The organism is Xylanibacter ruminicola, from assembly GCF_900107775.1.
GTDB lineage: Bacteria > Bacteroidota > Bacteroidia > Bacteroidales > Bacteroidaceae > Prevotella > Prevotella ruminicola_C.
Window position 1 is genome coordinate 1 of sequence record NZ_FNRF01000007.1, and the last position, 57,671, is coordinate 57,671.

The window sequence follows — 57,671 nt, forward strand, 5'->3', positions numbered from 1 at the left end:
CTGCAAGAACCTGGTTGATGTCCAGTTGCCTTCAAGCCTTGAGACTATCAGCGATAATGCCTTCAGCGGCTGTAGCAGTCTGAAGACGATCGACCTTTCAAGTTTGAAGTCTATCGGTGTCAATGCCTTCAGTGGCACAAAGATTACAGAGTTGCGCCTTGACAGTGTTGAGTCGATCGGTGCCGGTGCTTTCCAGAACATAAGCAGTCTGAAGAAGGTATGGCTTCCCTCGAAGTTGACATCGGTAGGTGAGAATGCCTTTGCCGGCTGTAATGCATTGACTCATGTAAGCAGCAGTATTGCTTCTCCATCTTCAGTAATCAGTGCGGATGTCTTCTCAGTCAGTGGTGATAATACCTCAAATATCTGCACCCTGTTTGTTCCTTACGCCTCAAAGGCTAATTATGGTTCTGACTGGAATAAGAAGTTCACTAATATAATAGGTGGTGACTATGTTGATGACCTGACTAAGGACGGCATGATGTATTCCTGCTATACTTATAAGAATGAAGGTGGCGATACAGTGAAGTCAGCTCTCCTGACAAAGTCTTCGACAAGCAGCAGCCTTGTCTCTGTACCTGATACAGTAACACTGATAAAGATGGTATCTGAGGGTGTTGAGGATAGTACCTACTATGGTGTGACCGGCATCGGCAAGTATGCTTTCTTGAACCGTACGAATATAACGAAGCTTGAGTTGCCCTCAACTCTTCGTTCAATCGGTTCTCAGGCATTCGGTGGTTGTACGGGTATCACAGAGATTGTATCTGACATAGCTGGTTCTGATCTACAAGCCATAGCAGAAGATGCCTTTGATACAAATACTTATAGCGTAGCAAAAGTATTCATACCGGATAACGATAATAATGCATATACGACTCTTAGTGGTTGGGAAAAATTCGGCTCAAATTATGAGATAGGCAAGTGGCTTGAGACAGAGATGGCAGATGCTAATTGTCTAAGATATCGATATCATACAGCTCAAAAGATTGCAACTGTTATTGAGATTGTTTATTCAAGTAATAATCCGACGAAACTCACTATACCTAGCACTTTTAAACTGCATGAGACTGATGAGGATAGTTGTACTGTGACAAAGATTGCTCTGACATCTGATACTTATTTTGATAGAGCTCATGTTGACTCTATATTGATAGGAGATAGCATTATGACAATCGCTGATGGAACATTCAAAAATTGTAGTAATTTGTCTTTGCTCAAGTTGCCATCTAAGTTGGAAACTATTGGAGCTAATGCATTCCAGAATTGTGAAAAGTTGCAGATGATACGTCTTCCTGAAGCACTGAAGAGTGTTGGTAGCAAGGCTTTCAATGGTTGTAAGTTGACACGCGTTTGTACAGAAACTACAATCAGTATAAATAAGGATGTGTTCTCACAGTATAGTGCCATCTTGTTTGTGCCTACTGGAACATCGGTTAAAGGTGTAACTGGTTGGGGTGATTTTGCTAGAGTATATGAAGGTTATTATATGGGTGAAACAACGCCTAATGATGACAAAACGTATATGTATCTGCAGCAAAAGAGCGGTGAAAGAACAGCTGTGTTAATAGCATCAAATACGAGTGATCCAATTCCGAATTATATCACATTTGATAATGCTCAATATAAAGTAACCATTATTGGTGAGTCTGTATTTGGTGGTAAGGGATTTAATCTGGAGGATTGGAGAGAGTTACCAGAGAGTATTGAGAAGATAGAGAAGAATGCGTTTAAGAATAGTGGATTGAAGGAATTTAAGTTGCCATCAAATCTTACGACTATCGGCGATGGCGCCTTTAGTGCAAATAGAAACCTGAGAGTCATTACGCTATCGGATAAGTTGAAGACGATAGGGGATGATGCCTTCAACGGTTGTGGTTCACTGAAACAGATTGCGCTCCCACAAACGCTGACTTCTATTGGCGCAAGGGCCTTTGCTGATAATACTAATCTGGAGAATTTGGTTCTACCTAATGGTGTCGAAGATATTAATGAAAAAGCATTCCAAAACTGTAAGGCTCTCAAGCAGCTGGAACTACCTGCTTCTCTGAATACTATTGGTGATCTTATTTTCGATGGCTGTAGCAATCTGACTACCGTTATCAGCAAGGTTGATGATGAGGTTGTTAAAAGTTCAACACAATCTGTCGCTCAAGCGATATTATATGTTCCTGAGAGTAGTGAAATTGAAAGTTACAGTGGATGGACATTCTTACATAAAGTAAAAGGTGATAGAAAATTAGGTAAAGATCAAGGACTATATTATGCTTATTCTTCTGGTGACAAAAAGGCTATCTTGATTGATGTTGATGCAGAACAGATTGGTGCAGAACAGATTGGTGTCGGCATCTCGATTCCAAGTACTGTTACTATAGATGAGAACAAGTGTGATGTAGTTGCCATCGAAAGGGATGTATTCGCAGATAAGGCTTTTATCAAGAGTGTAAACATTGGTGAGAATGTCACTACCATTGGTGCCAATGCCTTCAAGGGTTGTACTAACCTGAGAAAACTGGAACTGCCATCTACGCTGATGTCGATTGGCGAGAACGCCTTTGATGGTTGCGATAATATTGCCGAAGTAGTGAGCCATATTATTGATAATGCTTATATTAAAGACGATGCGCTTTCTTTGCCAAAAGCAACACTCTATGTTCCTGATGAAACTCAGATCCTGTACGAACAGGCAGGATGGGAGTATGCTCAAATCTATGCTGGAGAAAGAGTTGAAAAGGTCTGGAAAGGTATGCGTTTTGCTTGTATGACAGAAGCCCAAGAGGCTATCTTGGTAGATGCAACTGATAAAAATACACTTGCAAATGACTGGGCTGATGGGGAGATTGTTATACCTGATTCAATCCCAATGGGAGATGATAATGCACTAACATATTACCATGTAGTTGCCATCGCAAGTAAAGCTTTTAGTGGTAACACTGGTGTGAAGTTGGTAGAACTGCCAGCAACATTGACTTCAATTGATCCTACTGCTTTCGAAGGTTGCAAAAATCTGACAGAGGTCGTAAGCAAGATTGATTCAATCGAGGTCATTAATGGTATCAAATTGTCGCTCCCTAATGCCATCTTGTATGTTTCCGATCGTGCGAAGTACTTGGATACAGAATGGAAGTTCGCACAGATCTTGGTTGGCCAAAGAGTGAAAGAGGAACAAGACGGATTGTCGTATATTTGTGCAACTGGCGATAAAACTGCAGTCCTGATTAGAGGAATTGCTGATCAGTTGGGTAGTAATATTACCATACCTGGGACTATTATTATTAAGGTTGGTGAGGGCGATGATGCTGATGACTTGGAGTGTAAGGTAATAGCTATCGCCGCCAATGCCTTCCAAGGCTGTACCAGCCTGAATCAGATCTGGCTGCCTGCAACTCTTGAGAGTATTGGTGAGAAGGCTTTCTATGGTTGTAATGATATATCTTATATCTGTAGCACTGGTGGCAGTCCACTCCCGATTAATAAGAATGTTTTCTCTTCATATACAGCAACGCTGTATGTGCCTTTTGGTGCATTAAGCAGTTATGAGCAGAATGATGTATGGAAGACATTCCCAGTAAGAAGAGAGGGATTCTTTGAGGGTGCTACGACGCAGAATGGCTTAGCATTCGACTGCCTGACAGTTGGTGAGGAAGATAAGGCTGCCATTCTGACAAAGGCAGAGAATGAAACAATCATAGAGATTCCTGCTACAGTGCAACCGGAAGGTACTAATACTGCTTATCAGGTGCGCACCATCTGCCAGAATGCATTCAGAAACAGTAAAAAGTTGGAGAAGATTATCCTCCCCGAAACATTAAGAACGATAGAAGATAATGCATTCGATCAGTGTTCGAAACTGGCAGTCATTACCAGTAAGGTGGAGAAAGAGAATCTTTTCGCCTTTAATAAGAATGTATTCCCTGATGCCATCTATAATACTGCTGCAGTTTATGTTCCCAATGATGAAGATGGATCAACTGAGGCTAAGTACAAGGAAACAGATGGTTGGAAGGAATTTAAGAACTGGGCACGTGGTGAAAAAAAGACAGGAACCGTGGGCAGTATGACTTATGAATATTTGAAGGGCGTTGGTACAGCCACTTTGATTGGAACAACTGTAGATAAAGAAGTTGTTACTGTTGATGGAACTGTTGAGTTTGAAGGTGAATCATATAAAGTTACTGCAATTTCAGAGTCGGTATTTAAAAATACCCCCAATAAGGGTAAGATGACGCAACTGAAGATAGCTAAGAACATCTCCACCATCGGTGCCTATGCGTTCCAGGGTTGCAGTAATCTGAAGACAGTATGGCTACCATCTACGTTAACAACCATTGGCGAGAAGGCTTTTGACGGATGTAAAGCTATCACTCGTGTGTCAAGTAGTATAGAGAACCCTGCCGAAAATGAGGCAGATTACTTCCCCAATGACGCAACATTATATGTTCCAAAGGGGGCAAAAGAAAAGTATAATGTAAGTGGATGGAACAATGTCTCGTATGTCGCAGAAGGAGAATTCGTTGATGTTTGTGTGGACAATGGAAACACTTACGATTGCCTGAAAATAGACGGGAAGAATAAGGCCATCCTAAGAAAGTACGCAGCTTCATCGAATGATGTCGTAATCCCTAGCTCGGTTAAACTTGGTGAGGACTATACAATTGCAATCATTGGTAAGTCTGCTTTTGCAAACAAAAACACTATTACCAGTCTGGTCATTCCTGCTGGGGTAGAGAATATCGATGCTGATGTATTCAGCGCTTGCAATCAGTTGAAGTGGATAGAGAGTAAGATTGTGACTCCCATTGATATCTCTGGCAAGAATGTATTCGCCAACAATACGGCTACATTATTTATACCATCATCCAATGTAGATGCATATAGAAGTAAGGGTTGGAACTTCCTGAATATCTTTGTCGGAGAGAAGAAGGAAACAACCATAGATGGATGGACTTATGCTTATTCTACAGGTGACAAGAAAGCCGTTCTTACTAAGGTCGGAAATGTTAACAAGAATGTGACGATAAAAGCTACATTCAAGATTGGTAAGGATGAATATTCTGTAACATCTATTGCAGAGGCGGTATTTAAAGGTAAAACGAATATCGAAGCCCTGACATTATCTAAGAATATTCAAAATATTGGTGCTAATGCTTTTGATGGATGTAATAATCTGATTTCTATTACTTGTGAGGGCTCAACTCCTCCATCTGTAGGTGCTAACGCATTCCCATCATATAGCGTTACCGTAAATGTTCCAAATGATGCAGTAACAGCCTATAAGAACCATGATTATTGGAAGCAATTCGGGAATAACATCCTCGGTATAAATACATCTGTAGAGGATGATCCTTCAGGTCAGTATAGCACTGATGAAAATACTCATGAAGCCAAAATCTGGGACGGTTCTAATGAGAAAGGTGATGCTGTTATTGAAGAAGTTGTTACGATTAATGGTTCAGACTATAGAGTAACAGCTATCGGTGACGAAGCTTATGCTGGTAACATTGATTTGACCAGTATTGTTATTCCAAGCAGTATCAACTCGATTGGCGCATCGGCATTTGCAGGTTGTACGAATCTGAAATCGATCACTGTGAATATTGTAACACCTATTGCTTTGCCAACAGCTGCTGGTGTTCGTGGAATGACAAGAGCTGGCGGTAGCTCGGTATTCGAAGGTGTAAATAAAGAAACCTGTATACTTTATGTACCAGCAGGAAGCGTGGATGCCTATAAGCAGGCTGCAGGATGGAATGAATTCAAGAAAATCTACGCTATTGGTACTACTGCCATCAATGGAGTGGTGGTATCGGATGGTAGACCATTCGACGTTTATAATCTGCAGGGACGTAAGGTTAAGGCTAACACGACAACGTTTAACGGATTGCCATCGGGTGTTTACATCGTAAACGGTAAGAAGGTAATTGTTAAGTAATAAAGGAAGATGGGAATCAAAAACGATTCCCATCTTCCTTTTTTTTATTCGTATTTGGCATCTATTGGATATTCATTATTCTCATATACAAATACGAAATGACAGGTTATTGGCAAGTGGAAACCTCCAGAAGATTCTATTGTCGTGTTTTTGTATACAGAACTACCAGCGGCAAGATCTTCGTTTATATAAACCTCATTACCGATTTCGCCTGATGCGTTACCTTGCAACTGCATGCTCTTTAAGGTGACTTTTACTGGGCTGTTGTTCTTGATGGCCCATTTTATCTGACTTCCAGACTTTACAAGATCGCCTTCTTTGGTTGGGGTACCGCCGCTCTTAATGGAAATCATGTCTGTTATTTCGCAGACGTTTGCCTTGCAGGTTGCTGTATGCTTACCATCTGCAGTTTTAGCCATAATTGTAGCAGTACCTTTCTTGATGCCCTTTACAAATCCATTAGCACCAACTGTTGCTATTGCCGTGTTGTTACTGCTCCATTCAACGCTCTGTTTGGTGGTGTTCTTAACAGTGAAAGCCTTCTCCTTACCAACAAGAATATCGATACTCTTATTCTCAAAATAGAAGGTGTTACGCTGCTTGATGGTAATGGTGGCACTATAGTTCAATTCTTCGTTCGAAACGGTGATGGTGCCATCTCTGTCTTCGGCATCGCCAAGCGCAGCAATGGTTACCTGATGCTCGTGAGGTGTAAGGGCACGGGTATTTGCTGCTATGGTAATCCAATCGTTATTAGAGGTCAGCTTGTATTCTGCGTTGGCATTAACCTTAATTGTAATGGTGCCACCAAGTTCATCTACAGTAAACTCCTTGGTTGGAACCTCTATACCACTCTTGGCACCTTGGGTGATGGTGATTTCTTCGGAAGCTGTGCCATTTTTATCGTACAGCTTAATCTTTGCCGTTCGGGCTTCGTTGTTCTTGTTCTCATCGATCGTGAGCTTAAGCAGTCGGCTTGTTATACCACGGGTGGTGTTCTTACGCTGCTTAATCCAATTGGCGCCCTGGAAGTCAATAGTATAGTCGAAGTTACTCTTTACTTCGATGTCGAGATCCTGCTTTTCGCAATTTACTGTATATTCGCTCTTGTCTAAAGTGATGATAGCTCCTGTTGATTCCTGTTTGATAACAATCTCCTCATATTTTGAACTATTCTTGTCAGAGATCTTTATCTTAGCTGAGCGGGCTTTATAATCATCATTTTTTGTGACCTTAAATTTTAAGGTGTGTGATGACATACCGCGTGTTTGGCTGGTGTTCTCCTTTAACCATTCTACGTCAGGCATGGTAACACTGAAATCAAAGTTACTGCTGATATCAACTGTGAATTCCTGCTCGTCGGCAGTAAGATTGTACTCGTTTTGTGTAAGAACAATCCTGCCTTCGCCAGCCTGATAGATGGTGACTACTTCTTGCTCTTTTCCTGCAGTAAAGTATATTTTTCCTTCGCGTTTCTCGTATTCTTCGCTAGGATCGATAGTGAAGGTAACTATAGACTTTTCTAACAAACCGCGAGTGGCACTTGTGGCTTTGTGAATCCAGCCTTTATAGTTCTCGGGGATGGTATAATCAAAATCCATTGAGTGATTAACCTCAATATCTAACTTCTGGCCTGTGACCGGAACTTCGAATTTATCAGTTGTTAATGTGATGGCCTCTAAGCGTTTCTGGTTCACCCTGATGTTGCGTACGGTGTCGCCTGCTAAGAAGCGAACCACCACATTACGATCTTCATAAGTGGTGTTTTCATTGGCGGTGAATGTTACTTTATTGCTGCCAGAATTGCCTTGACGGGGCTCGATGGTTAACCACTGTACGCCGTTCTGTGTATTGGAAATATCCATATTCCACTTGAGATTCGACTTGAATGACATGGTTTTTGAACCGCCGTCAAAATCAAAGTCCATGCTGTTCTGGAAGTAGTTAACGGATCCACTCACTTCAACCTCTGATTTTAATCCTCCATTACTGGGCTCTTTCATGCATGATACCTGGCTCATCAGGCATATTGCAAGAGCTACATGCAATTTGAATAAATAGTTTTTCTTCATATATATATAGTTTTTATATTTTGCATGGCGCAAAGATAGGTATTTTTATGAATACATCCAAATTTTAGAACTGAAAATGCTTGATTTATGCTTTGTTTCATTATAATTATTATGTAATTAAATGTTAAATACTTGTGTTTTATAGATATTATTAGTATCTTTGCAGCATAAAATTATATATAAATAGATTTGATTATGTTTAGTTTAAGTAGAAGTTTTGTAAAGGTTGGCTCATTATTGTTTGCTGTGGCTATGTTTACAGCCTGTGTGGACAAATCGCTTTACGAGCAAAAAAGCGATCCTGACAATGATCCTACACTGAAAGTACCTAATACTTTCGATTTCTCTACCGTGCAGAAGGTGAAGTTGAGTGTTGACTATTCTGCATACAATACTCATGGGCCAGTGTTCTTTGGTGTATATACCGAGAATCCCATTATTACTGATGAGGATGCACCTGTGGAAAGCTGGAACGAGAATGTTAGTCCTGTTTTTGAATCCTATACAGAGGATAATGGTAAGTTTAGTGAGGTGGTTGAACTTCCAACCTATGCCCAACATTTGTATATTGCCACAGGTAACTTCTTTACTGGGATGAACTTGATGGAGGCTGATGTGGTAAATGCCTCAGCATCGTTCGTGGCCATGAATAACAATGTAACAGCCACTCGTGCCTTTACCCGTGCTACAGGTCCTGGTGAGGCTACCAATGATTTGTCGAAACTTAATCTGACGAATTTGGTTGACGATAACGGAAATGTGACTGATAATAAGATGTATAACGATTGGAAAAATTGGTTGGGCTCGTGGAACTCGGCAACTGGTTATCCTGAATATTTGCTTGATAAATCAAAAGCTAAGCGAGAATTGGTGATTAGTGATTCTGAGTTGGAGGGACTCTATGCGGCTGTTGGATCTGCATTCATTTCAGGAAGTGCTATGAATGAAGAATATTGCAATTATCCGGATTTGTTGCTTGAGAAGGATTCGGAGGTTACATTTACTCTTTTAGGTAGTAGCACATGCTGGAACTCTTCATTAGGTTACTATTGGTATACAGACGACAACAAACCAACCAAGCCTAGTGATATTCATGTTGTGATGCTTTTCCCGAATACTCAAGATGGACAATGGGGCAATGCAACAAAATGGAATCTTAGAAGTTATAATAATAATGTAGGAATTCATCGTGGTGATGTAGTACAGTTGAAGTATTATCCCAACATTGCTGAAGGAAAAAAGACGGGTGAGTCGACAGTCTTCCCAAAAGGAACAAGAATAGGTTTTGTTCTGAAGACCCAGGCATGGGGAATGCAGGGCAAAGACTATAGCTTGAACATTGGTGCGTTCTCTGGTCAGAAGAATTATAATGTATGGTGTTCTACCACAGACGGTTTGTCTTATGGCAAGAAGTTGGCTGGTGATGCAGGTAAGTATCCAAATTTGGAAGGTCGCAGTCGTGGTGCCAAGTTTAGCTATAAAACAGAAAATGGCGATACCTATACTCTTATTTCATTCGAAGATGCCATGGACGATTTAGATTTTGACGATCTGATTTTTGCCTTGAAGCCTGTTGGCGTATTTGCTCCTGTTCCTGAGATTGGAAACAAAGTGTCATCAACTAATGGTGTTTATGCATTTGAGGATTTATGGCCAAAGAAGGGTGATTATGACTTGAATGATGTTGTGCTAAATGAGAAGCATGTGAAGGAGTTTGATAATTCTGGTAAAATTATTAAGGAAACTTTCTATCTGACTACTTATCAGAACTATGTTGAGTTGACAAGTGGTTTGGCATTAACGCTTAATACTAAGGTTACTCCTCAGTCGATAGCCATGAAGAAGATTGCTAAAGAATCTACTGTGACGGAGGACGCTTCATTTACAAAAGAAGGTAAAGTTTATTATTTGACGGACGATGTTAAGGGAGAACTTGGTACAACCTATATATTGGAACTGACGTACAAAAATGCATTGAGTTCTTCGGAAAAGATGGCTTCTATTCAGCCATTCATATACCGTGCAGAGGGTAATCAGAACTGGGAGGTACATATTCCTATGGAGGCTCCGACGTCAAAGATGAACATGAGTTATTTTGGAACAAATGATGATTGCTCAGATCCATCTAAGGGCTTGTATTTCGTCCGTTCAGGTAATTATCCATTTGCATTTTATCTGAAGGGGGCTAATATCGGCGCATTTGAGGATACCATTCTAAAACGCGAGAACGAGAGCATTCCTATTGACCAATTCTTCCCAGGTTTCTTGGATTGGTCAATCTCTGGTGGTGCCACAAATCAAAATTGGTATCTGAAATCAGAATAGAGACCATTAAAAATTAGCGTGCAAATCAAAAAAGGTTTGCACGCTAATTTTTTTTATTCCAATGCGGCGAAAAAATTCTTTGCGTAAGTTTCCTTATCAAACATTTTGGAGCGTTCGAGTGAGGCTGCCGCCATTTGTTGGCGTTTCTCTGGATGCTCATAAAGGTCGAGAATAGCTCTGGCGAGATTGTCCACAATATGCTTTCTATCAACTAATATTGCAACTCCATTGCAAATTTCAGGGATTCCACCACTGTATGTCGTGATTAGCGGTAGACCTGCTGCCATAGCTTCAATAACTGTCAAGCCGAAAGGCTCTTCCCACATAGATGGTACAACAGCAATGTCTGCAGTCTTAAGATATGATGGTATCATCTGATAATCGATAAAGCCTGTGAATATCACTTTGTCTTTAATAGTTGTCGACTCTTCTATGAGTTCCGTGACAAAGGGAGTAGAGCGCTTATCTTTTCCATAAGCACTAGCGCCAATAATTAGAAGTTTTATATTTTGAATCTCATCTAATTGCTTTATAGCTCGAATGAGTTCAAGAATCCCTTTTTCTTTTGTTAATCGCCCGCTGTATACAATAATAAAGTCCTCATTGCTAAAACCAATTTGTTTTCTGTTCTTTCGTGGCGTCTGATAAAACTTTTTTGTGTCTATTCCATTCAAAACAGTAATGCATTTTGTGTCTTTCGGATTTATTGTTTTGACCCTTTCTGTAATGTATGATGATGTGTTTATGATAAGATCATACGAATTATAAATGTCTTGATATTGTTGAACTTGAGAATTTAAAAAATCATTTTCTTGATGTAACACAAGTTTTGCATTTGATTTTCCTTTTAATTTTAATGAATATGCAGGACGATTCTCAACAATTATCATATCATAGTTTTTCTTTTCTATGTGGTTTATCGCTTTCTCAAGGAAATACTCAATAGAATAATGGTAGTATTCTTGTCCTCCATGTTTCTGTAAGTATAATCGTTTTCCGAGTTTTCCCCACCAGTTGTTTGTATTGAAGAAAATGTATTGATTGTAGGTTTTATCGAGAATTTTATATAATTTTAAATTGGGGTGATAAACACTATATACGGTAATATTGTGCATATGATTATCAGCATTATACTCAAGGCAGAAGTCTATAAGGTTTTCTACAGCTCCTCCTTGTACAGCAGGAACTGGTAATATTCCAGATGTTAAAATGGCAATTTTCATAAGAATATAATCTTTAGTCATTTCAAGTCAATACCATCCAATTTCTTGATTTCGTTTGTAACTGTTTTACCAACGAAATTATTTTGCTGCTCTAACGAGATTCTAAATATTTTATCAGCCATATTCACTTTTATCTAAATATGTTGCAAAGGTAAGGAATAAAATTTATATTGCCAAGAATATCGCTTAAAAAATCCATTTTACTCTCCATATAAAACCTTTGATGTTTTTTTTAATGATAGCTCTTAGATAATATTGTAGTCGATGAGCTCCTTTATTGTTCTTCTTGTAATGATGGCATATGTAAAATATTAGATGAAGTAATTGTTTGTCTCAAAAGTTGATTCCAAACAGTAGTTTCCGTATGCGTCCGTTCATATGCAGAAGGATTGATAGAAAGTAGCCTCCTGCAAGAGCCATGAAGAGTTGGGTGAAGGAAGTGATTATAGCTATTTGTATGGAGGATGTATCTGGAAGAATTTTGCTTAAAATTTTGTGGCCGAATAAGATAAATGGAATTTCGATACAGAATATGGTAAGGGAATGAGTGCCGATTTGCCTCAAACACTTACCTAATGTCGTTCCCTGTATCAGTCTTGACAACCAGATTATGGCGATACAACCTGAGAGTGCTGCTAACAAGTAGCTTGGAATGGACCATCCATACATCCTGACGGAAATATTGATATCATGGCAGAATGGTAACATTAGAAAATAAAGGATAAAGGATAGGACGATGAGCCAATGGGGTTTCCTTCTGTCGAAGATGTTGGGGACAGACTCCTTTACTTGTGTCCCGCAGAACATGATAACCGCCATGAGTGGTGCTGTGTCGAGACTCCATGGAAGCAGAATCGGGAGGAAAGTTGCTCCAAAAGTAATAACAAGGTACAGACTCACAAAACCAAATCTGTTTTTCGGATAATAGATGAGAAGGTCATAGAGCAGATAGGCGATTACCATACAGGTGAGGAACCACATTGGATAGTTGCCAACTACCATCAGCCTGAAAATATCGCTGTTATTCGTGAATGGATATAGACAGTAGCGTAAGTAAACTATTCCTGCAAATGCTCTCAGAGAGAAATCTTGGAAGTAGAAGATTAATGCAAGGTTGAAAAATAGGTATGGTTTTAACAGCTTTACTGCTTGTTGACTGATACACCTTAGAATACTAATGTTTTTCCTTTTTGAAGTATAACCGGAACAGAAGAAGAATATTGGGACGAAAAATGCTGACGTGTAGTACATCATTTGGGGATGCTCGGTATGGCTGAGTACCACCATTATGATACCTATTCCTTTGGCAATATCGATATACTCTAAATGCTGTTTCATCTGTTCTTATTCATGTGCATGCGCCAGATTACATAATCCCTCCACTGATAGTATTTTGTTTTTAACCAACGCTTGCGGCATAGCCAGCGAAGTCTAAGCATGACCATAGATTGGGGATAGTCAACCATTCCCTCAGGAATCACCAAGAAATGGCTGTAGTCTCTGACATGGTCCTTCATCATTCCACGGTGTTGGAAATGGGCATAGAGTGACTCTAGTTTTTCCAATGTCCCCTTGTTGAAGCGTATCATATATAAGTGGTTGTCAACATGCTCAAAAATAACCTGTTCCCATCCTCTGTTTAAACTACAGAAATGGAAGGCTTCTTTGGGTCTGGATACATTATCGAAAGGATCTTCCAACCAACAATCATCGGGGCGACAGTCACGCCACTTGTCACTGCATCCCTTGTGGTTGAATTCATCGAAGAATGTTATTTTCGAGGTGGTGAACGCATCCCGATAGTCCTGATAGCCTTCTATGTGTTTCATAAAATAGGTGTTTGTATCCTCGTCGTTGTGCATTAAGGTTAGGTGCCCCCAGCCTAATATGAACTTGTGATATAGAACGATGTCAGTAAGGAATTTTCGAATGTTTCCATAGACTATATCTAGATCACCAAACCCCCAGAAATCATAGTTCTTGATATAGTTGTGGAGGATGTAACCATATGCTTGTTTGTATTCACAGAGTTTATAGGGACGGTCAAGCACAATATCGAAATTAAAAGCCCCTTGAACTATTTTTTTGAACTCGCTAAATGACATCTGATGGACGATGATGTTTTCTGCAGGCTCTACGTTGGTGTCAGTGAAGAACATGAATTTGACGGAGGGGTTACAAAGCGCTGAGGCACGCCACATTTTGTATTGGACGGGTAGTGTGCCGAAATAGGGGAATATGATGACAATGGACTGCATTTTTTATTTGTTTAGTCGGTAGATGAACTTTATTGCATAGGTGAGCCATTTTCGGCTTCGGGGCTGTTCAATAATGTGCATGAGTTTATACATGGAACTCTTGTCCAATAGATAAAGGGTCTCATAGTCTTTAATGGCTCCTGGAGGCAACACTTCTTCGACAATCAGCCGGTGCTCCTGTAGACGCCGTTCATTATCGACTTTACTGATACCGTCTGGCTCCCGAAGGCAGATAATGCTATCGATGAGTTGGACGCTGCATTGTTCCACACAGATTTTCTGGATATAAAACTTTACGTCTGCAACTAGCTTGAGTGACTCGTCATAGGGAGAGTTATCGAATAGTTTCTTCTTGAAGAAGGTGCTTTGGTGGGGTAGGGTATGATGGATGAATGTCAGCATGGAGAGACGGGAGGGTAGATGGGTGGCGAAGCCCTGTTGTTTTTTTTTATTGAAATGGTAGTCCTTACCGATAATAATGTCTGATGACAGATACTTTGTAGACAGTTGTTCCAAAACTGTTTCGTTGTAGAAGCAGTCGCCAGAGTTCATGAAGTTCAAGTATTCACCTCTCGCTTTACGAATGCCTTTGTTCATGGCATTATATATACCATTGTCTTTTTCTGATACCCAATAGGTGATATGATTGTTATATGTCTTCAATAATTCTGCACTGCCATCAGTAGAGCCGCCATCAATGATGATGAACTCAAAGTCGCGATACGACTGATGGATGACACTTTCGATGGTTCGCTGTAGCCCATCCTTGTTATTGTAGTTTACTGTAATAATTGAAAACTTCATTTCTTACGGCTATTTTTAATTCTATTGATACTGTCTTTGGCGCCTTTGGCTAACAAAAGGGTGGATGTGAGATTGATAACCAAATACGTGGTTATGCCGATAATTGCATAGGAAATCCAACTACCAATCGTTTTGTAGGGACTGATGGGAATGAATTGCATGAGGTAGGTGGCAACAGTAAAGGTTCCAATAGAAATTGCATAGTTGCGCGCAACTCCTTTCCAGTAGATGCTGACGGAATCCTTGAAGCCCGCAGTAAACAGGTAGTATGGCTTCCATAATACGACTATTGCTAGCAGACTGACGTTCTTGCCCAACAATATGCCGATAATACCCCACTTTAAACCACCGATAATTGTTATAGATACATTAATAATCAATTCCGCCCAAGCAGACCATACGTCAGCATAAAGTCCATAAGCATAGTTGAAACTATCAACGGAATTTCTGGAGTTGGTGATATAAATAAATATAATAAGGAGTATTAGAATTCTATGATCCATAATATAATCAGAGCCAAGCCAGTGGTATATGAAAGGCTCGGTAAAGTTGTAAAGTGAGAAACATAGGATGGCTGCAATGGTATGTTGGATGGTGGTGAACTCCCAGAAAACCTTCATCATATTCTGTTTATTACCTTCGGCCACTAAGTTGCCAATGCTGGCACCGACACTGCCTGTCACGGCAGAGAAAAGGGAAATTAATTTCGAGATAACAATCATATAGTTGCCGTAAAAGGCTACCATCTTCAGTGATACAAACAAAAAGATAAATAATTCGTCGCTCTTAACGAGTACAAAATCTTTAATTTTATGAATGAAAACCTGCTTTGTTTTTGTAATGACGTCTGGATACTTCTTGATGAGAAATTTTCCTTGCTTTTTGCTGACATGTAACCAGGGGTATTCTTGATTGATTTTCCAGTTTAGGGTGATACATCCGATGATGCCGAACAGAAATTCTATGCCAACCCATAAATATAGATTCTTATATGTATAGGCTAAATAAATCTGTAGGATAATCTTTATGATATTAGCAGACTGAAAATAGATAGCTACTAGATATTTCTTTTGGTCGGCTGTGAGCAATATCTGACGAAAATTAATGAAATATCCGATAAGTGCGGAGCCCAAAAATGAGTAAAATGCAAAGTAGATGATGCCTAATCCTAGTTTTGCATGAGCAAAGATGAGCGGAAAGAACATGCTAATAATTATTCCGCCAGCAAGTATAATACTACCAATCCAATTATACAGATAGCCTAATACAGATAGTATATCTTGTATTTCTTGGCGATTGTTTGATTGGAGAGGTTTGAACAGAAAATAACCAATACTGGCTGTAATACCAAGTTCTGCTAGATTAAGGTAACCAAGAATGTTGCCAAGCGTGCCAGTTAGTCCGATAAAGTCTGCACCAAGACAATCTAAGAATATTTTGCGAGAGAAAAAGGCTAAAAACAACGTGAGGAAGTAAAACACTAGGTTTACTTCCGCATTCAATATGCTTTTATGTAGTCTTCCGCTCATGACGTATGTTCTGTATGTATAAAGTCTGTATTTTTGCGATCCATGTGGAGTACATTTTTGAGCATACGGAATACCAAAGCTGGGATGGTGAAGACTTTAGAGAATGAACGGAATCTAATCTCTTTAGGGATAGCTACAAATAGCGATAGGCCTAATACACCTAATGTTATCCACCATTTCTCGCACCATTCGGGAATGGTTAGCGTTACAAAAATGGAAATACCTGTTAACAGGACAATCAGGATTGAACGTGGTATCAATGCCTGTTGGACAGTCTTATCAACAAAGTTGATTTTTCCATGAATCAGGGCTCCTGGAATCTTGGGAAGGTTGCTCATCAAACTCTGAACCTGAGCAGTCATCCAGCGCATGCGCTGCTTTTGGAAGTTATCCTGGTTACTGACTTTTTCGTCGAATACGTGAATTTCAGGTGCATATTTGATAAATACTTCCTGATGGAGTAATAAGGCTTCCATCTCACGGTCCTCACCTGCTGTAGAGAGTTGGAACACATTCTTTCTGAAAAGCTCATAGTTAAAGCACATGCCAGATCCAATTAAGGCGGAAGACAGCCCCAGACGATTATGTGCTTTACGGAAAATCGTATTATTAATTTCCTCGCTTGCTCCATCCAGTACTGCTACATCGTTATTGGCATTCTTGGCACAGCGATGGCACTGGATAGCATCATAAACAGAACATAATACATTTAGTTGTGAAAGGAATTCTGGACGTACGACATTGTCGGCGTCTAGCACAACAACGTTATCAAAAGTTTCAGGTATCTCGTTGATAGCGTACTGCATAGCCTTTGCCTTCGAACTCTTCTCGAATGTTGGTGTTAGCAACTTGATGGGGAGTGTGCGCAAGTACTCATTGGTTTCTGGCTTCATGTGGTCAGAGATAACTGCTACTGTATATAAGTCTTCAGGATAATCCTGCTCTAAGAAATGTTCTACGGCATTGATGATGACACGATCCTCATTGTATGCTGGATAGAGTATGAGGAATTTTGTCATCCTATTGGTCAATGCAGCAGCATGAATAGCCACGCGATCTTCTTTTTCGTAGAATAATGAGATGACTGCGAAGAATGCTACATAGGCTACAGAGCCTAAGATAAGCACCCAGAGTGTAATGTCGATAATGTGTAATATCTGCCAAATCATATTTTGTGATATATTAGTTAGTTATTTTCTTCTTGTTTATAAATTTCGTACTGATGATTCCCCATAATGTTACAAATGGAGAACGTAGGAAGGTGCGATCCCACATCTCATCTACCAGATAATCGGGTGTTGCTAATGCAAAGAAGAATAGAACGGCAGAACTGACAATCCACCATTTGATAGCTATTGACAAATAAATGAAAGGGAGTATTAGGCTCATAATCATCATGATACCAATCATACTGGTACGGGGCATTAACATCCACTGAACTAATTTGTCGGCCCAGTCGTATTGCTTACGTAGGATTGCTCCTGGTAAGAATTTGATGTTGTGAAACAGATTCTGAATTTGTTGCATCGTCCAGCGGCCATGCTGTTCGTTCATCGTAGTAGTGGTTCTTTTCTTTTCGCCATATAACAGTATATTGTCGAAATAGTCGATAAAGTAGCCTTGCTTTAGAAGTAGTGCCTCCAATTCTTTATCTTCGCCCGATGTACGGGTTTTCATCACATTGGTTTTAAACCATGTGAAATCGTATGCAGTACCAGAACCTGCTAAGGCTGCAGATATTCCCATATTGATGTGCCCCTTACGGAAAATGTTATTATTGATTTCTTCAAAGATAGAGCCCATGCGTGCTGCTGCAGTATCTCTGTTTCGGGAAATACGATGCATCTGAATGGCTTTGGTTGCTGCGGTTTCGTAGGCATCATTCACTTTGGTTAGGAAATCCTGTTCTACAATATTATCGGCATCTAAGACTAAAGCAATATCGTAAATCTTAAATTGTGGCAATTTAAGTATCGCATATTGCAGCGACTTGGCTTTGGCGCTTTCTGCAAAATCTGGTGTTAGCAGTGTAATAGGGTACTGTGCCAACCGCATGTTTGTAATCTCTGATTGATGGTCGGACACAACTACAACGTCGAAAAGACGTTGTGGGTAATCCTGACTTAAGATTGATACAACGGCTTGCTCGATGACTTTATCTTGCTTGTAAGATGGAATGATGACGGCAAAACGGTTCTGTGTTTTAGCCTTTGTTTGGACTGTATTTCGATTAAACAATGAAGCTACAGAAAAAACTCCGAGATAGAGAGCTGTTCCTGCAGTCGGGATAAATAGTACCCAATCTATGATGAAAAGTATAATCCAGAAATCCATGTCGTTTAATTGAATGTTGAACAATGAAAATGGATAATTCCTCTAAAGACAGCTTTGACTAAGTCGTATCTGCCTTGGAGCGTATATCTGATAATGTCACGAATGGCTACGAGGCCAATCTGGTATATATATGACAGGTATTTGTTGATACCTTGATAGTTGCGTTTGACTAATAATAACCGATTGCGGGTAATATAATAGGTACGAAGTGGGCTGTTTTGACCGGTAGCCTGGCTTTCTTTGTGGTAAACAGTACAGGCAGGATCGTACCATATCTGATATCCAGTACGGGTAAACATCATAGACCAATCGAGTTCTTCGTAATAAAGGAAAAAACACTCGGGCATGAGTCCTACTTTCTCTATGGCTTCACGCTTAATAAGCATGGCGGCGCCATGGGCGTAGGGAGTGGGGTGGGCTGTGTCGTATTGCCCATGATCTTCTTCACCAAAACCGATTGCTTGGTTTCTGACTGTTATTGAAGAAAGTGGGGTGTAACCTGCATACTGGATGGGATTCTTGCCCCATGCAAAACGGAGCTTTGGACAGACAATACCTATTCTATCTGAAGACTCAAGTCGATTGATGAGCGGATCTATATTGAACTCCTTGAAATAGGTGTCGTTGTTAATCAGGAGAATGTAGTTTCCTTGCGCTTTTTGGATGCCTAAGTTATTACCACCTGCAAAACCTAAGTTCTGTTGACTCCGAATGACTTTAACTTGAGGATATCGTTCTGAGATGATGCTTGCTTCGTCTTGGGTAGAGGCATTATCTACTACTATCACCTCCAAATCGTTATTGAAGGGGATGGAATCAATCAATTCGCAGGTATTTTTTAAACCGTTGTAATTGATTGTAATGATAGATAATTTACACTCTTGAGGCATTCTTCTTTTCTATTTTTAATCGTTTTTTTTCTTCTTGTTCTGTAAAGCGTTTTGTTTCTAATTCTATCCATTCTGCTTCGATGTAAGGAAGAATGTAAACCATTGCAAGGCCTCCATAGAATGTTAAGCAATTTGGAAACTGCATGAGTACTTGGTTAGCGTAGCCGCCTAATTGCATGGAGACAAATGCTGCACACAATCCTGCTCCAACCCCCATCAGAGAGCGGTTTTTGAGTCTAAAAAAAACTATCCAGCATGCTCCTGTGAACATGATAGTGGTTGTAATAAGAAATGTAGTGATTCCTATCACGCCTGTATGAACCCAAATAAAAACATATTCAGAATCGGGCGGAATCTTGGATAGTTTATTAAATTTATTATTGGCTGGTACGTTGTCAAAACTTGCACCAAGCCCAATTCCCCATGGTGCATCTGCTAAATATTTTTTTATCGCAGTTTGATTTATGTCTCGGACATTTGCAGAAGCATCATTTTTGTTAAAACCAGATCGCATACGGCGAATTTGTTGATTACCATTTCCAATGGTTGTGAACATGAGTATAAAAAATAGAATTCCACCAATTATTGCTGATGGTATTAAGATGCGAACAGATTTTGACAGAACTAAAAATGTAAGATAACCTGCAATAAGACAGAATGTCGCAGTTCGAGTTCCTGAAGCAAACATTTGCCAGATGACTATAATTGCTGTGACGATGTAAAAATACTTGTCTTTTTTAATTTTAGATGTAATTCCTATTACCAAAAATGCTATTGCTGCACTTGCAGCGTGTATTCCATAGCATGCAGCGTCGTTGAATGTGGAGAAGTATCTGGTTAATGTACCGCCATTAATGATATGTGTTGATCGACCTGTTGTTTGAAGCCATGCATCCTCAGCAGGTGTAAAACCTATATGTTGTTGTTTCCACGTCCAAAATGCAGAAAATAAGCAGAGATATGCCCATAATTTGAGGTATTTTATGACTTTGTCTGGGGTGGATAATACTAAAGTAAAAACAAGAAATGCATACATGAGTTGAAAAGCCATCATTCGAGCACCAGTAAACCAGCCTCCAATATCAAGACCTAAATCGCATGTGTTATTAAAGATTTGTAATATGCAAAAAATACACCAAGTTGATATCATCAAAAACATTAAACTGGGTATCCGAGAAAAGTATGTATTTTTTCTTATGTCAATTAGAATTGTGAGAATTATTAATATTTCCAATAATTCGTTGTATATTGACATGGGCACTCCGTTTGGAAGCCATCGGTTTTTTCCCAAAAACTGTATAAAATAGTTTACGATGATTAATAGCCAAAATGTAGCCATTTGTTTTTTGAAAGCTATGTAAACTACTGGTATAGTTAGTGGAATTACACAAATTATAGCAAATGCCGATAAACCGATTGTTAAAAATTGATATAGAGCTAACCCAAACAGGAGAAAGAGTATTAATACTCTTCCTCCATTTTCATGGGTGTATTCGGATATTCTATTTGAATAAACTTTGTTTACCATTATTTTGCATGACTATTTTCAACTGCAGTCAGACCCATTTGAGACATTCTATAGACGAAGTTGTTGAATCCTGTATATGGCGGCAATTGACCTACAAACTCTTCAACAGCATATCGCTGGCATTCTGTCAAGTACATGAAGAGAGAATTCTTGTTCTCTAATCGATCATTCAATTCTTTAAGAGCTTTCTGATCTACATCCTTCCATGTACGATTGGCACGAGTAACCATCAAATTGACTGTTCCCATATTTAGCAATGCAGAAGGAATTGAATTGTCGTCCAGGTTTGGGTATTCGACAATCGCGATTTCGTTGGGGAGCAAATCTGGACAGATATCTTTGATGTCCTTAGCCATAATGAAACGACTATCTTCTGCCAAGTAGTCTTCGTCGTATGTGATGCGACGTACCTGAAGGCCTATCGAAATCCAATAATTCTCCAACTCTTGGGCAATATAACTCTTACCATTTGCAGCATCGGTTGATATCAGATTGAGTACATTTTGCTTACCTTCTTCGAAATGGGGCAGAAGTGCCTTACTCAACTGACGTAATGCCATATCTGCGATGGTCTTGTTGAATCGACGATAACGCAAATTGCTTTCTTTAGGGAAACAGCCCATGACAGGAATTTTTGTGATTCGCTCGGAACGCATGCGATCACGAAGTGTGCGGTCAAGTAACTCTATCACAAAGAAATACATGGCAGTTAGCATGAATGTTAACATAAAAGCACCTAACAATACCATCATACGATTGGTTGGTTGGGCATTCATTGGGAACATTGGTGGATTGAGCACACGCAATGTGGCCGTTGACATTTGCAGGTTCTTTTGGCGTAGGCGAGCTGCGTTCAGGGCTTTCAGCATTTCCATATAGTTGCCTTCAATGAAAGCAATGTGTCGATCTTTTCTTGCAACTGTCGCTCCTATGGGGGCATAGTAAAGTATTTCGTTGTCGATTTTTTCTCGCATTATGTCTTGTGCTGTTTCTTGTGCTTTGGCTTTCTCAAGTAATAAAACCTGATCTAGCCATTTGCCGACCATGTCACTCGCTTTGACTCCAGATTCAGTATTATAGTTTCCAGCTTCAATATCTTTTACAAGTCCTCTAACATTGTTAGACGCTTCCTGAAGCATTCGCTGTGCCTTAGCTAACTCATTTTGAGTTTCAATCCCGCTAGCCCCTCCTTCACTATTCATAAGACGAAGGTTTGAAATTCGTGACTGAATTCGCGAGATATCTGTAACTTGATTTGTGAAGTCTCTATTGGCTTTAATGATTTTTGCGCGATCGCCCAATTGACGCTCCAAATAGTTCATCAATGCTCGAGTCGTTGTTTTGTCAATAATCAATTTGTTATCAGACAATTTTTGGTTTGCGTCTAGTGAGGACAACTCTTTCGTTTGCTCGTTATAATTAATAATACGTTTCTCGATGTTGTATCGAATGAGATCGTCTTCTGCATTTGTTAGAATACGATATAAACGGGCTACTTCACGTTCGAAAAATTTTATAACATTATTGGTTTCTCCGTAACGTAATAAAGCATATTGACGAGCGAATACTTCATTCAAGATATCCAGTGTATTATAGGCTATGCCCGCGTCGTTCGCGGTATAGCCTATGTCAATGATGTCACTTCGCTGTAGTTGAACAACTTTCAGGCGGCTTGTAATACTATTAATGCCAAAATAGGGATGATAATTGGTAATACCAAATACGTAGTTATCCGCTGACGGGCGTTCGTAGGCCTTTAGGTTCGCATAAGTGGCATTCTCACTATTATGATTGATGAGTGCTTTGACTTCAACTGGTACATTATTGTATAGTTGGCGGAAATGTTCTGCTGATATGTAGTTGTTATCTTTGTTAGGATTGCCGTACATCATGCACCGAGCAAACAGACGCAAAGATACTTCATGAATAGTCGCATCTGTCGTAATCAATAACATCAAGTTCGTCATGTTTGTTTGCGATTGTCCACCTGCTGTACCAGTACCTCCTTCGATATTATAACCAGTAATCATACCGGTATAAATGGTGGTGTTGGTATCGTAGATGCGCTCCAAATCTCGAGTAGAAAACCATGCTACCACCAATGCAATCATTGGTAGAATGATGAGGTACCATCTGATTTTGTATAGAAATCTAACAATATATCTAAATAGATCCATAGTTGCAAATATGTTTGTTTATTTTGCTTTCTTTGCTGCTTTTGCTGCAGCTTTTGCAGCTTTTGCTTCGGCTTTTGCAGCTTTTATATCTGCTTTGGCTGCTTTGATCTCGGCCTTAGCTAATTGCTTTTCTAATCTTATTGCTTTTTCTTTATCTTCCTTCTCTAATTTTTTGATACGCTTTTCCGTTGCCTTACTTTCTTTTGCAAGTTCTTTCGCTGTTTTGTTGATGCTTTTATCTAAAGTGATTTCAGTTGTAGAATTGGTTATGATAGGAGTATGAGTTAATATTTCAAGTGTGATGATATCTGTAATGATTTCGGTTTGTAGAGATTGGTATCCCTGCACTTGACTACTTTCGTATCTTTTTGTGTCTGCATATTCTTTTATGTCCATGTTGCCATTTTGAAAATCCTCGCGGTTAAGGGCACCTGCACCCTGATATGCTGCAGCAGATTCTCCTAGAGTCTTCAGAGTAACCAAATTGTTGGTTATTTTTACAAAAAGTGCTCCAATCTGTTGCTTCAATTGGTCGTATGCAATATCTTTTTGGATATTTGCTTGCTCAGCTTCAATCCTTTTGCGTTTTACGGCGGCTGTCAAATCCAAAATGTCTTCAACAGGTATGGCTAAGTTAATACCAATATTCCAATATGACTGTTGGGTACCTTGGTATTGGTAAATAGTTTGAGTATAAGCAGATGAGTTGTTTCCCCAAACGTCTCCTATGCCATAGCTATAGCTTGCATGGCCTGTAACATAAGAGAATATATGTCGTTTTTGCTTGGCAACTTCAGCTTCTGCTAACTGACGTGCTTTTTCTAATGATAGAATCTGCGGACTGGTTTTTGCATTTTCGAATAGGACCGACAATGGGGGTAAGTGAAATTCAGAAAAATTGATGTCTTTTTCGTTGCTGGAATCAAAGAAACCTGCACTAATACCGCTCTCGTTGAACTGGGCGAGGGCTGTAGAGCTGGTTATTGCCAATGAAAAAATGAATATCAGTCGTCTGAATCTGTTCATTTCGATAGGGATTTAGTTATACATTCTCCTTCTGTACGAAGGCAAAGAAAGTACGGAACAGGATCTTCATATCTAACCAGAAATTGTAGGTCTGGCCGTACTTGATATCGAGTTGCTTGCGCTCCTCGGCTGACATCATACCACCCTTGCCGCGCTCCTCAACCTGCCAAAGACCGGTGAGTCCAGCTGGGGCCATAAAGCGGTCGATACTGGTATCGATGGTGAGCTTCTCGGCCTCATAGAGTGGGAGTGGACGGTTACCAACAACCGACATGTCGCCCTTGAGGATATTGAAGAGCTGAGGTAGCTCGTCGATGCTGAATTTACGGATGAATCTTCCCACTTTAGTGACGCGGGGATCGTTCTCGATCTTAACGAATGCGTTCTCGATTTCTTCTTTCTTCTCCTTGCTATAGTCGGTCTCGGAAATCACAAAGTCATCGCCAACCAACATAACCTCATCATCGGCAATCATCATGTCGGTATCGTCACCAATCATCATGTCGGCTCCCATGTTCAGACTAGTTACTGATGGCTGTTCGGCCTTTTTGTTCATCTCTGCATACTGGTTACCGGCTTCCTTGGCAACTTCCTTCAGGCGCTCTTCGGCATCCTGGTACATAGAGCGGAACTTCAAGAAATTGAAGATGGTGTAGTTGGCACCTACACGTTTTGACTTGAAGATAATCGGACCTTTGCTCTCCAAACGGATGGCAATGGCTGTAAGTATGAAGATGGGAGAGGTGAGGATGAGTACTATCAAAGCGAAGAATACATCGAAGACTCTCTTCCAAAGAGGAATCTTGAATCGTAACATTCTGTATTTTGGCTGCTGATCGTCGAACAGCATATTCTCACGGTCGGAAATAAACTGAATTTTCTTATTGAGCTCCGTGATAGAAGCATTGCTGTCGAGGGTATCGTTGATACCGCTTCTCTGATATACGGAGCGGTTCTCAGTAGTTAGTTCCTTGGTGAGCAGAATAATGTAGATGTGCTTATTTTTTTTCTTTAAAAAGTTGATGGCGTTAATATCGGCTTCTTGCTCGCCCTGTTCGTAAAACACAATAAAATGCTCATTGCGGACATGCGTAGAACACGCAGAGGCCGCATCCTTGTAATTTCTTGTGTACTGCACCAATCGACCGGGGATGTACCTTAATCTTTCCTCGGTCTTGGGATTGCTGCCAAGATATACAACACCTATCATATAATTTATTTAGGGAATAATCTTTTTTACTCGTATTTTAAGCTCCATGGGGTTGAAGGGCTTGACGATATAGTCCTCGGCGCCAATCTCCAGCAGGCGGATGCGCTCACTGGTGGAGTCTTCGCTGGAAAGCATGATGACAGGAATCTGCTTGAACAATTCGTTCTGCTTGATCCACTCCAAAAAGTCATCGCCACGCATTCCTGGCATACGAATATCAGAGATGATGAGGTCGGGGGTGTTGCCTGCCTGCAGCCACTTTACACCCTGCAAACCATCGGGCAACCACTGTACATCGTAGTCGCTCATCAGATAAATCGAGAGAACCTTTGCAATGGTCTCTTTGTCGTCAAGTATTAGTATTTTCTTCTTCATATATGAATTATATTAATACGCAATTTTTAATCATTCTATGTGCAAAGGTAAACAAAAAAATTAAATTGAACTCAAAAATACGTAAAAAAATCACTTTTTTATGGAAAAAAGTCGTTTTTATTAAATTATTTAGGGAAATTTGCATTTGAAACGTACTATAAATAAAGAATCATTATTAAATTGTTATGGCAAATAGATATCTATTAGGTTTTGATGTCGGTAGCTCATCAGTGAAGGCATCGTTGGTTAACGCCGATAGCGGCAAGTGTGTAGCAACTGCATTTTATCCAGAAAAGGAGGCTCCTATTATGGCTGTAAAGGCTGGATGGGCCGAGCAGGATCCACAGATGTGGTGGGATAATACCAAATTGAGTCTGCAGAAGATTATGAAGGAGAGTGGTGCTACAGCAGAGGAGATCAAGGCTGTGGGTATTTCGTATCAGATGCACGGTTTGGTTTGCGTAGATAAGAATTTGAAAGCTTTGCGTCCTGCTATCATCTGGTGCGACTCGCGTGCGGTACCTTATGGCGAGAAGGCTTTCAAGGATCTTGGTGCTGACAAGTGCCTGAGTCATCTGCTGAATTCACCCGGAAACTTTACTGCAGCTAAGTTGGCTTGGGTAAAAGAAAATGAACCTGAACTCTATAGTAGAATATACAAGGTGATGTTGCCTGGTGATTATATCGCTATGCGACTGAGTGGGGTGGCAAATACCACCGTGAGCGGTCTGTCAGAGGGCATGTTCTGGGATTTCAAGAATAATCAGGTGGCTGACTTCCTGATGGATTACTATGGATTTGATCACTCACTGATTGCTGATATAGTTCCAACCTTTGCTGAGCAGAGTGTGGTAAGTGCTGAGGCTGCTGCCGAGATGGGACTGAAAGCTGGTACACCTATTACTTATAGAGGTGGTGACCAGCCTAACAATGCTCTCTCGTTGAATGTTCTGAATCCTGGTGAGATTGCTGCAACAGCAGGTACATCGGGTGTGGTTTATGGTGTGCTTGGTGATGTGAACTACGATCCGCAGAGTCGTGTAAATACTTTTGCACATGTGAATCATGCAGCTGATCAGACTCGTCTGGGTGTGTTGCTGTGTATTAATGGTACTGGTATCTTGAATGCCTGGACTCATCGTAATATCACACCCGAGATTGGTTATGCCGAGATGAATGATCTGGCTGCCAGTGTGCCCATTGGTAGTGAGGGTGTAACTGTTATTCCATTTGGAAACGGTGCTGAGCGTGTATTGGAGAACAAGGAAATAGGTTGCTCAATCAACGGTCTGAACTTCAATAAGCATAACAAGGCTCACTTGGTTCGTGCAGCTCAGGAGGGAATCGTATTCTCATTCTGCTATGGTATGGAGATTATGCAGCAGATGGGTATGGATATTAAGAAGATTCACGCAGGTAAGGCAAACATGTTCTTGAGCCCATTGTTCCGTAATACACTGGCTGGTGTGAGTGGTGCTACCATCGAACTGTATGATACAGATGGTTCGGTAGGTGCCGCTAAGGGTGCTGGCTTAGGTGCAGGCATCTATGCCAATGCTTCTGAGGCTTTCGCTTCGCTGGATAAGTTGGAGGTGATTGAGCCTGATGCTCAGAACCGTGCAGCTTATCGTGCTGCTTACGAGGCTTGGAAAGAAACCTTGAAAAAGAATATGTAATAAATAATAACCCTCGCCAATCGGCGGGGGTTAATTATTTTAAACTAAACTAGAACGATACCATTCGAATAGTTTCTTGACACCATCTTCAATCTCTACCTTGTGTGTCCAACCGAGAGAATGAAGTTTTGAAACGTCAATCAATTTGCGCATGGTGCCATCGGGCTTGGTAGTGTCGAACTCGACAGTTCCTTCGAATCCAACAGCTTTTACAACCAATTCGGAAAGCTCGCGTATTGTGAGTTCCTTACCTGTACCCACATTGATGTGGCAGTTGCGGATTTCACCTAACTTGGGGATAGCTCCACCGCGACCGGCAGAATGGTTGCGATCGACAGCACCATCGGTAGAGGCACCATAGTGAACAGAAGAATACTTCTCTATGCCGATAATGTCACTGAAGTTTACATTCAGCAGTACGTGTACTGATGCATCGGCCATATCCTCACTCCAAAGGAACTCGCGAAGTGGTGTGCCTGTACCCCAGAGTGTAACCTTGTTGTTCTCAATACCATATTTTGCCAGAACTGCCAAGATTTCTTGCTGAGAAGCATCGCCGTTGACACCTTCAACCGGACGCTTGTTCAGGTCGATGGCTATCTTATCCCATGCATTATCGTGGATGAGTTTGGCCAGGTAAACCTTACGCATCATGGCTGGCATCACATGACTGTTCTCCAGGTGGAAGTTGTCGTTAGGACCATAGAGGTTGGTAGGCATTACTGCGATATAGTTGGTGCCATACTGCAGATTGTAGGATTCGCACATCTTCAGACCTGCAATCTTGGCGATAGCATACTCTTCGTTGGTATATTCCAATGGCGATGTGAGCAGGCAATCCTCCTTCATAGGCTGTGGCGCATTTTTAGGATAAATGCAAGTTGAACCTAAGAAGAGCAGCTTTTTGACACCATGAGCGTAGGCTTCGCTAATGACATTGCACTGGATCTTCATGTTCATCATGATGAAGTCGGCGCGATACAGTGAGTTGGCCATGATACCACCTACAAAGGCTGCTGCCAGCACAACGGCATCAGGGCGTTCTTCATCAAAGAACTGCTTAACGGCTACCTGGTCGGTAAGGTCGAGCTCTTTGTGAGTGCGGCCCACCAGATTGGTATAGCCTCGCTGAAGCAGATTATTCCAAATAGCGGAACCCACAAGTCCGTGGTGTCCCGCTACATATATTTTACTTTCTTTACTGAGCATCGTCCATGTGAGCTTTTAAGAAGAGTTTCTTAACGAACTTCATATCGTGCTGAACCATGATCTTTACCAGATCCTCGAACGAGGTCTTCTGTGGATTCCAACCTAACTTGGCCTTAGCCTTGGCAGGATTACCTAACAGCTGATCAACCTCGGCAGGACGGAAGTACTTAGGATCGACCTCAACCAGTGCTTTGCCGGTCTTCTTGTCGTAACCTTTTTCATCAACACCGTCGCCACGCCATTCGAGCTCGATGCCAACCTCCTTGAAGGCGAGGGTAGCAAACTCACGAACGGTATGATATTCGCCAGTGGCGATTACGAAGTCGTCTGGCTCGGGTTGCTGCAGGATGAGCCACATGCACTCGATGTAATCCTTGGCATATCCCCAGTCGCGCAGTGAGTTAAGGTTACCCAGATAAAGCTTGTCCTGATAACCCTGAGCGATACGAGCGGCTGCCAATGTGATCTTACGGGTAACGAAAGTCTCACCACGGCGCTCACTCTCATGGTTAAAGAGGATACCATTACAGCAGAACATATTATATGATTCGCGATAGTTCTTCATAATCCAGAAACCGTAGAGTTTAGCTACAGCATATGGAGAGCGGGGGTAGAATGGGGTAGTCTCGCTCTGTGGAACTTCCTGTACCTTACCGTAGAGCTCTGATGTAGAGGCCTGGTAAATGCGGCAGGTATCAGCCAAACCTGCAATGCGTACGGCTTCCAGCAAGCGGAGCACACCGTTAGCATCGGTATCGGCTGTGTATTCGGGAACGTCAAAAGATACCTTCACATGACTCTGGGCTGCGAGGTTATAGATCTCGGTTGGGCGAATCTTTGAGATGACACGGATCAGAGATGATGAATCGGTCATATCTGCCCAGTGGAGATTAACAAGGCGAGCCTTTTTCATATCACGAACCCACTCGTCGAGATAAAGATGTTCGATACGGGCTGTGTTGAATGAAGATGAACGACGCATGAGACCGTGAACCTCATAACCTTTTTCAATAAGGAACTCGGCCAGATATGAGCCGTCCTGACCGGTAATACCGGTGATTAGAGCAACTTTTTTTTCCATTATAGTTTCTGTTAATTATTTCCTGAGAATTGTTTGATACGCTGTTCCTCCGACAGTTTGCAGATGAGCAGTGTGTCGTTGTTTTCGGCTACGATATAACCATCGAGGCCTTGAATAACCACTTTCTTTTCTTGCATGGTGTGAACAATACAGTTGTGACTCTCTATCAGGTTTACATCGGGACCGATGCTGGCATTGCCATAGAGGTCTTTCTTGCTTTGCTCATGAAGTGAGCCCCAGGTGCCCAGATCGCTCCAACCGAAGTCGGATGGACAAACGAAAATCTCTTCGGCTTTTTCCATGATGGCATAGTCGACAGAAATATTCTCGCATTCGGGGAACAAACGGTTGATTTCTTCCTGTTCCTTGTCGGTACCATAAATAGGTAACAACGACTCGAATATCTTGGCCATTGAGGGCTGGTAGATGCGGAAAGCATTTACAATGGTATTTACATTCCAGATGAAGATACCTGCATTCCAGAAATAATAGTTCTTCTTGATATATTCCTGAGCCGTTTCGAGATTGGGCTTCTCGCGGAAAGAGTCGACTCTGAAAATCTCTTTGTTTCGGAGTGAGCTGGTACTCAGGTCGGCCTGGATGTAGCCATAGCCTGTTTCTGGGCGGTTGGGTTTCATGCCTAGGGTAACGATAGCGTCGGTCTCGCTGGTGAACTGCATGCACTCCTTGATGACACGCAGAAATTCAGCCTTGTCTGTCACAATGTGATCGCTTGGGGTTACAATGATGTTCGCCTTTGGGTCTTTCGACTTGATGCGCCAACTAACATAAGCAATACATGGTGCTGTGTTTCTGCGACAAGGCTCGCATAGAATGTTTCCTGCTGGCATATCAGGCAACTGTTTCTTTACAATTTCCTGATAACTCTGGTTGGTTACCACCCAGATGTTCTCGGGCTTAACCAGATTGCCGAATCTTTCTACCGTTAACTGTAGTAATGTTTTGCCAACGCCGAGAACGTCGATGAACTGCTTGGGGTTCTCGGTAGTACTCATGGGCCAGAAACGGCTACCAACGCCGCCTGCCATGATGACCAAATGGTTGTTTGTTCTTGCCATAATCGTTGTTTGCTGATAATATTTCGCAAAAATACGAAAAATAATAGAAAAGAAAGCATAAAAAAGCAAAAAAATGCTTATTACGCTGACTTTTCTTGTTTATGATTAAGTTTTCGTTTGATGACGAAATAAACGATAGCCACTACAATCAGCCCCAGAATGGCGAACTTGATATATTCGGCATATTCGCTAATCTTGTCGTTCAACTGATCCTCGGGTACAATGGCATGCAGATACCAGCCTAGAAGAGCCAGTACACTGTGCCAGCCACCTGCGCCAATGGTTGTAAACAGCAGGAATTTTCCGTAATGCATACGTGCCAAGCCGGCAGGGATGGAAATCAGGTGGCGGATGACGGGAACAAAACGACCGGTAAGTGTCGCAGCAATGCCATGGTCGTCAAAGTATTTCTCGCTTTTTTCAACTTTCTCCTGATTAAGCAGACACATCTTACCCCATTTGCTGTTGGCAAACTTGTAGATGACAGGACGACCAACGTACAAGGCTACAAAGTAGTTAATGCTGGCACCTATGTCGGCACCCAGTGTGGCAAATAGGATGACTAAGAATACATTTAATGAGCCGCTGGCTGCATGGTAAGCAGCAGGCGTTACTACAAACTCTGACGGTACCGGCACTACTGTGCTTTCTAATAACATCAGAAAGAAAATGGTTGGATACCAACCGAGCGTGTTGAGAATGTTTGTAATAAAATTCATATTAATCGTCTGTATGTTCTAATGCGTACTGGTAATAATCTTTTGGATCCATATGAGCAGGAAAAAACTCGCCTAAAATGGCTCTGGCTTCCTCCGGATTGCAATCACAGGCCTTCTTCAGGTAGTATAAGAATTCATCATTCTTCATCAGCTCGTTGCAACATAAGGCCAGATAGGCATAGCCTTCCTTATAGTCCTCGCCAACAGTCTTGAAGAAATCCAAATAGGCATTGTAGGCAAAATGTAAAAACTTGTTGTCGTGATAAGAGATGATGATTCTAAGTCTTACTTTGGGATTGTTACCCGAATCTTGTAATACCTTTGCGAATGCAGCTTCTGCCTCTGTCTCTTTCTGGTTGGCTAAGAGAATATGTCCCTTGATAACACCCATGTGGAAATGGTCGCAATCCAATTTTTCGGTCATGTCTATGCACCATAGGGCTTTTTCCATCTGTCCTAAGGTGTTATAGGTAAAGGCCATCTCCTGATAGATCTCTGGTAGGTGAATAGAGTCGATGGCGGAAACGCTGACTGCTTTTTTCAGCTTTTCAAGTCCGTCCTTAAACAAGCCTTTGTTGATCAGACAAATGGCCTGATGCAAATAACCGAACTCGTCGTCGGGTACCTTCTCGGAATATTTCTGGAAGAATTTGAGAGCTTCGTCGTGGTTACCCATTGCATACAGGGTATTGGCTTTCGAGAGCAGACCGTTAGCGTCGTTGGGATCGATGGCAATGGCATATTCGCTACTGGTAAGAGCGCCCGAATAGTCTTCTTTCATATACTGTACGCCTGCCAATGCATTCCAATAATTGGCAGAGTATGGGTCTTTGTCGAGTAACTCGTTGAAGAGTCGCTCGCTGTCTTTGTATTTGCCCAATCCGAACAGCGTGCGAGCCATCAGTTCCTTGAATCCTACCGAATCATTGTTGGTAGTGCGGGCTATCCATTCGAAGGCCTTGGCAAACTGGTCGTAATCAAGATACAGACCTACAACGCCTTTCACAAAGTCGGCATATTCATCCTCAGGTAAGTCTTTGATGTATCCTGACAGCAATTCGTCGGCACTGTCCAACTCTCCTTTCGTGATAAGTATCTCGGCACGTAGGTAGATGCCCTCGATACTATCTAAAGGTTCTACTTTATCGGCATATTGCTCGGCTGTCTTGAAGTCTTTCTTCTCCAAAGCTTCGCGGGCTCTGTAGAGCATCGGACCAACGGCTTCAGGATTGTATTCTATAGCTAAGGAAATGGCATCCTCGGCCTCGGCTAGTCGGTTGTTGTAGTGGTAATAATCGGCAATGTCAGTCAAGTCGTCGGCATCCATATAGATGCGTTCGCCCGACTTGACTGACTCCTCGTATTGGTGTAGGATTTCTTTAAAATCCTCGCTTTCGAAATAATCTAAATCTTCTGGCACTTCTTCTTAAATTACTTTTTCCAAGTGTCCTTGAGTCCAACAGTCTTATTGAAGATTGGCTTCTCGGCTGTTGAATCTGTATCAGGTGTAAAGTAACCAATACGCTGGAACTGCAGATAGGTGAGTGGCTTCATATCGGCAGCGTATGGCTCAATATAGCACTTCTTGATGATGTGCAGTGAGTCAGGGTTGATAATCTCCTTCATCGCTGTAACAGCATCGCAGTTCTTGGCTTCGCGGATGGCAGCCATGTCATCGCGAGGATTCTCTACCTTCCACAGACGGTCGTAAAGACGAACCTCGGCTTCGACAGCGTGCTTGCAACTTACCCAGTGGAGAGTCTTGCCCTTAATCTTGCGGTTAGAGCCAGGCATACCGCTGCGTGAGTCTGGATCGTAGGTACAGTAAATGGTAGTTACGTTGCCATTCTCGTCCTCATCGCAGGGATGATCCTCGTTACATTTAATAATGTAGGCATTCTTCAGACGAACCTCCTTACCAGGGGCCAATCGCATAAACTTCTTCTCGGCTTCCTTCATAAAGTCGTCGCGCTCAATCCAGAGTTCGCGGGTAAACTCAACAGTGTGAGTGCCATCGGCCTCGTTCTCTGGGTTGTTGATAGCGGTGAGCTGTTCAATCTTGTCCTCAGGGTAGTTGGTGATAACCACCTTAACAGGATCAAGAACAGCGCTGACACGGATAGCACGACTGTTCAGATCGTCGCGAACTGCACTCTCCAAGAGGGCCATGTCGTTAAGGGCATCAATCTTGGTGTAGCCAATCTTATCGATGAACTTGATGATACTCTCAGGGCTGTAACCACGGCGACGGAATCCGCAGATAGTTGGCATACGGGGGTCGTCCCAACCGCTTACCATGTTATTCTGTACCAATGCCAACAGATTACGCTTTGACATCAGTGTGTAGTTGAGGTTCAGCTTATTAAACTCGGTCTGACGTGGACGGTTGTCCTCGATGTTGTCGGTCTCACCCTTCCACTCCTTCATCCAGGTAACGAACAGATCGTAAAGGGGACGATGCTCTACAAACTCGAGTGTGCACCAAGAGTGGGTTACACCCTCGAGGTAGTCGCTCTGACCGTGAGTGAAATCGTACATAGGGTAAGCATTCCACTTATTGCCTGTACGGATATGAGGAATATTGAGTACACGATAGATAAGGGGATCGCGGAACAGCATGTTGGGGTGAGCCATGTCGATCTTGGCGCGCAGAACCAGTGTGCCTGGCTCGCACTTGCCGCTGTTCATGAACTCGAACAACTTCAGGTTCTCCTCAACGGGGCGGTCGCGATAGGGACTGTTTGTACCAGGGCTTGTGGTGGTTCCCTTCTGCTGGGCAATCACCTCGGCACTCTGTTCATCAACGTAAGCGCGTCCCTGCTGGATGAGCCATACGGCAAAGTCCCAGAGCTCCTGGAAATAGTCGCTGGCATAGTAGACGTTAGCCCACTTGAAACCGAGCCATTTGATATCGTTCTCGATACTCTCGATGTATTCTGTATCCTCCTTAATGGGGTTGGTGTCGTCGAAGCGCAGGTTGCACTGACCGCCGTATTTCTTGGCCAGTCCGAAGTCGATGGCTATAGCCTTGGCATGTCCGATATGCAGGTAGCCGTTTGGCTCTGGTGGGAAACGGGTCTGCATTCTGCCACCGTTCTTACCCTCTGCCAGGTCATTGATAACTTTCTGTTCAATGAAGCTGACAGACTTCTTCTCCTCGCTTTCGTTCTTAATAATCTCTTCCATATCTTGTTTTATTTTATTCCTTTTTCGTTTAATGCTTGTGAATATTTTGCCGCATTCTTCAGGTGTTCCTGATAGGTTCTGGCAAAATTATGTGTACCAGAGAAGTCCTCCTTGGCGCACATGTACAGATAATCGTGGGCTGTGCGATTCAGTACAGCGTCGATACCTGCCACCGATGCAATCTTGATGGGACCAGGAGGCAGACCGGTATTCTTATAGGTGTTATAAGGACTGTTGAATTGCAGCATGTTGTGGTAGATACGCTTGATGGCGAAATCTTTCAAGGCAAACTTGATGGTAGGGTCGGCCTGAAGTGGCATGTCTGCCTTCAGTCGGTTCAGGTACATACCTGCAATCATCGGCTTCTCGGCATTGTTGGCTGTCTCCTCGTCGATGATGCTGGCTAATGTGCAAACCTCATTTTTGCTCAGTTTCAGGGCCTCGGCCTTCAAGGTGCGCTGTACATTCCAGAAATTCTCGTTCTCCTTCTGCATGCGTTTCATCAGATTCTCTATAGAGATATTCCAATATACCTCGTAGGTGTTGGGGACGAACAAGCAGGCGATAGTGGCTGTGTCGTAACCCTGCTGTGCGCAGAACGATGAATCGCTGAGCAGGATGGCTACAGCAACGCTGTCCATCATCAGTTTGCGTGACAGATAGCCGGCCAGTCTGTCCATGGTGCGACTTTCGGGAATGGTGAGCTTTACAGGCTCTTGATGTCCGTTCTTCAGATTGCGGAATACTTTTATCGTGCTCTGGTCGGGGGTAATGGCGTATCGACCGCTACGTATATGCTCCATATAACCACCATGGCGAGCGAGCATTTTGAAAGCTGAAAGACCATGATTGGATGCAATCGGCTCCAACTTGACACATACTGAATCAAGATTGTCGTTGTCGTCGATATACACGTATTCGGTGGCGCTGAGTTTAGAAAAACTCCCCACAAAATAGTAATATGCGATGCCTAAGATTCCTAATACGCATATAATAATAGGAACCAGATAGCTTGATTTTTTTATCCAATTCATCTTCATATCCTTGAAAAAACGCTGCAAAGTTACAAAAATCTCTCCACTATTATCGCTAATTTATCATTTTTTTGTATCTTTGCCCTAAAATATAGCTTATGAAACTTAAGTTTTCTATACAATATGGCACTCAATGGGGACAAAATCTCTATGTGGTGCTGACCTATCTCAGCATCGACCAGACCAAAAAGACGGAACGGTTGATGATGACTACCTCTGACGGCATGGAGTGGCAGTTGGAAACCACCGTGCTTGAATCGCGAAAACATCCGATAGCCTCGTTCTCTTACTTTTACCAGGTAGAGGATACTGATGGTAATGTGCTTAGAAAAGAGTGGGATGCTATTCCTCGAACCTATTACTTCGACTCGGCAAAAGACTATGTGATGGCTGATTTGTGGCGCGATGTACCTCTGCAGTACCATCTTTATAGTCTGGCTTATCATACAACGATGGGACTAGCTGTTGACCAGCAGGTTGAACCGCTTCGTGTGCCTTTGTATCGTAAAACAATCCTGTTCAGGGTGTCGGCACCTCAATTGCAGAAGGGGCAATCGGTAGCTATTTTAGGAAGCCATCCGGCGTTGGGTAGCTGGAATGTAGCTCGTTATCTGCGTATGGAGTCAATTGGCAGATTCGAGTGGCTGCTGTCGGTGAATGTGGATGCTGTGCTGCTACCTATAGAATATAAATATGTGATTATTGATGACGCTACCCATGCACTCTTGGCTTGGGAGGAAGGTGATAATCGCACTACTGCAGGTTTACTGCCTGCTGATCAGACTATGGTGCCTGATGGTACTGTGCTGGTGGCTTATGGTGAGAACCTGAGAGTAAAAGAGCATACCTGGCGAGCCGCAGGCGTGGTGATACCGGTATTCTCGCTTCGTAGTAAACAGTCGTATGGTGTGGGCGATTTCGGCGATCTGTACCGATTGGTTGATTGGTGTGCGGCAACGGGTATGAAGGCCATCCAATTACTGCCGGTTAACGATACTACGTGCTCGAAAAACTGGAGCGATTCGTATCCATATAATATCGTTTCTGCTTTTGCTTTGCATCCTCATTATCTGGACATTGAGGCTGTTGGTGTGCTGAAGAATAAAATTAAGATGAATACGTATCATCGTCAGCGCCAGGAACTTAACGCACTCGGCTTTAGTGATTATGAGGCGGTAGACCATGTGAAGCGGGCCTATATCCAGGAACTGTTTGATGAGAAAGGTCAACAGACGCTTGAGTCCAAAGAATTCAAAGCTTGGTTTGCTCAGAACCAGGATTGGTTGGGGCCTTACGCCAAGTGGTTGGATTCGTCTGTGGGCGTGATTTATTTTACGCAATACCATCTTCACTTACAGTTGAAAGCCGCAGCTGACTATGCCCGTTCAAAGGGCATCTTCCTGAAAGGCGATGTGCCTATCGGTGTAAATGGCGATAGTGTGGAAACGGCTAACCATCCGGATTATTTCCATCTTGATGCACAAACAGGTGCACCACCAGATATGTTCTCGCCCAACGGACAGAATTGGGGATTCCCAACTTACAATTGGGGTACTGGTGTTGTAGAGTGGTTCCGTAGACGTTTAAAGTGGATGGAACAGTATTTCGATGCCATCCGAATCGACCATATCCTGGGTTTCTTCCGGATATGGGAGATACCTGGCGACGCAGTCTTTGGATTGCTGGGGCATTTCTCGCCTTCGTTGCCAATGACGGTGGGTGAGATAGAATACTTTGGTTTGCCTTTCCGTAAGGACTTGTTTACCAGACCTTTTATTAACGATAGGGTGTTAGATAAACTGTTTGGTATGCATGCGCCGTATGTTCGTGAGCATTTCCTGACACCAAAGAGTTATGGTCTGTATGATTTAAAGTCGGATTACTGCACGCAGAAAAAAGTGCAGCTGGCTTTTGAGGGACGTACAGATGAAAATAGTTTATGGATTCGTGATGGGCTTTATCGCTTGGTTAGTAGTGTGCTCTTCCTGGAGGATCCAAAACAGCCTGGTATGTATCATCCGCGAATCGGTGTAATAGGGGAGCCCGTGTTTGAGGCGTTGAATGCTGAAGAAAAAGACGCATTTATGCGACTTTACAATAATTATTACTATCAGCGTCATAACTTTTTCTGGGGGGCTGAGGCTATCCGTAAGTTGACCGATGTGTTTGGCTCTACCCGTATGCTATGCTGTGGCGAGGATCTGGGCATGTTGCCAGATTGTGTGGCGCCGGTACTTGATCAGTTGCGTATCCTGTCGCTCGAAATCCAGTCGATGCCCAAACAGAGTGGTTATGAGTTTGCTCATCTTGATGGCAATCCATACCGTTCTGTTGCTACAATTTCAACGCATGATATGTCGCCCTTGCGCCTTTGGTGGAGCGAAAGTCCTGAGCGTACCCAGCGTTTCTATGTGTCGATGTTGCAGAAACAAGGTCGAGCCCCCGAACAGTTACCGGCCCATTTGGCTGAGGAGATTATCGGGCGTCATCTCTATTGTCCGTCGATGCTCTGTATGTTGTCGTTGCAAGACTGGTTGGCTATGGATGGCGAACTGCGCTCAAAGAATGTTCGTGAAGAGCGCATCAATGTGCCCAGCGATCCTTATAACCGTTGGAAATATCGTATGCATATTACCATCGAGGATTTGCTGAAGGCAGATAAATATAATAATAAGGTGAAAACCATGATTCAGCGTTCAAAGCGCTAATGTTTAAATTTTAAATTATTTTATCTTCAATGTATAACACTTATATATTTGATCTTGACGGTACTTTACTTGATACAATAACAGATTTAGCGGCTTCGTGTAATTATGCCCTCCGCACACATGGCATGCCAGAACATTCGGTTGATGATGTTCGTAGGTTCGTTGGTAATGGTGTACGGAAATTGATGGAGCGGGCTATTCCTCATGGAGCAGAAAACCCTGATTTTGAGGCAACGTTTGCAACTTTCCGCGAACATTATATGCATCATTCGCTTGATACAACACAACCATATCCCGGTATTCCTGAGACATTGTCAGAATTGAAAGATCGTGGTTGCCGATTGGCTGTTGTCAGCAACAAGATGATGGCTGCAACAGTGGAGCTATGTCACCATTTCTTTCCGAATACCATAGAGGTGGCTATTGGTGAACATGAAGCTGAGGGAATCCGTAAGAAACCTGCTCCTGATACGGTATTTGCCGCTTTGCGAGAGCTTGGTGTTGAAAAAGACGGGGCTGTTTATGTTGGTGATAGTGATGTGGATGTTCAAACAGCTGTGAACTCAGGACTACCTTGTATATCCGTGTTGTGGGGATTCCGTGATCGTGACTTCCTGATACAACATGGAGCGAAGACTTTTGTCTCCGCTCCATCAGAATTGTTATTGTAAGGTGGATTAAATCTGCTGTAGTCTGGCGATATATTTGCCAAGAATGTCAAACTCGATGTTGACTACCGAACCTACACGGATGTCGCAGAAGTTAGTGTGCTCGAAAGTGTAGGGGATGATGGCTACCTGGAAGGTGCTTGCTGTTGGATTGCAAACCGTGAGGCTTACGCCATTAACGGTAACACTGCCTTTGTCGACAGTGAAATAGCCTTTCAATGCCATCTCACGGTTCTCTGGATATTCGAATGTGAAATAGGTTGAGCCATCTGCGTCCTCAACAGCAATGCAGCGTGCTGTCTCATCTACATGGCCCTGAACGATATGACCATCTAATCGGCCGTTCATCAGCATAGAGCGCTCAACGTTTACTTTATCACCAACTTTGAGCAAGCCCAGATTGGTGCGGTCGAGTGTTTCCTTCATGGCAGTAACCGTGTAGGTGCCATTCTCAATGGCAACAACTGTCAGGCAAACGCCATTATGCGCAACACTCTGGTCGATCTTTAACTCGTCGACAAACGAACACTTTAATGTGAAATCGATATTTTCGCGATCCTTGCGGATAGCTGTTACGGTAGCAAATTCTTCGATGATTCCAGAAAACATATCAAAAAATATAATGTTTAATGTTTAATCTTTAATGTTAAATATAAAAAAGAAAAGGGTACGTGCCGATGATTTGGTGAAAACTCCTGTTTCACACGATGTGGGGGCTCCCTGCTGTTGTAATCCACCGGCATTGCTGCTCTCCTCATGGAGGATAATCGTGGCCCGCCATTGGCAAGGGAAACGATCCCGATTTGTTTTGTTAATGTAGAGTATCCCGATCTATCAGGCACGACCCACTGTTTCTGCTGCAAAGATACAACTATTTTGGGACTTATCCAAACCTTTTGCCATTTTTCTTGGTAAATAGAAACTTTTTCTATATCTTTGCACTCAAAAATAGAAAGAAATGGGAAAGACTGTATGTATCATAGCGGGTGCTCGCCCAAATTTCGTTAAGGTGTCACCTTTGGTAAGAGCCATCAATAAAAATCCTGAAGCAACATGTTTGTTGGTTTATGCAGGTAGTGAGAACGATCCAACGCTTGAGGCATCGCTGTTTGATGATTTGCAGATGCCACGTCCACAATATTACTTAGGTGTAGATTCAACGAGTCTGAACGAGATTACCAGTCAGGTCATGGCCCGTTTTGATGCTTTCCTCGATGCGCATCAGATTGATGTGGTGATCGTGGTGGATGACTTAGCCTCGACTATGGCTGCTGCCATAGTTACCAAGAAACGTGGAATCCGCTTGGCGCATCTGGTAGCTGGCACACGTTCGTTTAATATCAATATGCCTAAGGAGATCAACCGTTTGGTGATAGATGCCTTGTCTGACTATCTGTTCACTGCTGGTGTGAAGAGTACAGGCATAGCTACTCGTGAGCAGTCGGAGAGTTCGCAGACCTATATGGTGGGTAATATCCTAATGGATACTTTGCGATATAACTACGACCGTATGAAGAAGCCTGCTTCGATCCCATCACTTGAAGAGAAACAGTATCTGGTATTTACACTGAACCGTAAAGCGCTGATTGCTGATGTTGATAATTTGGAGAAGATGCTGAAGGCTATGGTTGCTTCGGCTAATGGCATGCGAATTGTTGCGCCTCTGCGTGGCGAAGCCCGTAAAGTGGTTGAACGTATGGGCTTGGCTATTGATATTGTTGATCCTCTGAGCTACTTGGAGTTCGGTTGGTTAACTGCTCATGCACTTGGTATTATTACCGATTCGGGCAATGTGTCGGAAGAGGCTACCTTTAATAGTGTACCTTGTATCACTCTGAATAATTATACCGAGCATCAGGAAACGGTGAATGTAGGTTCGAATGTGCTGGTTGGTGAGGATGCAGACAAACTAAGTGAAGCTGTTAAGAAAATGGTGAGCGGCGATTGGAAGAAATGCGCCCTGCCTGACCGTTGGGATGGTCGAACAGCAGAGCGCATTGTTCAGATTATACTTGCCTAAACAGGCTTGTTTTTGAAAAGTACTTAGAGAGCGATTGCAATCTAAGTACTTTTTTGTTGCAAAGTACTTAGAAAAATTAATCTTTAATAGTTCTCTGCTTTTACCTGGAAGTAAGCCTGTGGATGATCGCAGACAGGACATACCTGTGGAGCCTTCTTGCCGATAACAATGTGGCCGCAGTTGCTGCACTGCCAGATAACATCATTGTCCTTAGAGAATACACGCTCCTTCTTAACGTTGTCGAGCAGTTTGCGGTAGCGTGCCTCGTGCTCAGCCTCTACTTTGGCTACGAGTTCGAATTTGGCGGCAATCTCGTTGAATCCTTCCTCGCGTGCTTCCTGGGCCATACGTGCATACATGTCGGTCCACTCATAGTTCTCGCCAGCAGCAGCTGCTTCCAGATTCTCTGGTGTGCTCTTGATTGCACCACCTTCCAAAAGCTTGAACCACATCTTGGCGTGCTCCTTCTCGTTGTTAGCTGTCTCCTCGAAAATGGCGGCTATCTGTACAAAGCCGTCCTTCTTGGCCTTTGATGCCCAGTAACTGTACTTGTTGCGTGCCATTGACTCACCTGCAAATGCTTCCTGCAGATTCTTCTCGGTTTTTGTTCCTTTAAGATCCTTCATAATTGTACTTGTTTAGTTTAATTGTTTAAATGATATTTTTGGCAAAGATACAATAATAAATTGATATCTGCAAGTTTTAGGCTTTCTTTTTGTGTTATTTTAGTATTCTCTATTATATATAATAAGGTACGCGAGGGAGAGGAAATGGATTGTTGAAAAATGTTAAAACGGGAAACTTTTCTGATTTTTAAAAACGAAAAGTTTTCCAAAAAGAAAATCTTGGTGTATGTGGTGGTGTTCCAAAAAGAATACTGACTGCAAATTGGAGATTTTCTGTTGTGAAAGCTTTAATTTAAAAGACGATGCTGTCGTGAAATTACAGAAGTATCTATGAATCAGTATGTTATACATTGTTATTGTAGCGTATTATTTCAATATTAACTTTATTTTAGAGAAATTTTTGGCTTGTCGAGAATGCTTTTTCTGGCATATTTTGTATCTTTGCAACCGTATTCGGTTTTACTTTTTGGAAAACTTTTCCGAATTCAAAAACAAAAAAGTTTCCAAAAAAGAAAACTTTGGGAGAGAATTAAATAACAAAACTTAAATAAAAATAGAGACAATAACATGGAAATTAAAAACTTTACCATCACCAAGCGAGACGGATCGAAGGATTTGTTCTCACTCGACAAAATTATGAATGCTATCGTAAAGGCTTTCGAGAGCGTTCAGGAACCTGCTGACCTAGCCATCGTATCTAAAATTTTGAATCACCTTGACATGCATGACAACATTACTGTGGAGGATATTCAGAACCAGGTGGAAGAAGCACTTATGCGTGAAGGCTATTATAAGGTTGCCAAATCGTTTATTCTTTATCGTCAGTTGCATTCTGAGGATCGTGAGACACTGGAAAAAATGGTGTTTCTTTCAGAATACTGCGAATCGGTGAATGCTGCTACAGGATCAAAGTATGATGCAAATGCCAATGTAGAGCATAAGAATATTGCTACACTGATTGGTGAGCTGCCAAAGTCGAACTTTATCCGTCTGAACCGTCGACTCCTCACTGATCGTATTAAGAAAATGTATGGTAAGCAGCTGGCCGATGAGTATATCGACAAGCTGACACACCACTTTATATATAAGAACGACGAGACTTCGTTGGCCAATTATTGTGCTTCTATCACCATGTATCCTTGGTTGATTGGTGGTACTGTGGCTATTGGTGGTAACTCAACGGCTCCTACCAACATGAAGTCGTTTGCTGGTGGCTTTGTGAATATGGTGTTTATGGTAAGTTCAATGCTGAGTGGTGCCTGTGCTACACCTGAGTTCCTGATGTATATGAACTATTTCCTTGGTAAGGAATACGGACTGGATTACTATAAGCGCTCACAAGACCAGGCTGACCTGAGTTTGAAGAAGCGTACCATTGATAAGATTATAACTGATTATTTTGAGCAGATTGTTTATACCTTGAACCAGCCAACTGGTGCTCGTAACTATCAGGCTGTATTCTGGAATATCGCTTATTACGATCGTTACTACTTCGAGAGCATCTTTGGTGAGTTCTACTTCCCCGATGGCTCTAAGCCAGATTGGGAAGGACTTTCATGGTTGCAGAAGCGCTTCATGAAGTGGTTTAACCATGAGCGTACTAAGACTTTGTTGACTTTCCCTGTTGAGACCATGGCTCTGTTGGTTGATGAGAATGGTAATTGCAAGGATAAGGAGTGGGGCGAGTTTACTGCCGAAATGTATGCTGAGGGACACTCGTTCTTTACCTATATGAGCGATAATGCCGACTCATTGTCGAGTTGCTGCCGTTTGCGTAACGAGATTACCGATAATGGTTTCAGTTATACGCTTGGTGCAGGTGGTGTAAGTACCGGTTCTAAGAGTGTGCTCACTATCAACCTGAACCGTTGTATCCAGTATGCCGTCAACCACAAGTTGGATTATCTGGAGTATCTGAGTGGTGTGATCGATCTGTGCCATAAAGTACAGTTGGCTTACAATGAGAATTTGAAGGATCTGCAGCAGCAGGGTATGTTACCACTGTTCGATGCTGGTTATATCAATATTGCCCGTCAGTACCTCACAATCGGTATTAATGGTTTGGTTGAGGCTGCTGAATTCATGGGTCTGAAGATTACTCCGAACGACGAGTATCTACATTTTGTTCAGGGTATTCTTGGACTGATTGAGAAGTACAACAAGCAGTACCGCTCTAAGGAGGTTATGTTCAACTGTGAGATGATTCCTGCAGAGAACGTTGGTGTAAAGCATGCTAAGTGGGATCGCGAGGATGGTTACTTTGTGCCACGCGATTGCTATAACAGCTACTTCTATGTAGTAGAGGATGACTCACTGACCATCATCGATAAGTTCAAGCTGCATGGTGCACCTTATATTGAGCATCTTACTGGTGGTTCGGCTCTGCATATGAATCTCGACGAGCATCTGTCGAAAGAGCAGTATCTGCACCTGCTGAAGGTGGCTGCTAAGGAAGGATGTAACTACTTTACATTCAATATTCCTAATACTGTATGTAATGATTGTGGTCATATCGACAAACGCTATCTGAAGGAGTGCCCGCATTGTCATTCTAAGAATGTTGACTACATGACCCGTATTATCGGCTACTTGAAGCGTGTTAGCAACTTCTCACAGGCTCGTCAGGAAGAGGCTTCACGTCGCTACTATGCAGGACAGAAACAATTATGCTAAAATACGTAAATACCGGCATAGTTTTCCAAGAGATACCCGACGAAGTGACACTGGCAATTAACATTAGTAATTGCCCGTGTCGCTGTCCTGGGTGTCATAGCTATTACCTTTGGGAAGATATCGGATTGCCCCTTGATACAGAAGCCATTGATGCATTCGTAGAGAAGTTTGGTACCGATATTACTTGTATCTCATTTATGGGAGGCGATGCCGAACCGAAGGCCGTTAATCAGTTGGCATTATATATCCGAGAGGTACACCCGGAGTTCAAAGTGGCTTGGTATAGTGGTAAAACGGTGATATCATCGGCTATCAACAAGTGCGATTTCGACTATATCAAGATTGGACCGTTTATCAAACATTTGGGCCCGCTTAAGAGTCCAACAACTAATCAGCGATTGTATCGTATCAAGGAAGACGGCGAGATGGAGGATATGACCTCGTGGTTCTGGAAAAAATAAGAGGAGAGATATCACTAAAACGATATCTCTCCTCTTATACTTTGCTGCATATATTTGCGAACTGTTTCTGGATCGTTGGGGTAGTGGGCCTGCAAGAACATCAGTTTGGTAACTGCTGCTTCAACGGTGGAATCGCGACCGCTGATAACACCTGCCTCCTGTAGATGGTATCCGTTGTCATAGCGGCCCATTTCAACGGCACCCTGCATACATTGACTGATGTTCACGATTACCTTGCCATTGCGGGTTCCCTCACGTAAAGCATTCAGCAACCATGGGCGTTGGGGCGCGTTGCCACTGCCAAAGGTACGCATCACAATGGCCTTCAGGTTGGGTGTGTGAATGATGTGGCGGATCAGATCCTCGCGGATGCCAGGGAAGAGCGAGAAGATAATCACATTATTGTCCATGCGAAAGTGGGGCGCCATCGGCTTGTTCCAATCTGGCTTCAGTATGCGGTCGTGGTGGTAGGTGATGTTCACACCTGCTTCAACCAAATGGGGGTAGTTGAACGATTCGAAGGCATTAAACTCCTCGGCGCTCTGCTTGGTAGTACGATTACCACGAAGCAGATGACCACCGAAATAAATGCCCACCTCGGGTACCAAAGCATGTCCTTCTCTATCTTTGGCTGCAGCAATCTCTATGGCTGTGATGAGATTTTCCTTACCATCTGTTCTCAGCTGCCCGATAGGTAACTGTGAACCTGTGAAAATCACGGGCTTAGTAAGGTTCTCAAGCATATACGACAGGGCTGAGGCGGTAAAGGCCATCGTATCGGTTCCATGTAGTACTACAAATCCATCGTACTGATCGTAGTGGTCGGCGATACAATGCGACAAGTCTGTCCACATGGCAGGCGACATGTCACTCGAATCAATAGGTGGATCGAACTGGTATGTTTCGATTGTGATATCAAACTGCTTCAGTTCGGGTACATTATATAATAGGTGTTCAAAATCAAACGGCTCCAGAGCCCCTGTGCGAGGGTTCCGGTTCATGCCAATGGTGCCTCCGGTGTATATGAGAAGGACTTTACTGCGGTACGTCATCGTTTACGTTTTATTTTTCTGCAAAGATAGTGCTTTTCTCCGAGATTTTAATTATCTTTGCAGAAAATTTTTAAGAAGGACCTATAAACATACAGTTTTATGAAGCAATTCAATGATGATAACTTCGTTCTGGAGACCCAGGTGGCTCAGGACTTGTATCACAATCATGCGGCTAAGATGCCCATTATCGACTATCATTGTCATTTGATTCCTGAGATGGTGGCCAAAGACCACAAGTTTAAGAGCATAACCGAGTTGTGGTTGGGTGGCGACCACTATAAGTGGCGTGCCATGCGTACCAATGGTATCGACGAGAAGTATTGTACTGGTAAGGATACCACCGATTGGGAGAAGTTCGAGAAGTGGGCTGAGACCGTTCCCTATACTTTCCGTAACCCCCTTTATCACTGGACTCATCTGGAGTTGAAGACTGCTTTTGGTATCACTAAGCAGCTCTCGCCCAAGACTGCACGCGAGATTTTCGATGAGTGTAATGAGAAACTTCAGCAGCCTGAGTTCTCGGCTCGTGGGCTGATGAAGCATTACAACGTGGAATGTGTATGTACAACCGATGATCCTGTTGATGATCTGCATAACCACATTGAGTATGCCAAGACCAAGGCTAAGGATGATCCCATGATGATTCCTGCATGGCGTCCAGATAAGGCCATGAACATTGAGAAGGCTGATTTCTCAAAGTATGTTGAGCAGCTGGCTGAGGTGAGCAATGTGAATATCGTGAAGTTTGCCGATATGGTCGATGCACTGCAGAAGCGTCACGACTTCTTTGCTGAGAATGGTTGTAAGCTCTCTGACCATGGTATCGAGGAGTTCTACGATGAGGAGTACACCGATTCTGAGATCGAGACCATCTTCGAGAAGGCTATGCGTGGTCAGTCTCTGTCTAAGTTGGAGATTCGTCAGTTCAAGAACTGCTTCCTGACAGTGATGGCTGAGATGGATGCTGATGCCGACTGGACACAGCAGTTCCACTATGGCGCTATCCGCGATAACAATACCAAGATGTTTAACCAGCTTGGTCCTGATACAGGTTTCGATTCTATTGGCGAGTTCAATACCGCTAAGGCTATGTCGACTTTCCTGAACAAGCTGAACATGAAGGATAAGCTTACACGTACTATCTTATATACTCTGAATCCTTGTGCCAACGAGGTGATTGCTACTATGCTGGGTAACTTCCAGGGTGGCGAGCCTGGTAAGATTCAGTTCGGTTCAGGCTGGTGGTTCAACGACCAGATGGACGGTATGGTTCGTCAGATGAATGCCCTTTCGGTTCTTGGTCTGCTGAGTCGTTTTGTTGGTATGCTTACCGATAGCCGTTCGTTCCTGAGCTATCCACGTCATGAGTACTTCCGTCGTATTCTCTGTAATATGCTCGGAAACGACGTAGAGAAGGGCCTTCTGCCCTGTGATATGGAGATTCTCAGTCGCATGGTTGAGGACATCAGTTATAACAATGCCCGACGCTACTTTAAATTCTACTAATAAAAAAAGAGGCCGCAGATTTTCGAATCTGCGGTTTTTTTTGTATCTTTGCACCCAATATGAGATATAACGCAGGCTATAATCGTGAGGGTGACTATGAGCACCTGGTGGTCAACGAGTCGATGCCATTGTTGGAATGGTTGTTGACCAATGTTCAGCAAAGTCGTTCAAAGATTAAGGCGACTCTGCAGGGTAGAGGTATCAAAGTAAACGGTAAAACCGTGAGTCAGTTTGATTTCCAGTTGGAGCCAGGCATGAAGGTGGCTGTTAGCAAAACCAAGCGCAATCAGCAGGCATTCAAGAGTCGTTACGTGAAAATCGTTTACGAGGATAAATGGCTGATTGTGATTGAGAAGGCTGAGGGTATTCTCTCGATGGCAGCTGGTCACTCAACACTGAATGTAAAAACAGTGTTGGATGATTATTTCAAGAAGTCGCGTCAGAAATGTACGGCTCATGTGGTGCACCGACTGGATCGTGATACCAGTGGACTGATGGTATATGCCAAGGATATGGAAACAGAACAGATTCTGGAGCATAACTGGCATGATATTGTGTATGACCGCCGATATGTAGCTGTATGTTCAGGAGAAATGGAGAACGACGAGGGTACTATTGCCAACTGGCTGAAGGATAATAAGGCGTATGTTACTTATTCTTCGCCTACCGATAATGGTGGTAAATATGCCGTTACGCATTATCATGTGTTAGACCGTACTACCGATCACTCGTTGGTAGAATTCAAGCTTGAAACAGGTCGTAAGAATCAGATTCGTGTGCATTCGGCTGATATGGGACATCCTGTATGTGGTGACCCTAAGTATGGTAATGGCGATGATCCTATCCACCGTCTTTGTCTGCATGCCTGGTTGCTGTGCTTCCATCACCCTGTAACTGGTGAGCCTATGGAGTTTGAGACACCTGTTCCAACTGCATTCAAAAAACTATTTAAGTAAAATGGGAAACGTGAGTTATTACATATTTGTGCTTGTAGCCATCGTAGTAGCCTTCTTGGTGATTAAGAAAGTAGCTTCTTGTCTCATCAAGTCGGCCATTCTGATTGCGATGGTGGTAGCTCTTGCAGCTATTTATTTTCTGTATCTGAGATAGCTGCTTCTTCAGGGAAAATACGGTCGAAAGCCTCACGAAGTTGTTGTGGCTGCTCGATAATGGTTCTCAATTCGTTGAGTCGTTTTGCGTTCGGCGAATTGGGAATCCATAGTTTAATGTAACCGTCTTTTGAGTACTTGCTGGCCATGTGTTCTTTGAAACGTGCCCAATGTTCCTCAACAGATTTTTCGGGATAGTTAGCCAAGCCAAACTGGATACAGCGACGGATAATACGGTCGGGATCAATGTCTCTATCTGCTTCGGCCACAATCTTGCCGTATATAGAACGGGGACTGCGACTGGCTGAGGCACGATGGTCCTCTACTGCCTCTTTCATGATCTTGATCTGGTCGATCGAGAACCATTTCTTCAGGCGGGCATCGGCTGCCAGAATCTTACCGCCGCGCATATGGTGATCGGCGCGATGCCCGCACATGCCCAGGTCGTGGTAGGCGGCAATGGTATAAACCATATTAATGTCTGCTCCCGTAGCCCTAACCAGCTCGAGAGAATTGCGAATAACTCTTGTGACGTGCTCCATGTTATGTGCACGGTCAAATTCAGCGTATTTGGGGAGAATCTGTGTCTCGATAAACTCCACTAAATCCAGACTCGGTGTAATGCTTGTCATAAAAAGTTTTGATTTTCTTTGCAAATTTACAAAAAAGTAGTTACTTTTGCAAGAAATTTTAAGAAAATTATGGCAGAAGAACAAAAAATAGTGACGGATTCGGCTAAAGCTTGGTTGTTGGCCGCCCGTCCAAAAACATTATCAGGAGCTGCAGTTCCGGTGATGATTGGTATGGCTTTAGCTTATACAGATTCAGCTAAATATGGCGAGGGAACCTTTAGTTGGATTGCAGCATTGCTGTGCTTGCTGTTTGCATTTGCCATGCAGATAGATGCCAATTTTATCAATGATTTTTTTGATTTTGTAAATGGTACCGATGATGCGGAAACACGATTAGGTCCACGTAGAGCCTGTGCACAGGGATGGGTAAAACTGGATTCGATGAAGAAAGCGATTGCTTTGACAACCTGCGTAGCATGTGTGATAGGTTTACCGCTGGTGTATTATGGTGGTTTTGAGATGGTACTGGTTGGTATGGTATGCGTACTTTTTGCATTCCTTTATACTACGTGGTTCTCGTATCAAGGTTTAGGCGATTTGCTGGTACTTGTGTTTTTTGGTTTGGTACCTGTTTGCTGTACCTATTATATACAACTTCATGAGTTTACTTGGGAGTTGGTACTTGCTTCGATAGCTTGCGGACTGGTTATCGATGCGCTTCTGATTGTGAATAATTTCCGCGACAGAGATAACGATCGCGAGGCTGGTAAGAATACCATTATTGTGCGTTTAGGTGCAAAAGCCGGTTTGCAATTGTATGTTGGTGTTGGCATTGGCGCAATGATTCTTGGTGGTACTTTCCTTTTGAATGGTCATCTGCTTGCGTTTGTATTTCCGTTCATCTATCTGGTGCTTCATTTTATAACATACCTGAAGATTAAGCGTATATATCAAGGAAAAGCGCTGAATCTCTGCTTAGGAGAAACAGCGCGTAATATCTTTATCTATGGTGTTTGTGTGAGTCTTGGACTTCTGCTGCTTTAGTTGAAGAAAGGCCACGAGACACCAAAGTGTAATACTGATCCGTTAGTGGGATAGTGTGGTGTGAGGAACTTCATGTGGTTTGCGCCACTGTTCACCACATTGGTCATTACCAGGAAGAATCTTACACCCTTCAGTGTCATGTTCGCATAAACATCAATAAAGGGGAATTCTCCCAATTCAACACGGCTGGCCTCGTTCTTCTGAACTGCAAACTGGTTGATGGCAGGACTGTAATCGGGAGCGTAATACTTGGTAAAGTAGGTGGCGTCAGCACCCAGTTCTACACCCAGAACCTTGGCTATCTTAAACTTCAGATAGAGATTTGTGAAGATATTCAGGTCGGGTAAGGGTAAAACCTCCTTGTTGCTGGATTTCTGATAGGTGATGACATTCTCCCAGTTCAATGGGCCCAAGCGGAAGTTCTGATGCAGCTGTGCTGTAAGTATCTGTATGTTGTCGCCTTCCTGATAAACACCGGCGGTCATATTCTTACGTCCTCCATCATCGGTCAGGTCGTAACTCATGCCATAATAGGTGTAATTCTTGATATTCTCGGCAGCTATGCGCAGTTTGGTATTGGTCTTCTGATAACTGAACAGTCCTTCAATACGGCTGCGGGTTTCTCTGTCGAAGTTGTTATCCCACCAGATGTGCTTAGAGTGATAGGTGGCCTGCAGGAATACAGGGTTGCACTGCTGATAGAAAGCCGATGCTGCCAGCTGGACGGTATCACCGAATAATGGGAAGTTGAGATCGGTACTGAAGTCGATAGTCATGTCGCCTGCATCTGCTCCAGAAAGCCATCGCTCGGCAGTAAGGTTGAAATGCAGCGTCTTACCTTGCGTCTTACTCAACTGGGCACCTAATGTAAGGTTATACTCTTTCCATTTATTCCAAAACAGCAAACCGTTCTCTAATTCAGGCATCTGGTAGGTGTTGTGCTCGTACGAAACAAACGCCTTCAATCCGGCCTTCACATATTTATTGAAACCTTCGAGCAGGGCCAATGCAAACGTGTTTTTGATATGCTGGTGTTTAACCTGATCGTAAATCGAGTCGTTACCATATACCAGACCCTGATTATAATAGGTGTTCTGATAATAATCAATTGGCGTGCTATATGCCTGATAGATATGGTTATAGTTGCTGATATCGAGGGTGTGGATGAAACTGGTAACAGGTACGTATTCGCGTTTCATCGTGGCGTCGATAGAATCTTGAATAGCCTGCAAGCGATTCAAACTATCGATGGCAGCCTGACCGTCAACTTTTATGCGGGTGGTGTCGGCAGCTATATCGAGCGCGTCTCTTTGTGGCTCTTTGCCTACCACCTTGGCTCCTTCGGGGCGACCGGTTGGCTTCTTGGTATCTTTTTCTTTGCGCAACTCTTTCTTGTCGGCATTCTGCTGCTCCTTTTCTGCCTCGTGCTCCTTCATCGATTCCTTGGCAAACTGGCGGGCCTTGATTTCTTCGTCGGTCATCTTAACCATGCGATAGAAACCAATGTTGTAACGATGACTCAGGAACAGGTGCTGGTGGTCGTTACGGTTCCAGTTCTTTGAGAGCACGGTAGGAATTTCACTCTCTGTATAATTGTCGGTGAATGATTCGGGATGGGTTACATAATCATCGGTAGTGATACCACCATTCTCCGAAGCTTTCTGGTGAGCGGCATTAAAGAAGAAATGCATCTGATAGCGGTCGCCTAAATACGAACCAAACAAGGTTCCGTTAAAATGCGAAACGTTCTGATTGCTGTAATAGCCGCGGGCATAAGCATAATCCAGATCGAATCCGAAGTTGAGTCGCTTGTTGGCGTTTACTGCGAATTTGGCATCGATATGGTCCTCGCCGTTGGTCTTATCGCCGCAATTGTCGTAAAGTACGCTGGTATAGGGCGACAAGGTGTTCATGTACAGCAATTCGTCTGGCTTCTTATTCACAAAACTGTAGGGCTCGGTGAATATGAAGTAATCGCCATAAGGACGGTCGATAAAGATACGACTCAGTCGGGCGGTATAGTTGCTTCCCGTGGTGTTATAGTCGCCATACATGCCACTGTTGAAAGTGGTGTTCATAAACAAGTGGGACAGGGTGTCGGGCTCTGTAGGAATTACATCACCAAACCTTCTGTCGATAGTCCACGTATAGAGTCCCTTGGGGATTTCCTTGTGCTGTGTGCTATCCTTGCTGTTCTTATTGGAATTCTCGCTTCGGCGGCTTATGTTTCCGTTCTCATCAATCTGATTGAAATCACGGTCGGTCTGAGCGCTGACATGTGCCAGCGCCAGTAGTGCTACGATAAGTGTGGATAGTCTTCTGTACATAGATTATTTGATCATTCGCATAGACGATTCGGCTATCTTGAAGCACATCGAGAATAAGATGATGTACAAACCGAGGGTATGTCGTTCTTCGTTCTTAGATAGAAAAAAGATCAGTCCCACGATTGCGCCAATCATGAAGATTAAATTCAGAATATTGCGTATCTGGTCTTTGCTCATATTATTATTTATCGTTTAACAACGTATTGAACTTATTGAAGATGAAGTCCTTACGGTCAATTGTTTTGCGACGGAATTTTGCCGATAGCGGATAGAGCTTGGTGTGCTTCTTGTTAACAGCGTACTTGTCGGTAATCCATTCTTCGGCAGTATAGCGTACGGGCTTGCGATCGATGTCGTAGTTATACGAAATGTGGGCGATTTTTACATCGGCCTGCTCATCGCTGCATTTCACAATCAGTTGGAAGTTCAACTGTGTGCGGTCGAGCGAAAGTGTGGTATTCTTGAATACCAGCCACTCATGGAATACGGCACCCAGCTCATGCTTGTCGGCATCTTTGATAGCAATAGCACTATTGGCAATCTGGTTGGGCTCGTTTACCATCTTTTCCATCTGCTTAAGCAGAATGTCGTAAATCTGCAGAGCTGATTTGCCTGGTGCCTTGATGGTAGTCTGCCAGCAAACCTTGCCGTCAACCTCTGGTACTGCACCATCTGCCAGATATTTTGCATCTGGGTTTACTGTTGGAACTGGTTCCTGTTCGATACGCTCCCAAGTATTGTCCTGAGCCGAAGCTATTACAGGCATTGCCATCAGTATGGCTATCAAAAACTTTTTCATATTTACACTATTTTATTTATAAAACCGTGCAAAAGTACTAAGATTTTTTTATAATCAGGCACGGATTACACGGATTAACACGGATTTTATTATCTTTTCACTTTTTATTTAAGTTCCAATTCCTTTTGTAAACGAACGATTTCATCACGATATTGTGCAGCTTGCAGGAAGTCGAGCTGTTTGGCTGCTTCTTTCATCTTGCGTGTTGTCTCTTCTATCAGCTTTTCCATCTGCGGTCTGGTCATGCGCTCCTCTATTGGGTCGGCAGCCACTCTCACACCGGCATCGCCGTTTTCGGCAGCCATCGAGAAGTTGCGTATCAACTCCTTCGTGTCGGCACGGTTTTCCTTCTGTAAAGCGTTGAAACTCAGGTTTTTCACAATCTGCTTTGGAGTGATGTGATGCTCCTCGTTATACTTCATCTGTTTGAGGCGGCGGCGCAAGGTTTCATCGATGGTTAGCTGCATCGATGCTGTGATGGTATCGGCATACATAATCACCTTGCCGTTTACGTTACGGGCGGCTCGACCGGCTGTCTGCGTTAAGCTACGATGACTGCGCAAAAAACCTTCCTTATCGGCATCAAGGATAGCAACGAGTGATACCTCAGGCAGGTCGAGACCTTCACGAAGTAGGTTTACACCTACCAGTACGTCGTAAACGCCTTGGCGCAAATCGCTCAGAATCTTTACACGGTCCAGTGTGGCTACATCGCTATGGATGTAGGCGGTTTTTACGCTGTGGTTCAGCAGATATTCTGTGAGTTCCTCGGCCATGCGCTTGGTCAGTGTGGTGATGAGTACACGCTCACCACGATGACTACGAGTCAGGATCTCGTCCATCAAGTCGTCAATCTGATTCTCGCTGGGGCGTACCTCAATCTCTGGGTCGAGCAGGCCTGTAGGTCGGATAACCTGTTCAACCACTACGCCCTCGGCCTCATTCAACTCGTAATCGGCTGGGGTTGCGCTCACGTAGATAACCTGATTCACTTCCTGCTGGAATTCCTCGAACTTCAACGGACGGTTATCGAAGGCGGCAGGCAAACGGAAGCCATATTCTACCAGGTTCTGCTTGCGGCTGCGGTCGCCGCCATACATGGCGCTGATTTGCGGTACACTTACGTGACTCTCGTCGATAATGAGCAGATAGTCGTCGGGGAAGAAATCCAGCAGACAGTAAGGACGTTCGCCAGCTTGGCGACCATCAAAATAGCGACTGTAGTTCTCGATACCCGAGCAATGGCCCAGTTCCTTAATCATTTCCATGTCGTACTCTACGCGTTCCTTAATGCGTTGAGCCTTGATGTTATCGCCAATCTCCTCGAAATAGAGCACTTGTTTCATCAGGTCGTCCTGAATCTGGTGGATGGCTATGTTGGTTTGCTCTTGCGAGGTCATAAAAAGGTTGGCTGGGTACAGGCGGTATTCGTCGAAACTGGCCAGTCGATCAAAGGTAACGGCATCCATCTCTTCGATGGCGTCGATCTCGTCGTCCCAGAATGTGATGCGGAGTACCACCTCGCTATAGGCCATCGCAATATCTACGGTATCGCCCTTTACGCGGAAGTTACCTCGCTGCAAATCCAAGTCGTTTCGTACATATAATGCGGCTACCAACTTTCTTAACAAAGCATTGCGGTCAAGAATCTGACCTTTCTTTAGCTCGATTACATTCTCCTGAAGCGCTACAGGGCTTCCCATACCATAAATGCATGATACGGATGATACCACAACTACATCGTTACGACCTGAAAGTAGGTTGGATACGGCTGATAGACGCAAGCGGTCGATCTCGTCGTTGATGGCCAGATCCTTTTCGATGTAAGTATCGGTGGTGGGTAGATATGCTTCAGGTTGATAGTAGTCATAATAGCTTACATAATACTCTACGGCGTTCTGTGGAAAGAAACCTTTCATTTCTTCGTAAAGCTGTGCTGCCAATGTCTTGTTATGACTCAGAATCAGGGTAGGGCGATTGTGTTGCGCAATCACGTTTGCCATCGTAAATGTCTTACCCGATCCCGTTACTCCAAGCAGTACCTGAGCACGGTCTCCGCGATCCAATCCCTCAGTTAACTGACGTATCGCCTCGGGCTGATCGCCAGTGGGTTTATATTCCGATGTTAGTATAAATTTGCTCATTGAGTGTGCAAAGATACGAATAAGTTATTAAAAAAACATCAAAAAACGCCAAAAACCTTACATAAAACTTTGTTATTTGACCGAAAAGTGCTAATTTTGCACCCCGAATATGAATAAAGGTATCATTACATTGGCATGTGCGGCATTACTGCTTAGCAGTTGCGCCTCAGAGTTTAACAGTGTCTACAAGTATGGCGACACTGATTATAAGTATGAGTATGCTAAAGAAGCATTCGCATGTGGAAAATTCCAGCAGGCTACTTCGCTGTTGGAAGAACTGGTGACTATCAAGAAAGGTTCTGACGAAGCTCAGGAGTGTCTATATATGTTGGGTATGGCTCAGTATGGCAATATGGATTACGATGCGGCTTCGGAAACTTTCAAGAAATATACTACAAGCTATCCTCGTGGAACCTATGCCGAGTTGGCTTACTTCTATGTAGGTCAGTCGTTGTATCAGAGTGCCCCCGAGCCTCGACTGGATCAGTCGCCTACTAATGGCGCCATTACTGCCTACCAGCAGTTTATGGATCTCTATCCCGAGTCAACGCTTCGTCCTCAGGCTCAGTCTCGTTTGTACGAGCTCCATGAGAAACTGATTCAGAAGGAGTATCTCTCAGCCGAGTTGTATTACAATCTGGGTGGCTACTTCGGTAACATCAACTCAAACGAGGAGAGTAACTACAATGCTTGTATCATTACGGCCCAGAACTGCTTGAAGAACTATCCTTACTGCAGTATTCGCGAGGATTTGATGCTGCTCATTATGAAGGCTAAGTTCGAGTTGGCCGAGAACAGTTCGGAGGAGAAGCGTATGGATCGCTATCGCGATGCCGAGGACGAGTGCTATGGATTCCTGAACGAGTTCCCTGAGTCGAAGAATGCCGCAATGGCCGAGAAGTTTATCAATAAGTGCAAAAAAGTTATTAAAGATTAAGATATGGATTATAAGAAGTCAAAAGCACCGGTTAACACCGTAACACGTAACATTATGGATCTGTGTGAAGACACAGGTAACATCTACGAGAGTGTAGCTATCATTGGCAAGCGCGCCAATCAGATCAGTCTGCAGATTAAGGACGATCTCTCTAAGAAGCTGGCTGAGTTCGCTTCATATAACGATTCACTCGAGGAGGTATTCGAGAATCGTGAGCAGATTGAGATTTCTCGTTACTACGAAAAGCTGCCAAAACCAAGTCTTCTGGCTACTCAGGAGTTTATTGAGGATAAGGTTTACTGGCGTGATCCTTCTCGCGAGAACCAGAATCAGGAAGATTAATATGATACAGCGTAAGCAGACATTATATCTTTTGGCGGCCATTATTATGACCGTCATTTGTCTTTGTATGCAGATAGGCTCATTCAAGTTGGGGGGGGGTACTGTAGCAAAGGTATTCAACCTTTGGTTTACCGATCCGCTTGGCAAGCATCATTTTGATACTTGGCCCTTGATGGCTGTTCTGCTGCCTACAGCGGTCATCGCTACCTATACCATATTTATATATAACAACCGTAAGATGCAGGCTTTGTTCTGCTTGTTCAATGTGTTGTTTATCATTGGTTGGTATGTGGTATTCTTTGTTGTAGGTCAGATGGTGGGTGATAAGTCGTGGGGTGCTGTTAGTTTCCGTCCCTCATGGCCTGCAGTGTTCCCTGCAATTGCCCTGATACTTTACCTGATGGCTCGCCGAGCTATCCTGGCCGACGAAAAGTTAGTCCGCTCAATGGACAGAATCCGATAAAAACGATAAGTTTTAGGTATAATTTGCACTCTAGGTACTTTTCAATTGCAAAGTACTTAGAGTGCAAATTTTTTTTAGGTACTTTTTTTAGAGCAATAATTTGCAATTTTGGAAGAATATATTTATCTTTGCAACTGATAAGAATGTGGTAATACTAATATCAAACACTTACGGATATGAAAAAACAACTGATTGCATGTTTTGCGTTGTTGATGGGAATCACTACTGCATCGGCACAAGAGTATTATGAGCGTGGGTTTTTTAACCACGTAGGTTTGAATGTATCGGCAAGCACCGAGGGTATCGGCGTGGGTGTAGCTGCACCTATCACCGACTATCTGGAACTGAGTGCTGGTGTGAACTTTATGCCTGGCGTTAAGATTAAAGGGGATGTTAACGTAGATTACAATCTCGGAGCTCTTCCTGCACAGGTTACTATTCCTAACCACGACAAAGTTAAGATTACTGGCAATTTGAAGCGTACCACAATGGATGTAAAGTTGAACATCTACCCATTCGGAGGTAATTCTACTTTCTTTGTTGCGGGTGGTTT

General features: G+C 43.0%; 44 protein-coding genes (1 of these 44 running past the window's edge). 16 read left to right on the forward strand and 28 right to left on the reverse strand.

What is annotated here, in order from left to right:
* The first annotated feature begins 10 nt into the window (after positions 1–10).
* On the forward strand, positions 11–5,932 hold the full coding sequence (locus BLU97_RS14745) for a leucine-rich repeat protein (protein ID WP_262503176.1): 5,922 nt from the start codon (positions 11–13) through the stop codon (positions 5,930–5,932).
* A gap of 44 nt (positions 5,933–5,976) precedes the next feature.
* On the opposite strand, the gene BLU97_RS14750 is transcribed toward BLU97_RS14745, so the two are convergent.
* Positions 5,977–8,004, reverse strand: coding sequence for a BACON domain-containing protein (locus BLU97_RS14750; protein ID WP_074762225.1), 2,028 nt, complete (start codon positions 8,002–8,004; stop codon positions 5,977–5,979).
* A gap of 195 nt (positions 8,005–8,199) precedes the next feature.
* Here BLU97_RS14750 and BLU97_RS14755 point away from each other — a divergent pair, with 195 nt between their 5' ends.
* The gene (locus tag BLU97_RS14755; protein WP_074762226.1) at positions 8,200–10,329 is read left to right on the forward strand and encodes an LruC domain-containing protein; all 2,130 of its coding nucleotides are present in this window, start codon (positions 8,200–8,202) and stop codon (positions 10,327–10,329) included.
* A 53-nt stretch (positions 10,330–10,382) separates the two neighbouring features.
* On the opposite strand, the gene BLU97_RS14760 is transcribed toward BLU97_RS14755, so the two are convergent.
* From BLU97_RS14760 to BLU97_RS14820, 13 genes are all read right to left on the reverse strand, one after another.
* Entirely contained in the window at positions 10,383–11,552 is a 1,170-nt protein-coding gene (locus BLU97_RS14760) for a glycosyltransferase family 4 protein (RefSeq protein ID WP_175456398.1), read from the reverse strand.
* A gap of 333 nt (positions 11,553–11,885) precedes the next feature.
* Positions 11,886–12,890 (reverse strand): acyltransferase family protein, encoded by a 1,005-nt coding sequence (locus BLU97_RS14765; RefSeq protein ID WP_074762228.1) that lies wholly within the window; start codon positions 12,888–12,890, stop codon positions 11,886–11,888.
* Positions 12,887–13,810, reverse strand: a complete 924-nt coding sequence (locus BLU97_RS16395) for a DUF6625 family protein (protein WP_074762229.1) — start codon at positions 13,808–13,810, stop codon at positions 12,887–12,889. Before BLU97_RS16395 ends, BLU97_RS14765 begins: the two co-directional genes overlap by 4 nt.
* 3 nt (positions 13,811–13,813) lie before the next feature.
* Positions 13,814–14,614: a glycosyltransferase family 2 protein gene (locus BLU97_RS14775; RefSeq protein WP_074762230.1), complete on the reverse strand. Its 801-nt coding sequence runs from the start codon at positions 14,612–14,614 to the stop codon at positions 13,814–13,816.
* Positions 14,611–16,143, reverse strand: a complete 1,533-nt coding sequence (locus BLU97_RS14780; protein WP_074762231.1) for a lipopolysaccharide biosynthesis protein — start codon at positions 16,141–16,143, stop codon at positions 14,611–14,613. The genes BLU97_RS14775 and BLU97_RS14780 overlap by 4 nt, the downstream gene beginning before the upstream one ends.
* Positions 16,140–17,312 carry a glycosyltransferase gene (locus tag BLU97_RS14785; protein WP_074762232.1) on the reverse strand — a complete coding sequence of 391 codons (1,173 nt, stop codon included), beginning with the start codon at positions 17,310–17,312 and terminating at the stop codon, positions 16,140–16,142. The genes BLU97_RS14780 and BLU97_RS14785 overlap by 4 nt, the downstream gene beginning before the upstream one ends.
* Before the next feature lie 13 nt (positions 17,313–17,325).
* Positions 17,326–18,477: a glycosyltransferase gene (locus tag BLU97_RS14790; RefSeq protein WP_074762233.1), complete on the reverse strand. Its 1,152-nt coding sequence runs from the start codon at positions 18,475–18,477 to the stop codon at positions 17,326–17,328.
* 5 nt (positions 18,478–18,482) lie between these two features.
* Positions 18,483–19,367, reverse strand: coding sequence for a glycosyltransferase family 2 protein (locus BLU97_RS14795; protein ID WP_074762234.1), 885 nt, complete (start codon positions 19,365–19,367; stop codon positions 18,483–18,485).
* A complete protein-coding gene (locus BLU97_RS14800; protein ID WP_074762235.1) occupies positions 19,351–20,895 on the reverse strand; it encodes an O-antigen ligase family protein in 1,545 nt (514 codons plus the stop codon). The genes BLU97_RS14795 and BLU97_RS14800 overlap by 17 nt, the downstream gene beginning before the upstream one ends.
* Complete coding sequence (locus tag BLU97_RS14805; RefSeq protein WP_074762236.1) at positions 20,895–23,072, reverse strand: GumC family protein; 2,178 nt, start codon at positions 23,070–23,072, stop codon at positions 20,895–20,897. Before BLU97_RS14805 ends, BLU97_RS14800 begins: the two co-directional genes overlap by 1 nt.
* Positions 23,073–23,090: 18 nt before the next feature.
* Positions 23,091–24,098 carry a TolC family protein gene (locus tag BLU97_RS14810; RefSeq protein ID WP_081353055.1) on the reverse strand — a complete coding sequence of 336 codons (1,008 nt, stop codon included), beginning with the start codon at positions 24,096–24,098 and terminating at the stop codon, positions 23,091–23,093.
* A 16-nt stretch (positions 24,099–24,114) separates the two neighbouring features.
* Positions 24,115–25,308 carry a sugar transferase gene (locus BLU97_RS14815; protein ID WP_074762238.1) on the reverse strand — a complete coding sequence of 398 codons (1,194 nt, stop codon included), beginning with the start codon at positions 25,306–25,308 and terminating at the stop codon, positions 24,115–24,117.
* Between the two features lie 9 nt (positions 25,309–25,317).
* Complete coding sequence (locus tag BLU97_RS14820; RefSeq protein ID WP_013063705.1) at positions 25,318–25,683, reverse strand: response regulator transcription factor; 366 nt, start codon at positions 25,681–25,683, stop codon at positions 25,318–25,320.
* A gap of 185 nt (positions 25,684–25,868) precedes the next feature.
* On the opposite strand from BLU97_RS14820, the gene BLU97_RS14825 reads away from it, so the two are divergent.
* A complete protein-coding gene (locus BLU97_RS14825) occupies positions 25,869–27,359 on the forward strand; it encodes a xylulokinase (protein ID WP_074762239.1) in 1,491 nt (496 codons plus the stop codon).
* 39 nt (positions 27,360–27,398) lie between these two features.
* On the opposite strand, the gene BLU97_RS14830 is transcribed toward BLU97_RS14825, so the two are convergent.
* The 7 genes from BLU97_RS14830 to mltG all read right to left on the reverse strand — a co-directional run bounded on the left by BLU97_RS14830 (position 27,399) and on the right by mltG (position 35,667).
* The gene (locus BLU97_RS14830; RefSeq protein ID WP_074762240.1) at positions 27,399–28,568 is read right to left on the reverse strand and encodes a GDP-L-fucose synthase family protein; all 1,170 of its coding nucleotides are present in this window, start codon (positions 28,566–28,568) and stop codon (positions 27,399–27,401) included.
* Positions 28,558–29,649, reverse strand: a complete 1,092-nt coding sequence (gmd, locus tag BLU97_RS14835) for a GDP-mannose 4,6-dehydratase (protein ID WP_074762241.1) — start codon at positions 29,647–29,649, stop codon at positions 28,558–28,560. Before gmd ends, BLU97_RS14830 begins: the two co-directional genes overlap by 11 nt.
* Before the next feature lie 11 nt (positions 29,650–29,660).
* Positions 29,661–30,728: a mannose-1-phosphate guanylyltransferase gene (locus BLU97_RS14840; protein ID WP_074762242.1), complete on the reverse strand. Its 1,068-nt coding sequence runs from the start codon at positions 30,726–30,728 to the stop codon at positions 29,661–29,663.
* Positions 30,729–30,808: 80 nt separating this feature from the next.
* Positions 30,809–31,447, reverse strand: a complete 639-nt coding sequence (locus tag BLU97_RS14845) for a DedA family protein (RefSeq protein ID WP_074762243.1) — start codon at positions 31,445–31,447, stop codon at positions 30,809–30,811.
* Position 31,448: 1 nt separating this feature from the next.
* Positions 31,449–32,867, reverse strand: coding sequence for a tetratricopeptide repeat protein (locus BLU97_RS14850; RefSeq protein WP_074762244.1), 1,419 nt, complete (start codon positions 32,865–32,867; stop codon positions 31,449–31,451).
* Positions 32,868–32,878: 11 nt separating this feature from the next.
* Positions 32,879–34,633, reverse strand: a complete 1,755-nt coding sequence (locus BLU97_RS14855) for a glutamine--tRNA ligase/YqeY domain fusion protein (protein ID WP_074762245.1) — start codon at positions 34,631–34,633, stop codon at positions 32,879–32,881.
* An 8-nt stretch (positions 34,634–34,641) separates the two neighbouring features.
* Positions 34,642–35,667, reverse strand: coding sequence for an endolytic transglycosylase MltG (gene mltG / locus BLU97_RS14860; RefSeq protein ID WP_074762326.1), 1,026 nt, complete (start codon positions 35,665–35,667; stop codon positions 34,642–34,644).
* Between the two features lie 98 nt (positions 35,668–35,765).
* Between mltG and BLU97_RS14865 the strand changes: the two genes are divergently transcribed.
* Together BLU97_RS14865 and BLU97_RS14870 are read left to right on the forward strand one after the other, a co-directional pair.
* Positions 35,766–38,375, forward strand: a complete 2,610-nt coding sequence (locus BLU97_RS14865; protein WP_074762246.1) for a 4-alpha-glucanotransferase — start codon at positions 35,766–35,768, stop codon at positions 38,373–38,375.
* 29 nt (positions 38,376–38,404) lie between these two features.
* The gene (locus BLU97_RS14870) at positions 38,405–39,046 is read left to right on the forward strand and encodes an HAD family hydrolase (protein WP_074762247.1); all 642 of its coding nucleotides are present in this window, start codon (positions 38,405–38,407) and stop codon (positions 39,044–39,046) included.
* Positions 39,047–39,052: 6 nt separating this feature from the next.
* Here the strand turns inward: BLU97_RS14870 and BLU97_RS14875 are convergent, their stop codons facing one another.
* Complete coding sequence (locus BLU97_RS14875) at positions 39,053–39,652, reverse strand: riboflavin synthase (RefSeq protein WP_074762248.1); 600 nt, start codon at positions 39,650–39,652, stop codon at positions 39,053–39,055.
* Between the two features lie 349 nt (positions 39,653–40,001).
* Between BLU97_RS14875 and BLU97_RS14880 the strand changes: the two genes are divergently transcribed.
* Positions 40,002–41,063 carry a UDP-N-acetyl glucosamine 2-epimerase gene (locus BLU97_RS14880; protein WP_074762249.1) on the forward strand — a complete coding sequence of 354 codons (1,062 nt, stop codon included), beginning with the start codon at positions 40,002–40,004 and terminating at the stop codon, positions 41,061–41,063.
* A gap of 83 nt (positions 41,064–41,146) precedes the next feature.
* Here BLU97_RS14880 and rbr read toward each other — a convergent pair whose 3' ends face one another.
* Entirely contained in the window at positions 41,147–41,689 is a 543-nt protein-coding gene (rbr, locus tag BLU97_RS14885) for a rubrerythrin (RefSeq protein WP_013063889.1), read from the reverse strand.
* Between the two features lie 567 nt (positions 41,690–42,256).
* Here rbr and nrdD point away from each other — a divergent pair.
* Positions 42,257–44,362, forward strand: coding sequence for an anaerobic ribonucleoside-triphosphate reductase (nrdD, locus tag BLU97_RS14890; protein ID WP_013063280.1), 2,106 nt, complete (start codon positions 42,257–42,259; stop codon positions 44,360–44,362).
* A complete protein-coding gene (gene nrdG / locus BLU97_RS14895) occupies positions 44,356–44,823 on the forward strand; it encodes an anaerobic ribonucleoside-triphosphate reductase activating protein (protein ID WP_074762250.1) in 468 nt (155 codons plus the stop codon). The genes nrdD and nrdG overlap by 7 nt, the downstream gene beginning before the upstream one ends.
* Positions 44,824–44,837: 14 nt before the next feature.
* On the opposite strand, the gene BLU97_RS14900 is transcribed toward nrdG, so the two are convergent.
* Positions 44,838–45,875 (reverse strand): asparaginase, encoded by a 1,038-nt coding sequence (locus tag BLU97_RS14900; RefSeq protein WP_074762251.1) that lies wholly within the window; start codon positions 45,873–45,875, stop codon positions 44,838–44,840.
* 99 nt (positions 45,876–45,974) lie between these two features.
* On the opposite strand from BLU97_RS14900, the gene uxaC reads away from it, so the two are divergent.
* Genes uxaC through BLU97_RS16135 form a run of 3 tightly spaced genes read left to right on the forward strand, consistent with a single transcriptional unit; the run spans position 45,975 to position 48,491 of the window.
* Positions 45,975–47,381 (forward strand): glucuronate isomerase, encoded by a 1,407-nt coding sequence (gene uxaC, locus BLU97_RS14905; RefSeq protein ID WP_073043337.1) that lies wholly within the window; start codon positions 45,975–45,977, stop codon positions 47,379–47,381.
* Positions 47,382–47,440: 59 nt separating this feature from the next.
* A complete protein-coding gene (locus tag BLU97_RS14910; RefSeq protein ID WP_074762252.1) occupies positions 47,441–48,337 on the forward strand; it encodes an RluA family pseudouridine synthase in 897 nt (298 codons plus the stop codon).
* Position 48,338: 1 nt separating this feature from the next.
* Complete coding sequence (locus BLU97_RS16135) at positions 48,339–48,491, forward strand: hypothetical protein (RefSeq protein ID WP_170857807.1); 153 nt, start codon at positions 48,339–48,341, stop codon at positions 48,489–48,491.
* Here BLU97_RS16135 and BLU97_RS14915 read toward each other — a convergent pair.
* Entirely contained in the window at positions 48,466–49,122 is a 657-nt protein-coding gene (locus BLU97_RS14915) for an HD domain-containing protein (RefSeq protein WP_074762253.1), read from the reverse strand. The two genes, BLU97_RS16135 and BLU97_RS14915, sit on opposite strands and share 26 nt — an antisense overlap.
* A gap of 69 nt (positions 49,123–49,191) precedes the next feature.
* Here BLU97_RS14915 and menA point away from each other — a divergent pair, with 69 nt between their 5' ends.
* On the forward strand, positions 49,192–50,106 hold the full coding sequence (gene menA / locus BLU97_RS14920; RefSeq protein WP_074762254.1) for a 1,4-dihydroxy-2-naphthoate octaprenyltransferase: 915 nt from the start codon (positions 49,192–49,194) through the stop codon (positions 50,104–50,106).
* Here menA and BLU97_RS14925 read toward each other — a convergent pair.
* The 3 genes from BLU97_RS14925 to uvrB all read right to left on the reverse strand — a co-directional run bounded on the left by BLU97_RS14925 (position 50,103) and on the right by uvrB (position 55,376).
* Complete coding sequence (locus BLU97_RS14925; RefSeq protein WP_074762255.1) at positions 50,103–52,433, reverse strand: putative porin; 2,331 nt, start codon at positions 52,431–52,433, stop codon at positions 50,103–50,105. The two genes, menA and BLU97_RS14925, sit on opposite strands and share 4 nt — an antisense overlap.
* Before the next feature lie 181 nt (positions 52,434–52,614).
* Positions 52,615–53,232 carry a DUF4468 domain-containing protein gene (locus BLU97_RS14930; protein ID WP_074762256.1) on the reverse strand — a complete coding sequence of 206 codons (618 nt, stop codon included), beginning with the start codon at positions 53,230–53,232 and terminating at the stop codon, positions 52,615–52,617.
* 104 nt (positions 53,233–53,336) lie between these two features.
* Entirely contained in the window at positions 53,337–55,376 is a 2,040-nt protein-coding gene (gene uvrB / locus BLU97_RS14935; protein WP_074762257.1) for an excinuclease ABC subunit UvrB, read from the reverse strand.
* A gap of 109 nt (positions 55,377–55,485) precedes the next feature.
* Here uvrB and BLU97_RS14940 point away from each other — a divergent pair, with 109 nt between their 5' ends.
* The 4 genes from BLU97_RS14940 to BLU97_RS14955 form a co-directional block, all read left to right on the forward strand.
* Positions 55,486–56,313 (forward strand): outer membrane protein assembly factor BamD, encoded by an 828-nt coding sequence (locus tag BLU97_RS14940; RefSeq protein WP_074762258.1) that lies wholly within the window; start codon positions 55,486–55,488, stop codon positions 56,311–56,313.
* 3 nt (positions 56,314–56,316) lie between these two features.
* The gene (locus BLU97_RS14945; RefSeq protein ID WP_013063820.1) at positions 56,317–56,655 is read left to right on the forward strand and encodes a DNA-directed RNA polymerase subunit omega; all 339 of its coding nucleotides are present in this window, start codon (positions 56,317–56,319) and stop codon (positions 56,653–56,655) included.
* Between the two features lies 1 nt (position 56,656).
* Positions 56,657–57,118 (forward strand): DUF4293 domain-containing protein, encoded by a 462-nt coding sequence (locus BLU97_RS14950; protein ID WP_074762259.1) that lies wholly within the window; start codon positions 56,657–56,659, stop codon positions 57,116–57,118.
* 176 nt (positions 57,119–57,294) lie between these two features.
* Positions 57,295–57,671 carry the beginning of a hypothetical protein gene (locus tag BLU97_RS14955; protein WP_074762260.1) on the forward strand. The gene runs 409 nt beyond the window's last position, so the window shows 377 of its 786 coding nt (coding positions 1–377); its start codon is at positions 57,295–57,297; its stop codon lies off the right edge, out of view.

What these genes read in the sequence shown, in the direction of transcription:
- BLU97_RS14880 (WP_074762249.1), top strand. Translation starts at nt 40,002, where the DNA reads ATGGGAAAGACTGTATGTATCATAGCGGGTGCTCGCCCAAATTTCGTT.
- BLU97_RS14930 (WP_074762256.1), bottom strand. Translation starts at nt 53,232, where the DNA reads ATGAAAAAGTTTTTGATAGCCATACTGATGGCAATGCCTGTAATAGCT.
- BLU97_RS14815 (WP_074762238.1), bottom strand. Translation starts at nt 25,308, where the DNA reads ATGATAGGTGTTGTATATCTTGGCAGCAATCCCAAGACCGAGGAAAGA.
- BLU97_RS14830 (WP_074762240.1), bottom strand. Translation starts at nt 28,568, where the DNA reads ATGCTCAGTAAAGAAAGTAAAATATATGTAGCGGGACACCACGGACTT.
- BLU97_RS14825 (WP_074762239.1), top strand. Translation starts at nt 25,869, where the DNA reads ATGGCAAATAGATATCTATTAGGTTTTGATGTCGGTAGCTCATCAGTG.
- BLU97_RS14950 (WP_074762259.1), top strand. Translation starts at nt 56,657, where the DNA reads ATGATACAGCGTAAGCAGACATTATATCTTTTGGCGGCCATTATTATG.
- BLU97_RS14855 (WP_074762245.1), bottom strand. Translation starts at nt 34,633, where the DNA reads ATGGAAGAGATTATTAAGAACGAAAGCGAGGAGAAGAAGTCTGTCAGC.
- BLU97_RS14790 (WP_074762233.1), bottom strand. Translation starts at nt 18,477, where the DNA reads ATGGATTTCTGGATTATACTTTTCATCATAGATTGGGTACTATTTATC.
- BLU97_RS14775 (WP_074762230.1), bottom strand. Translation starts at nt 14,614, where the DNA reads ATGAAGTTTTCAATTATTACAGTAAACTACAATAACAAGGATGGGCTA.
- BLU97_RS14910 (WP_074762252.1), top strand. Translation starts at nt 47,441, where the DNA reads ATGAGATATAACGCAGGCTATAATCGTGAGGGTGACTATGAGCACCTG.
- BLU97_RS14810 (WP_081353055.1), bottom strand. Translation starts at nt 24,098, where the DNA reads ATGAACAGATTCAGACGACTGATATTCATTTTTTCATTGGCAATAACC.
- BLU97_RS14875 (WP_074762248.1), bottom strand. Translation starts at nt 39,652, where the DNA reads ATGTTTTCTGGAATCATCGAAGAATTTGCTACCGTAACAGCTATCCGC.
- BLU97_RS14845 (WP_074762243.1), bottom strand. Translation starts at nt 31,447, where the DNA reads ATGAATTTTATTACAAACATTCTCAACACGCTCGGTTGGTATCCAACC.
- menA (WP_074762254.1), top strand. Translation starts at nt 49,192, where the DNA reads ATGGCAGAAGAACAAAAAATAGTGACGGATTCGGCTAAAGCTTGGTTG.
- BLU97_RS14925 (WP_074762255.1), bottom strand. Translation starts at nt 52,433, where the DNA reads ATGTACAGAAGACTATCCACACTTATCGTAGCACTACTGGCGCTGGCA.
- BLU97_RS16395 (WP_074762229.1), bottom strand. Translation starts at nt 13,810, where the DNA reads ATGCAGTCCATTGTCATCATATTCCCCTATTTCGGCACACTACCCGTC.
- BLU97_RS14800 (WP_074762235.1), bottom strand. Translation starts at nt 20,895, where the DNA reads ATGGTAAACAAAGTTTATTCAAATAGAATATCCGAATACACCCATGAA.
- BLU97_RS14940 (WP_074762258.1), top strand. Translation starts at nt 55,486, where the DNA reads ATGAATAAAGGTATCATTACATTGGCATGTGCGGCATTACTGCTTAGC.
- BLU97_RS14765 (WP_074762228.1), bottom strand. Translation starts at nt 12,890, where the DNA reads ATGAAACAGCATTTAGAGTATATCGATATTGCCAAAGGAATAGGTATC.
- rbr (WP_013063889.1), bottom strand. Translation starts at nt 41,689, where the DNA reads ATGAAGGATCTTAAAGGAACAAAAACCGAGAAGAATCTGCAGGAAGCA.
- BLU97_RS14780 (WP_074762231.1), bottom strand. Translation starts at nt 16,143, where the DNA reads ATGAGCGGAAGACTACATAAAAGCATATTGAATGCGGAAGTAAACCTA.
- BLU97_RS14755 (WP_074762226.1), top strand. Translation starts at nt 8,200, where the DNA reads ATGTTTAGTTTAAGTAGAAGTTTTGTAAAGGTTGGCTCATTATTGTTT.
- mltG (WP_074762326.1), bottom strand. Translation starts at nt 35,667, where the DNA reads ATGAATTGGATAAAAAAATCAAGCTATCTGGTTCCTATTATTATATGC.
- BLU97_RS14865 (WP_074762246.1), top strand. Translation starts at nt 35,766, where the DNA reads ATGAAACTTAAGTTTTCTATACAATATGGCACTCAATGGGGACAAAAT.
- gmd (WP_074762241.1), bottom strand. Translation starts at nt 29,649, where the DNA reads ATGGAAAAAAAAGTTGCTCTAATCACCGGTATTACCGGTCAGGACGGC.
- BLU97_RS14820 (WP_013063705.1), bottom strand. Translation starts at nt 25,683, where the DNA reads ATGAAGAAGAAAATACTAATACTTGACGACAAAGAGACCATTGCAAAG.
- BLU97_RS14840 (WP_074762242.1), bottom strand. Translation starts at nt 30,728, where the DNA reads ATGGCAAGAACAAACAACCATTTGGTCATCATGGCAGGCGGCGTTGGT.
- BLU97_RS14900 (WP_074762251.1), bottom strand. Translation starts at nt 45,875, where the DNA reads ATGACGTACCGCAGTAAAGTCCTTCTCATATACACCGGAGGCACCATT.
- BLU97_RS14795 (WP_074762234.1), bottom strand. Translation starts at nt 19,367, where the DNA reads ATGCCTCAAGAGTGTAAATTATCTATCATTACAATCAATTACAACGGT.
- uvrB (WP_074762257.1), bottom strand. Translation starts at nt 55,376, where the DNA reads ATGAGCAAATTTATACTAACATCGGAATATAAACCCACTGGCGATCAG.
- BLU97_RS14785 (WP_074762232.1), bottom strand. Translation starts at nt 17,312, where the DNA reads ATGATTTGGCAGATATTACACATTATCGACATTACACTCTGGGTGCTT.
- BLU97_RS14870 (WP_074762247.1), top strand. Translation starts at nt 38,405, where the DNA reads ATGTATAACACTTATATATTTGATCTTGACGGTACTTTACTTGATACA.
- BLU97_RS14915 (WP_074762253.1), bottom strand. Translation starts at nt 49,122, where the DNA reads ATGACAAGCATTACACCGAGTCTGGATTTAGTGGAGTTTATCGAGACA.
- BLU97_RS14750 (WP_074762225.1), bottom strand. Translation starts at nt 8,004, where the DNA reads ATGAAGAAAAACTATTTATTCAAATTGCATGTAGCTCTTGCAATATGC.
- uxaC (WP_073043337.1), top strand. Translation starts at nt 45,975, where the DNA reads ATGAAGCAATTCAATGATGATAACTTCGTTCTGGAGACCCAGGTGGCT.
- BLU97_RS16135 (WP_170857807.1), top strand. Translation starts at nt 48,339, where the DNA reads ATGGGAAACGTGAGTTATTACATATTTGTGCTTGTAGCCATCGTAGTA.
- BLU97_RS14760 (WP_175456398.1), bottom strand. Translation starts at nt 11,552, where the DNA reads ATGAAAATTGCCATTTTAACATCTGGAATATTACCAGTTCCTGCTGTA.
- BLU97_RS14805 (WP_074762236.1), bottom strand. Translation starts at nt 23,072, where the DNA reads ATGGATCTATTTAGATATATTGTTAGATTTCTATACAAAATCAGATGG.
- BLU97_RS14945 (WP_013063820.1), top strand. Translation starts at nt 56,317, where the DNA reads ATGGATTATAAGAAGTCAAAAGCACCGGTTAACACCGTAACACGTAAC.
- nrdD (WP_013063280.1), top strand. Translation starts at nt 42,257, where the DNA reads ATGGAAATTAAAAACTTTACCATCACCAAGCGAGACGGATCGAAGGAT.
- nrdG (WP_074762250.1), top strand. Translation starts at nt 44,356, where the DNA reads ATGCTAAAATACGTAAATACCGGCATAGTTTTCCAAGAGATACCCGAC.